Origin of the sequence: Halorubrum sp. GN12_10-3_MGM (genome assembly GCF_005435235.1) — an archaeon.
In the GTDB taxonomy this organism is placed as follows: Archaea; Halobacteriota; Halobacteria; order Halobacteriales; family Haloferacaceae; genus Halorubrum; species Halorubrum ezzemoulense.
The window spans coordinates 109,170-162,747 of sequence record NZ_SGUB01000003.1; the positions used below are offsets into that span (position 1 = coordinate 109,170).

Annotated in this window: 58 protein-coding genes and 2 tRNA genes (2 of these 60 only partly in view); 30 read left to right on the plus strand and 30 right to left on the minus strand. The window is 70.7% G+C overall.

The genetic code is table 11. The features are described 5' to 3' along the window. Together feoB and EXE47_RS03650 are read left to right on the plus strand one after the other, a co-directional pair. A protein-coding gene (gene feoB, locus EXE47_RS03645; RefSeq protein ID WP_089307839.1) for a ferrous iron transport protein B crosses the window boundary here: on the plus strand, nt 1–380 show its 3' portion. The gene continues 1,522 nt to the left of window position 1, outside the view; only the last 380 of its 1,902 coding nucleotides appear in the window; its start codon lies beyond the left edge, outside the window; the stop codon is at nt 378–380. Next, nucleotides 377–595, plus strand: a complete 219-nt coding sequence (locus tag EXE47_RS03650) for a hypothetical protein (protein ID WP_089307840.1) — start codon at nt 377–379, stop codon at nt 593–595. The genes feoB and EXE47_RS03650 overlap by 4 nt, the downstream gene beginning before the upstream one ends. 104 nt (nt 596–699) lie before the next feature. On the opposite strand, the gene EXE47_RS03655 is transcribed toward EXE47_RS03650, so the two are convergent. Continuing rightward, on the minus strand, nt 700–879 hold the full coding sequence (locus tag EXE47_RS03655) for a hypothetical protein (protein WP_049932795.1): 180 nt from the start codon (nt 877–879) through the stop codon (nt 700–702). A gap of 225 nt (nt 880–1,104) precedes the next feature. Between EXE47_RS03655 and EXE47_RS03660 the strand changes: the two genes are divergently transcribed. From EXE47_RS03660 to EXE47_RS03670, 3 genes are read left to right on the plus strand one after another with little or no spacing between them, the layout of a single operon-like run. Further along, nucleotides 1,105–2,529, plus strand: a complete 1,425-nt coding sequence (locus tag EXE47_RS03660; RefSeq protein WP_086216403.1) for a cytochrome ubiquinol oxidase subunit I — start codon at nt 1,105–1,107, stop codon at nt 2,527–2,529. Beyond that, nucleotides 2,522–3,526 (plus strand): cytochrome d ubiquinol oxidase subunit II, encoded by a 1,005-nt coding sequence (locus tag EXE47_RS03665; protein WP_089307841.1) that lies wholly within the window; start codon nt 2,522–2,524, stop codon nt 3,524–3,526. The genes EXE47_RS03660 and EXE47_RS03665 overlap by 8 nt, the downstream gene beginning before the upstream one ends. Nucleotide 3,527: 1 nt before the next feature. After that, nucleotides 3,528–3,773 (plus strand): hypothetical protein, encoded by a 246-nt coding sequence (locus tag EXE47_RS03670; RefSeq protein WP_049932798.1) that lies wholly within the window; start codon nt 3,528–3,530, stop codon nt 3,771–3,773. Nucleotides 3,774–3,795: 22 nt separating this feature from the next. On the opposite strand, the gene EXE47_RS03675 is transcribed toward EXE47_RS03670, so the two are convergent. Further along, on the minus strand, nt 3,796–4,035 hold the full coding sequence (locus tag EXE47_RS03675; RefSeq protein ID WP_049932799.1) for a hypothetical protein: 240 nt from the start codon (nt 4,033–4,035) through the stop codon (nt 3,796–3,798). 139 nt (nt 4,036–4,174) lie between these two features. Between EXE47_RS03675 and EXE47_RS03680 the strand changes: the two genes are divergently transcribed. The 5 genes from EXE47_RS03680 to EXE47_RS03700 all read left to right on the plus strand — a co-directional run bounded on the left by EXE47_RS03680 (nt 4,175) and on the right by EXE47_RS03700 (nt 8,511). Next, nucleotides 4,175–4,894 carry a helix-turn-helix domain-containing protein gene (locus EXE47_RS03680; protein WP_049932800.1) on the plus strand — a complete coding sequence of 240 codons (720 nt, stop codon included), beginning with the start codon at nt 4,175–4,177 and terminating at the stop codon, nt 4,892–4,894. Further along, complete coding sequence (locus tag EXE47_RS03685) at nt 4,891–5,823, plus strand: sulfurtransferase (RefSeq protein ID WP_137703402.1); 933 nt, start codon at nt 4,891–4,893, stop codon at nt 5,821–5,823. The genes EXE47_RS03680 and EXE47_RS03685 overlap by 4 nt, the downstream gene beginning before the upstream one ends. Nucleotides 5,824–6,063: 240 nt before the next feature. Beyond that, nucleotides 6,064–6,429, plus strand: a complete 366-nt coding sequence (locus tag EXE47_RS03690; protein WP_086216388.1) for a helix-turn-helix domain-containing protein — start codon at nt 6,064–6,066, stop codon at nt 6,427–6,429. A 149-nt stretch (nt 6,430–6,578) separates the two neighbouring features. Next, the gene (locus EXE47_RS03695) at nt 6,579–7,361 is read left to right on the plus strand and encodes a CBS domain-containing protein (protein WP_049932802.1); all 783 of its coding nucleotides are present in this window, start codon (nt 6,579–6,581) and stop codon (nt 7,359–7,361) included. 97 nt (nt 7,362–7,458) lie between these two features. Further along, nucleotides 7,459–8,511 (plus strand): ABC transporter ATP-binding protein, encoded by a 1,053-nt coding sequence (locus tag EXE47_RS03700; protein WP_089307842.1) that lies wholly within the window; start codon nt 7,459–7,461, stop codon nt 8,509–8,511. A gap of 88 nt (nt 8,512–8,599) precedes the next feature. On the opposite strand, the gene EXE47_RS03705 is transcribed toward EXE47_RS03700, so the two are convergent. The 3 genes from EXE47_RS03705 to EXE47_RS03715 are packed head-to-tail and all read right to left on the minus strand — an operon-like array spanning nt 8,600 to nt 11,633. Continuing rightward, complete coding sequence (locus EXE47_RS03705; RefSeq protein ID WP_089307843.1) at nt 8,600–9,484, minus strand: ABC transporter permease; 885 nt, start codon at nt 9,482–9,484, stop codon at nt 8,600–8,602. A gap of 1 nt (nt 9,485) precedes the next feature. Next, nucleotides 9,486–10,415, minus strand: coding sequence for an ABC transporter permease (locus EXE47_RS03710; protein ID WP_049932805.1), 930 nt, complete (start codon nt 10,413–10,415; stop codon nt 9,486–9,488). Then, nucleotides 10,416–11,633, minus strand: a complete 1,218-nt coding sequence (locus tag EXE47_RS03715) for a PotD/PotF family extracellular solute-binding protein (RefSeq protein WP_094552744.1) — start codon at nt 11,631–11,633, stop codon at nt 10,416–10,418. Nucleotides 11,634–11,821: 188 nt separating this feature from the next. Between EXE47_RS03715 and EXE47_RS03720 the strand changes: the two genes are divergently transcribed. The 3 genes from EXE47_RS03720 (at nt 11,822) to EXE47_RS03730 (ending at nt 13,703) form a co-directional block, all read left to right on the plus strand. Further along, on the plus strand, nt 11,822–12,046 hold the full coding sequence (locus tag EXE47_RS03720) for a glycine zipper domain-containing protein (RefSeq protein ID WP_089307845.1): 225 nt from the start codon (nt 11,822–11,824) through the stop codon (nt 12,044–12,046). Between the two features lie 87 nt (nt 12,047–12,133). Further along, nucleotides 12,134–13,072 (plus strand): NOP5/NOP56 family protein, encoded by a 939-nt coding sequence (locus tag EXE47_RS03725; RefSeq protein ID WP_089307846.1) that lies wholly within the window; start codon nt 12,134–12,136, stop codon nt 13,070–13,072. Continuing rightward, entirely contained in the window at nt 13,065–13,703 is a 639-nt protein-coding gene (locus EXE47_RS03730; RefSeq protein WP_049932809.1) for a fibrillarin-like rRNA/tRNA 2'-O-methyltransferase, read from the plus strand. Before EXE47_RS03725 ends, EXE47_RS03730 begins: the two co-directional genes overlap by 8 nt. Here EXE47_RS03730 and EXE47_RS03735 read toward each other — a convergent pair whose 3' ends face one another. From EXE47_RS03735 to EXE47_RS03745, 3 genes are all read right to left on the minus strand, one after another. Next, nucleotides 13,704–13,898, minus strand: coding sequence for a helix-turn-helix transcriptional regulator (locus EXE47_RS03735; protein ID WP_089307847.1), 195 nt, complete (start codon nt 13,896–13,898; stop codon nt 13,704–13,706). Beyond that, on the minus strand, nt 13,895–14,311 hold the full coding sequence (locus EXE47_RS03740; protein ID WP_089307848.1) for a DUF2178 domain-containing protein: 417 nt from the start codon (nt 14,309–14,311) through the stop codon (nt 13,895–13,897). The genes EXE47_RS03735 and EXE47_RS03740 overlap by 4 nt, the downstream gene beginning before the upstream one ends. Nucleotides 14,312–14,451: 140 nt before the next feature. Continuing rightward, on the minus strand, nt 14,452–14,760 hold the full coding sequence (locus EXE47_RS03745) for a cyclin (RefSeq protein ID WP_049932812.1): 309 nt from the start codon (nt 14,758–14,760) through the stop codon (nt 14,452–14,454). A gap of 159 nt (nt 14,761–14,919) precedes the next feature. Between EXE47_RS03745 and nth the strand changes: the two genes are divergently transcribed. The 3 genes from nth to EXE47_RS03760 all read left to right on the plus strand — a co-directional run bounded on the left by nth (nt 14,920) and on the right by EXE47_RS03760 (nt 16,659). After that, the gene (gene nth / locus EXE47_RS03750) at nt 14,920–15,621 is read left to right on the plus strand and encodes an endonuclease III (RefSeq protein WP_049932813.1); all 702 of its coding nucleotides are present in this window, start codon (nt 14,920–14,922) and stop codon (nt 15,619–15,621) included. 148 nt (nt 15,622–15,769) lie between these two features. Then, a complete protein-coding gene (locus EXE47_RS03755) occupies nt 15,770–16,489 on the plus strand; it encodes an SDR family NAD(P)-dependent oxidoreductase (RefSeq protein ID WP_089307849.1) in 720 nt (239 codons plus the stop codon). Nucleotides 16,490–16,574: 85 nt separating this feature from the next. Next, nucleotides 16,575–16,659, plus strand: a tRNA-Leu gene (locus tag EXE47_RS03760). 72 nt (nt 16,660–16,731) lie between these two features. Here EXE47_RS03760 and EXE47_RS03765 read toward each other — a convergent pair. Together EXE47_RS03765 and EXE47_RS03770 are read right to left on the minus strand one after the other, a co-directional pair. Next, nucleotides 16,732–17,622, minus strand: a complete 891-nt coding sequence (locus EXE47_RS03765) for a hypothetical protein (protein ID WP_094552747.1) — start codon at nt 17,620–17,622, stop codon at nt 16,732–16,734. 83 nt (nt 17,623–17,705) lie between these two features. Then, entirely contained in the window at nt 17,706–18,650 is a 945-nt protein-coding gene (locus EXE47_RS03770) for a DMT family transporter (protein ID WP_089307851.1), read from the minus strand. A gap of 210 nt (nt 18,651–18,860) precedes the next feature. On the opposite strand from EXE47_RS03770, the gene EXE47_RS03775 reads away from it, so the two are divergent. After that, entirely contained in the window at nt 18,861–19,655 is a 795-nt protein-coding gene (locus tag EXE47_RS03775) for a winged helix-turn-helix domain-containing protein (RefSeq protein WP_086216633.1), read from the plus strand. Between the two features lie 115 nt (nt 19,656–19,770). Then, nucleotides 19,771–20,106 (plus strand): hypothetical protein, encoded by a 336-nt coding sequence (locus EXE47_RS03780; protein WP_089307852.1) that lies wholly within the window; start codon nt 19,771–19,773, stop codon nt 20,104–20,106. 17 nt (nt 20,107–20,123) lie between these two features. Here EXE47_RS03780 and EXE47_RS03785 read toward each other — a convergent pair whose 3' ends face one another. The 3 genes from EXE47_RS03785 to EXE47_RS03795 form a co-directional block, all read right to left on the minus strand. After that, complete coding sequence (locus tag EXE47_RS03785) at nt 20,124–21,146, minus strand: NADP-dependent oxidoreductase (RefSeq protein WP_089307853.1); 1,023 nt, start codon at nt 21,144–21,146, stop codon at nt 20,124–20,126. A gap of 131 nt (nt 21,147–21,277) precedes the next feature. Next, nucleotides 21,278–22,438, minus strand: coding sequence for a CapA family protein (locus EXE47_RS03790; protein ID WP_089307854.1), 1,161 nt, complete (start codon nt 22,436–22,438; stop codon nt 21,278–21,280). Nucleotides 22,439–22,518: 80 nt separating this feature from the next. Then, on the minus strand, nt 22,519–22,719 hold the full coding sequence (locus tag EXE47_RS03795) for a hypothetical protein (protein ID WP_049932821.1): 201 nt from the start codon (nt 22,717–22,719) through the stop codon (nt 22,519–22,521). 190 nt (nt 22,720–22,909) lie between these two features. Here EXE47_RS03795 and EXE47_RS03800 point away from each other — a divergent pair, with 190 nt between their 5' ends. Together EXE47_RS03800 and EXE47_RS03805 are read left to right on the plus strand one after the other, a co-directional pair. Continuing rightward, nucleotides 22,910–24,019: a GTP-binding protein gene (locus tag EXE47_RS03800; RefSeq protein ID WP_049932822.1), complete on the plus strand. Its 1,110-nt coding sequence runs from the start codon at nt 22,910–22,912 to the stop codon at nt 24,017–24,019. Nucleotides 24,020–24,334: 315 nt separating this feature from the next. Further along, nucleotides 24,335–25,522, plus strand: a complete 1,188-nt coding sequence (locus EXE47_RS03805) for a redox-regulated ATPase YchF (RefSeq protein WP_089307855.1) — start codon at nt 24,335–24,337, stop codon at nt 25,520–25,522. A gap of 43 nt (nt 25,523–25,565) precedes the next feature. Here EXE47_RS03805 and EXE47_RS03810 read toward each other — a convergent pair whose 3' ends face one another. Then, nucleotides 25,566–26,033, minus strand: a complete 468-nt coding sequence (locus tag EXE47_RS03810; protein ID WP_089307856.1) for a GNAT family N-acetyltransferase — start codon at nt 26,031–26,033, stop codon at nt 25,566–25,568. Between the two features lie 137 nt (nt 26,034–26,170). Between EXE47_RS03810 and EXE47_RS03815 the strand changes: the two genes are divergently transcribed. Further along, on the plus strand, nt 26,171–27,001 hold the full coding sequence (locus EXE47_RS03815; protein ID WP_049932825.1) for an amidohydrolase family protein: 831 nt from the start codon (nt 26,171–26,173) through the stop codon (nt 26,999–27,001). Nucleotides 27,002–27,073: 72 nt separating this feature from the next. Further along, nucleotides 27,074–27,589 carry a DUF371 domain-containing protein gene (locus EXE47_RS03820; protein ID WP_049932826.1) on the plus strand — a complete coding sequence of 172 codons (516 nt, stop codon included), beginning with the start codon at nt 27,074–27,076 and terminating at the stop codon, nt 27,587–27,589. 31 nt (nt 27,590–27,620) lie between these two features. Here EXE47_RS03820 and EXE47_RS03825 read toward each other — a convergent pair whose 3' ends face one another. Then, nucleotides 27,621–28,220, minus strand: coding sequence for a CoA pyrophosphatase (locus EXE47_RS03825; RefSeq protein ID WP_049932827.1), 600 nt, complete (start codon nt 28,218–28,220; stop codon nt 27,621–27,623). 143 nt (nt 28,221–28,363) lie between these two features. Between EXE47_RS03825 and proS the strand changes: the two genes are divergently transcribed. From proS to EXE47_RS03840, 3 genes are all read left to right on the plus strand, one after another. Next, nucleotides 28,364–29,839, plus strand: coding sequence for a proline--tRNA ligase (gene proS, locus EXE47_RS03830; RefSeq protein WP_089307857.1), 1,476 nt, complete (start codon nt 28,364–28,366; stop codon nt 29,837–29,839). A gap of 152 nt (nt 29,840–29,991) precedes the next feature. Next, entirely contained in the window at nt 29,992–31,260 is a 1,269-nt protein-coding gene (locus tag EXE47_RS03835; RefSeq protein WP_089307858.1) for a hypothetical protein, read from the plus strand. Between the two features lie 108 nt (nt 31,261–31,368). Then, nucleotides 31,369–32,592, plus strand: a complete 1,224-nt coding sequence (locus tag EXE47_RS03840) for a hypothetical protein (protein ID WP_089307859.1) — start codon at nt 31,369–31,371, stop codon at nt 32,590–32,592. Between the two features lie 339 nt (nt 32,593–32,931). Here EXE47_RS03840 and EXE47_RS03850 read toward each other — a convergent pair. From EXE47_RS03850 to btuC, 6 genes are all read right to left on the minus strand, one after another. Next, nucleotides 32,932–33,004 (minus strand) — tRNA-Thr (locus EXE47_RS03850). A gap of 571 nt (nt 33,005–33,575) precedes the next feature. Then, a complete protein-coding gene (locus tag EXE47_RS03855; RefSeq protein WP_086216236.1) occupies nt 33,576–33,965 on the minus strand; it encodes a peptide ABC transporter ATP-binding protein in 390 nt (129 codons plus the stop codon). Beyond that, the gene (locus tag EXE47_RS03860) at nt 33,952–34,173 is read right to left on the minus strand and encodes a hypothetical protein (protein WP_049932832.1); all 222 of its coding nucleotides are present in this window, start codon (nt 34,171–34,173) and stop codon (nt 33,952–33,954) included. The genes EXE47_RS03855 and EXE47_RS03860 overlap by 14 nt, the downstream gene beginning before the upstream one ends. A gap of 84 nt (nt 34,174–34,257) precedes the next feature. After that, nucleotides 34,258–35,253, minus strand: coding sequence for a class I SAM-dependent methyltransferase family protein (locus EXE47_RS03865; protein ID WP_137708018.1), 996 nt, complete (start codon nt 35,251–35,253; stop codon nt 34,258–34,260). A gap of 75 nt (nt 35,254–35,328) precedes the next feature. Further along, the gene (locus tag EXE47_RS03870; protein ID WP_049932837.1) at nt 35,329–36,501 is read right to left on the minus strand and encodes an ATP-binding cassette domain-containing protein; all 1,173 of its coding nucleotides are present in this window, start codon (nt 36,499–36,501) and stop codon (nt 35,329–35,331) included. 122 nt (nt 36,502–36,623) lie between these two features. Continuing rightward, nucleotides 36,624–37,790, minus strand: a complete 1,167-nt coding sequence (btuC, locus tag EXE47_RS03875) for a vitamin B12 ABC transporter permease BtuC (protein ID WP_049932834.1) — start codon at nt 37,788–37,790, stop codon at nt 36,624–36,626. A 62-nt stretch (nt 37,791–37,852) separates the two neighbouring features. Here btuC and EXE47_RS03880 point away from each other — a divergent pair, with 62 nt between their 5' ends. Then, nucleotides 37,853–39,133, plus strand: a complete 1,281-nt coding sequence (locus EXE47_RS03880) for a PGF-CTERM-anchored ABC transporter substrate-binding protein (RefSeq protein ID WP_086216233.1) — start codon at nt 37,853–37,855, stop codon at nt 39,131–39,133. 32 nt (nt 39,134–39,165) lie between these two features. Here the strand turns inward: EXE47_RS03880 and EXE47_RS03885 are convergent, their stop codons facing one another. Continuing rightward, nucleotides 39,166–40,413 carry a pyridoxal-phosphate dependent enzyme gene (locus tag EXE47_RS03885; protein WP_137708019.1) on the minus strand — a complete coding sequence of 416 codons (1,248 nt, stop codon included), beginning with the start codon at nt 40,411–40,413 and terminating at the stop codon, nt 39,166–39,168. A 239-nt stretch (nt 40,414–40,652) separates the two neighbouring features. On the opposite strand from EXE47_RS03885, the gene EXE47_RS03890 reads away from it, so the two are divergent. Next, on the plus strand, nt 40,653–41,975 hold the full coding sequence (locus EXE47_RS03890) for an NAD(P)/FAD-dependent oxidoreductase (RefSeq protein WP_137708020.1): 1,323 nt from the start codon (nt 40,653–40,655) through the stop codon (nt 41,973–41,975). Between the two features lie 25 nt (nt 41,976–42,000). On the opposite strand, the gene EXE47_RS03895 is transcribed toward EXE47_RS03890, so the two are convergent. From EXE47_RS03895 to EXE47_RS03920, 6 genes are all read right to left on the minus strand, one after another. Beyond that, the gene (locus EXE47_RS03895; RefSeq protein WP_094495069.1) at nt 42,001–43,179 is read right to left on the minus strand and encodes a thiamine pyrophosphate-dependent enzyme; all 1,179 of its coding nucleotides are present in this window, start codon (nt 43,177–43,179) and stop codon (nt 42,001–42,003) included. A 22-nt stretch (nt 43,180–43,201) separates the two neighbouring features. Beyond that, nucleotides 43,202–43,684 (minus strand): hypothetical protein, encoded by a 483-nt coding sequence (locus EXE47_RS03900; protein WP_086221011.1) that lies wholly within the window; start codon nt 43,682–43,684, stop codon nt 43,202–43,204. 179 nt (nt 43,685–43,863) lie between these two features. Next, complete coding sequence (locus EXE47_RS03905; RefSeq protein ID WP_049931071.1) at nt 43,864–44,904, minus strand: NAD(P)-dependent alcohol dehydrogenase; 1,041 nt, start codon at nt 44,902–44,904, stop codon at nt 43,864–43,866. Nucleotides 44,905–45,069: 165 nt separating this feature from the next. Continuing rightward, complete coding sequence (locus tag EXE47_RS03910) at nt 45,070–45,852, minus strand: metallophosphoesterase (protein ID WP_086221000.1); 783 nt, start codon at nt 45,850–45,852, stop codon at nt 45,070–45,072. Continuing rightward, entirely contained in the window at nt 45,849–46,628 is a 780-nt protein-coding gene (locus tag EXE47_RS03915; protein ID WP_137708021.1) for a J domain-containing protein, read from the minus strand. The genes EXE47_RS03910 and EXE47_RS03915 overlap by 4 nt, the downstream gene beginning before the upstream one ends. Before the next feature lie 115 nt (nt 46,629–46,743). Then, on the minus strand, nt 46,744–47,001 hold the full coding sequence (locus EXE47_RS03920; RefSeq protein ID WP_049931076.1) for an MTH865 family protein: 258 nt from the start codon (nt 46,999–47,001) through the stop codon (nt 46,744–46,746). 174 nt (nt 47,002–47,175) lie between these two features. Here EXE47_RS03920 and EXE47_RS03925 point away from each other — a divergent pair, with 174 nt between their 5' ends. After that, the gene (locus EXE47_RS03925) at nt 47,176–48,234 is read left to right on the plus strand and encodes a M42 family metallopeptidase (protein ID WP_137708022.1); all 1,059 of its coding nucleotides are present in this window, start codon (nt 47,176–47,178) and stop codon (nt 48,232–48,234) included. A 7-nt stretch (nt 48,235–48,241) separates the two neighbouring features. Here the strand turns inward: EXE47_RS03925 and EXE47_RS03930 are convergent, their stop codons facing one another. After that, complete coding sequence (locus EXE47_RS03930) at nt 48,242–49,543, minus strand: MFS transporter (protein WP_049931080.1); 1,302 nt, start codon at nt 49,541–49,543, stop codon at nt 48,242–48,244. A gap of 274 nt (nt 49,544–49,817) precedes the next feature. Here EXE47_RS03930 and EXE47_RS03935 point away from each other — a divergent pair, with 274 nt between their 5' ends. Beyond that, nucleotides 49,818–50,702 (plus strand): substrate-binding domain-containing protein, encoded by an 885-nt coding sequence (locus tag EXE47_RS03935; RefSeq protein WP_137708023.1) that lies wholly within the window; start codon nt 49,818–49,820, stop codon nt 50,700–50,702. Nucleotides 50,703–50,705: 3 nt separating this feature from the next. On the opposite strand, the gene purH is transcribed toward EXE47_RS03935, so the two are convergent. Continuing rightward, nucleotides 50,706–52,310 carry a bifunctional phosphoribosylaminoimidazolecarboxamide formyltransferase/IMP cyclohydrolase gene (purH, locus tag EXE47_RS03940; RefSeq protein WP_049931084.1) on the minus strand — a complete coding sequence of 535 codons (1,605 nt, stop codon included), beginning with the start codon at nt 52,308–52,310 and terminating at the stop codon, nt 50,706–50,708. 167 nt (nt 52,311–52,477) lie between these two features. Here purH and purB point away from each other — a divergent pair, with 167 nt between their 5' ends. Next, nucleotides 52,478–53,578 carry the 5' portion of an adenylosuccinate lyase gene (gene purB, locus EXE47_RS03945; protein WP_137708024.1) on the plus strand. 387 nt of this gene lie beyond the right edge of the window, so only the first 1,101 of its 1,488 coding nucleotides appear in the window; its start codon is at nt 52,478–52,480; the stop codon falls past the right edge of the window.

Below are 53,578 nucleotides of genomic sequence, written 5' to 3' on the forward strand. Positions count from 1 at the left end.
GGGAGGCGGCCCCGCTGTTCGGGGTCACCGCGGCGGCGGTGTCGACGCTCGAGTACCTCGGCGCGCTCGACGCGATAGTCGGCGCGTTCCGGCCGCTGACCGCGGCGCTGGGCTTACCCGCGTCGTTCGGCGAGGTGCTCGTGTTGGGACTGATCCGCCGCGACTTCGCCGCCGCAGGGATGACGGGCCTGACGCTGTCGGCGTCACAGACCTTCGTCGGACTGGTCGTCGTCACCCTGTTCGTCCCGTGTATCCTCACGATGGCGATGATCCTCAGGGAGCGCGACGCGCGGAGCGCGCTCCTCGTGTGGGTCGGCTCTTGGGTTACGGCGTTCGCCGTCGGCGGCGGCGTCGCGGCCGCCTTGGAGGTGATCGCGTGATCTGTCCCCGCTGCGAGTACGAGTTCGATCCGGCGAACGGGCTCTCGTGTCCGCGCTGCGGCGCGCCCGCGTCATGTTCGGGCGTCTCCTGCGCCGAGTGCGGCGCGTGTTCGTCGCCCTTCGAGCGACTCCGCCGACGGCTCGCGGAGCGACTCGCCGGCGAGCCCCATCGCGACCGGGACTCCTCCGGGGACGACCCCGCGAGCGAGTCTTGACGAACGCCGGTGCGAGACGGCGCGGGTCGCGGTCGGGCGCTCTGAGAAGTTCCCGTCGCTCGCGCCGGACGCTCGGCCGGGCCGTCGCGGAGCGGGCGTCCGGGTCAGCCGACCGACTCCCAGTTCCGGTACAGCGCCACGCCGAACGCGAGGACGATCCCGCCGACCCCGACCTGCCGGCCGACCGTCCCGAAGTCGCCGTCGAGGCCGGCGACGACCGCTCTGACGGTCATCACCACCGTGACGAGCGCGACGAGCGCCAGCACGGCGTGCCGTGTTTCCATGCGTGAACGCAGTCGCCTCGCCACCCAAAACGATGGCTTGGCACAGGACAACGTCGGACCAGCGGGCGAGCCGCCGCGTCGCCGCCGAGAGGGCGGCGGCGGGCGCTCCGCGGCCGGTTGTCCTGTGCCAACTCCGGGGTTATGGACGAGGAATGCGCAGTGTTACGCGAGGAGACCGCCGCGTCGCGCGCCGGAGTGAACTTTCCAACCCGGACCCACCACGACATGATCGATCCAGTACTCGCAAGCCGATTCCAGTTCGCCCTGACGACGATCGTCCACATCATCTTCCCAGTGATGAGCATGGGACTAGCCCCGTTCCTGATATACTTCACCTGGAAGGACGTGCGGGGCGGCGACCCGGTGTACGAACAGCTGCGTCGCTTCTGGACGAAGATATTCGCCGTCTCGTTCGTCGTCGGGACGGTCACCGGGATCGTCTTAGAGTTCGAGTTCGGGACCAACTTCGCGGCGTTCTCGACGACCGCCGGCGAGCTGTTCGGCGGCCCGCTCGCCGTCGAGGGGATGATGGCGTTCATGCTGGAGGCGACGTTCCTCGGCGTCTTCGTGTTCGGTCGCGAGCGCGTCTCCGACCGGTTGTACCTGGTGTCCAGCCTCGCCGTCGGGGTCGGCACGTGGCTGTCCGCCGTCTGGATCCTCATCGCGAACTCGTGGATGCAGATGCCGCGCGGCTACGAGCTCGTGACCGAGAACGGGCAGGAGGTAGTCCACCTCGTCGACCCGCTCGCGGCGTACCTGACCCCCCGGTTCGGCTACATGTACGTCCACATGCAAAACGCCGCCGTCGAGTCGGTGGCGCTGTTCATGGCGGGCGTCTCCGCGTACTTCGTCTACCGACACCACGTCTGGGGACACCAGACGGAGAACATCGCCTTCTGGCAGAAGACGCTCAAGATCGCGCTGGTCGCGCTGCTGATCACGGCCCCGCTACAGGTGCTTCAGGGCGACCTGTACGCGCGGCACGTCTACGAGACGCAGCCGCAGAAGTTCGCCGCCATGGAGGCGGTCTGGGACACCGAGGCGTACGTCCCGGAGTACATCTTCGCGATCCCGACGGACCTGAGCCAGTTCACGGACCCCCGCGCGAAGGAGCTGTTCGGTCTCGGCATCCCGGGCGGGGCGTCGTGGCTCGCCAGCGGGGGCGACGCGACCGCGGAGATCCGCGGACTGAACACGTTCGAGACGGAGGCGCCGCCGGTCGCCGTCGTGTTCTGGTCGTTCCGCGCGATGGTCGGGATGGGCTTCTGGTTCATCCTGCTCGCGTTCTGGGGCGGCTACCGGTGGTACACGGGCGAGCTGTTCGAGGACGGGCTGCTCCACAAGGCGCTGATGGCGTCCAGCCTGCTCGGCATCGTCGCGGTCGAACTCGGGTGGGTCGTCACCGAGGTCGGCCGTCAGCCCTGGGTGATCCAGGGCGTGTTGAAGACGAGCGAGGGGGTCTCTCCCGGTCTCACCGGGACGGAAGCGATGGTCACGCTCGCCGGGTTCGTCGGCGTCTACGCCGGCATCCTCGCGCTGTACACGTACGTCGTCGCGCGGGTGATCCGTGATGGGCCCCCGAGCGTGCGCGAGCTGCGGTCCACCGCCGAGCGCGACGCCGCGCCGGGGGAGGTGCCCGGCGATGACTAGCGCCGTCGACGCGCTCGCGGCGGGCCCGGTGCTCGGCCTGCCGCTCCCGGAGCTGTGGTTCGCGCTCGTGTTCGCGATCCTCGGAACGTTCCTGTTCCTCGACGGCTTCGACTTCGGCGCCGGCGCGATCTTCGCGACGCTTCGCGAAGACGAGGCGCGCGAGGCGGTGCTGTCGGCGATCGGGCCGTTCTGGGACGGGAACGAGGTGTGGCTCGTCGTCTTCGGCGGCGCGCTGTTCGCCGCCTTCCCGTCGGTGTACGCGGGGCTGTTCAGCAGACACTACCTGCTGATGTTCGGCATCCTCGGCGCCCTCATTCTCCGGGGACTGGCGCCGGAGATGTACGAACAGCGCCACGACGCGCGGTGGCAGCGGTGGTGGGGGCGGTCGTTCGTCGCCGGCAGCGTCCTCGCGCCGTTCCTCCTCGGCGCGTTCGCGGGGAACTGGCTCGCCGGGAGCCCCCGGTCGCTCACGTTCGTCGGCGTCGTCACCGGGGTCGCCGTCACGGCGCTGACCGTCGTTTCCGGCGCCGCGTTCCTCCGCTTGAAGGCCCGAGACGCGCTCCCCGAGACGGTGACTGAGATCGGCGTCGGGGCCGTCGCGGCGTACCTCTTCGCGGTCGTCGCGACCCTCGGCGCCCTGGCGACTCGGCTCCCCGCCGGCGTCGACACGCTGCTATCGCCCCCGGTGCTCGCGCTGGTCGCCGCCTCCGTCGGGCTCGGTGTCGGCTACGGCGTCGCGCTTCGACGCGGGGCGGACCTCGCCGCGCTCGCGGCGGCCGCGGGACTGACGTACGGGCTGACCGCGGTCGTCGCGGTCCTCATGTACCCGCGCATCGACCCGGCGACCGGGGCGACGGTCGGGGAGGCCGTCGTCTCGACGCTGCCGCTGAACCTCATGTCGATCGGCGCGGCCCTGCTGTTACCGCTGGTCGCCGTGTACTTCGCCGTCCTGTACTCGGCGTTCAGCGGCCCGATCACGGCCGAGGAGGCGTACTGAGATGAGCGACGGCTCGGAGGCGCACGCGCCGACCCGGCGGTCGTCGGTCGGAACGCTGCTGCTCTCGCGCGTGCTCATCACGTGGGCGGAGCTCCTCGTCGTCGGGTTCGGCGGGGCGGTCGCGGGCGGCGCCGCGTCCGGCCCGCCGCAGCTCGTCGTCTACTTCGCGACGGTCCTCGCCGCGGTCGCCGTGTTCATGTTCAACGTCGACCGGCTCGTCGCCGCCCGCATGCGAGAGGCGACGTGACCGGAGTGCGCCGCGCCGAGCGTCAGTCCGACCGACGGCTCGACCGCCTGAACGGACCGACGCCGTGGCGCTTGGCGACGATGCCGAACAGCAGCGCGGCGCTGGGGAGGAAGAGCAGCGCGCCCAGCGCGGTGACGGTGTCGTCGTGGGTCAGTCCGAGGGCGAATCCCCCGATCCCGGCGGCGAGCGCGAGGAGGGCCGGGATGAGGAGACGGCTCCGGAGCGCGGTCGGCGTCTCGCGACCCGAGGGTGAAAGCTCCATACGAGACAACGTAAGTGCGTCGGGCCCATATCACACGCGTTGTCAAGGGACAACTTCCCGCCGGGACGCGGCCCGACGCCGGCGAGGTCACCGTCACCGCCGCGAACCGAGACCGCATGACCGGACCAGTCACCGCCAGATGTACGACTTCAGCTTCGAGATAACGTACGAGCCCGGCGCCGACGAGTACGTCGACCTGTTCATCGACCGCGGCTCCCTCCAGTCGGAGGCGACCTACTCGTGTCTGGACCCCACGGAGCTGTGGAAGCTCGAGTCGGTGACCGGCGACGCGGCCGACCTCGACGCCGTGGACGAGCTGCTCTTAGACGAGTCGGTCGACCGCGAGTCGATCAGCGGCCGGGCGTGTCGCTCGGCCCGCGCGACGAGCCTGTTGACCGAAGAGCAGCGGCGGCGGGTGGCGTACACGTACGTCTCTGACGTGGACTACTGCGAGTCCGTCCCGCTCATCACGGCGAAGTACGTCGACGGGGGCGTCCTCTTCGAGCAGACGCTGTCCGGCGACACGGTCCGCTGGCGCGTGCTGGTCCAGGACGACTCGAAGATCGGAATGTTGTACGACACGCTGTCCGCGAAGCTCGGCGACGGGCTGTCGTTCTCCTTCGAACACCTGACCGAGGTCGACCACTGGGAGAGCGAGCTGCTCTCCCGGCCCGACGTGCCGGCCGAGCAGCGCGAGACCCTGTTGCTCGCCGTCGAACGCGGGTACTTCGAGACGCCGCGAGACGTGACGCTCGACGAGCTCGCGGCGGAGCTCGACGAGCCGCGCTCGACGGTGTCGTACCGGCTTCGACGCGCGACCGCGGAGCTGGCGAAACGGTTCGCCGACCAACAGTCATGACCGCAGAAACCCCACCCGACGACGATCAGCGGAAGCCCACAAGCGCGTCGCTAGCGGGGCGGTACCCGACGGACGTGCTCGTCAGCCCCGACTGGGTCGACGCCCGCCTCGACCGGTTCGACGCCGCCGACCCCGACCTGCGCCTGCTCGAGGTCGACGTCAACGCCTCGTTCTACGAGGAGGGACACGCGCCCGGCGCCGTCGGCGTCGACTGGCGCACCGAACTCCGGTCGACGGAGGTACACGACATCCTCTCTCCGGAAGAGATGACCGCCTTCCTCGAATCGAGCGGGATCACCGAGGAGACGACCGTCGTCATCTACGGCGACAACCGGAACTGGTTCGCGGCCCACCTGTACTGGCAGCTCTCCTACTACGGCCACCCGGACGTCCGGATCATGGACGGCGGCCGAGAGTACTGGACGGAACACGACTACCCAACCACGACGGACCCGGTCGACCCGCCAGCCGTAGCGTACGGCGACGCGCCCGACGCGCCGGCCAGACCGGCGGTGCGGGCCGCGCGCACGGACGTGCGGGCGGCGCTCGACACGGACACGAAGTTCGTCGACGTGCGCCTGCCCGAGGAGTTCCGCGGGGAGATCACGAAGCCCCCCGGCAGCAACGAGGGGGCGATGCGGGGCGGCCACATCCCCGGGGCGACGAACGTGTTCTGGGCGGAGAACGTCCGGCCCGACGGCCTGTTCAAGTCGCCCGAGGAGCTGGCGGCCGTGTACGAGTCTCGGGGGATCACCCCCGAGGACGACATCATCATCTACTGCCGGATCGGGGAGCGGTCGTCGGTGACGTGGTTCGTCCTCGAGGAGCTGCTCGGCTACGAACACGTGCGGCACTACGACGGCTCCTGGACCGAGTGGGGGAACATGATCGGCGTCCCGATCGAAGTGGGCGAGCCCGACGGCGGCTAGCTACTCCCGACGACGACGGCCCGCTGTTGTCTCGGCGGCGGCTGGGTACTGCCTTCGAATCGGGGGTAGCCGCCGCTCTCGGCCGTCGAGACCGGTCGTTGTCCTGCGCCAAACGGTTACATTAGCCGCTGTGCGCGCAAACGTCGGTAATGAGCGGTTCTCACGCCGAGCGGAGGGCGAAGCGTACAGGAGGCCGGGGCGGAGACCGGCGAAGCGAACCCGCATCGCCGGTCGGTGGCGATGAGTGACGCCGGGTCGAAGCGGGGCGAGTCCGGCTCCGTCCGGCGGCTCCTCGACGCGCTGAGCGAGGAAACGAACCGGACGATCCTGTCGGAGCTCGACGAACCAACCTCGGTCGCCGAGCTCGTCGAGGAGTGCGACATCCCGATGTCGACGGTGTACCGGCGCTTGGACACGCTCGAGGACATGGACCTGGTGACGGAACACGTCGCGGTCGACGCCGAGAGGGGTCGGTATCGGCTGTACGAGCGCAACGTGCGCCGCGTCACGATCACCGTCGACGAGGACGGGCGGCTCGGGACCCGAGTCGAGCGCCCGGCCGGGAACCCCGACGAGACGGTGACGTGGCGGCCGGACGGCGAGTGACGGTCGGGCTGGTAGTGCCGGGCGGGCAGAGAGACGATCGGGCGGGGAGGGACGGCCGAACGGCGAGTGCCGGTCGGGCGAAGAGTGATAGCCGCTCGGGACGCCGTCACCCCCGCCCTCTTTTATTCCGCGAGCGTGTACGGCGGACGATGAGCGGGAAACCGACGGTCGGCGAGTACATGACCCGGGAGGTGGAGACGGTCAGCCCGGACGAGACGGTGGCAACCGTCGCGCGCCGCATGGCCGACAGCGACGGGCACAACGGGTTCCCCGTCACGCAGGGCCGCACCGTCGAGGGGTTCGTCGCGGCGGGGGACCTGCTGCTCGCCGAGGACGACGCACCCGTGTTCACGGTGATGACGGAGGACCTGATCGTCGCGCACCCCGATATGAAGGTGACCGACGCCGCCCGCGTGATCTTGCGCTCGGGGATCCAGCGGCTCCCGGTCGTCGACGACGCGGACAACCTCGTCGGGATCATCTCGAACACGGACGTGGTCCGCTCGCAGATCGAGCGCGCGACGCCCGGCAAGGTCGGGAAGCTGATGCGCACCCTCTCGCAGATCCACGGCGTCGACCTCGACGAGGAGCGCCGCGAGGTGGCGATCGCGGACCTGACGCCGACGCAGGCCCGCGTGTACGCCGACGAGCTGGAGGGCCGGCAGTACGAGCTCGAACACGGGCTCGCGGAGCCGCTCGTCGTCATCGACAACGACGGGACGCTCTACCTCGCCGACGGGCATCACCGGGCCATGGCCGCCCGTGAAGCGGGCATCGAGTCGATGGACGCGTACGTGATCGTGCCGCGAACGCCGGTCGACCTGGGGATGGCGAAGACCGCCGAGAAGGAGGGCCTCCGCGTCGTCGACGACATCGAGATCGTCGACTACGCGCGCCACCCTCTCGTGGAGACGACGAAGCGGCTTCAGTGAGGTGCCGACCCGGATGTCTTCGGGTTCCCCGCTCCGAGGGCGTTCGCGGTCCCGTCCGGCGATAGATTGATATAGCTGCTGTCGGGACGAGTGGCACATGACAACGGGGAACACATTGGTCGAGCTCGACGAGGTGACGAAGCGGTTCGGCGACCTCACCGCGGTCGGCGGCATCGACTTCTCCGTTCGAAAGGGCGAGTTCTTCACGCTCGTCGGCCCGTCGGGCTGCGGGAAGACGACGACGCTCCGGATGATCTGCGGCTTCGAGCACCCGACCGAGGGCGAGGTCCGGATCGACGGTCGGTCGATGGGATCGGTTCCCCCGGAGGCGCGCGACACGAACCTCGTGTTCCAACAGCTCTCGCTTTTCCCGCACATGAGCGTGGGAGAGAACGTGGGCTACGGGCTCGCAAAGGCGGGCGTCGACGCCGGCGAGCGGTCGGAGCGCGTCTCTGAGTACCTCGGGCTCGTCGACCTCGACGGGTTCGAGGACCGCAACCCGACAGAGCTCTCGGGCGGCCAACAGCAGCGCGTCGCGCTCGCCCGGGCGCTGGTCAACGAGCCAGCGGTGCTGCTGCTCGACGAGCCGCTCTCCAGCCTCGACCGGAAGCTCCGGAAGCAGATGCAGGTCGAACTCCGCCGGATCCACAAGCAGACGCAGGGCGGCTTCTTCTACGTGACCCACGACCAGGAGGTCGCGATGACGCTCAGCGACCGGATCGCTGTGATGAACGACGGCCACATCGAGCAGATCGGTCCGCCGGAGGAGATCTACCGCGAGCCCGCCTCGGAGTTCGTCGCGGACTTCATCGGCGACACGAACCTCATCGACGCGCGGACCGCGGAGCGGGACGGAACGACCGTCGCGGAGATCGGCGGCGAGGGCGGGTTCGGCGTGCCGGCCCCGAACCGGACCGGTGAGGTCACCGTCTCGATCCGCCCGGAGGACTTCACCATCGCGAACGGGGACGGCGCCCTACACGGCACCGTCGTCGAGCGGTACTTCCAGGGCGACCAGACGAACTACCTCGTCGACCCCCACGGGGACGTGGGCGAGCTTCAGGTGGTGATCCAGGGCCGCGAGTCGGCGGTCGACACCGGCGCCGACGTCGGGCTCGACGTGGTCGACGGCGCGCCAACGGTGTTTTGATCTGGCCACTCACACCGTCGATTCCCCGCTTCAGTGTGAACGCAGGTCGACGAGGCGGGGGAGAAACCGGGTCCGCTCGCCCGGGGCCTCACCCCTCCTCTTCCGTGACCGTGCCGGCGACGTAACCGGTCACGTTGCCGACGTTCATCGCGACCGCCAGCGCGATCGCGATCCCGAAGACGATGAGCGCGGAGACGGCGTTGAGCTCCGGCGCGTCGAGCTGTCGGATCCGGCTGAACATCCAGATCGTCAGCACGTCCGTGTTGGGCCCGGTGAGGAACAGCGCGCGGATGTAGTCCTCGAACGACCGGATCCACGCGAACAGGAACCCCGCTCCGACGGCCGGGGCAATCACCGGGAGCGTCACGTCCCGGAACACGGTCAGCGGGTCCGCGCCGAGGTCTCGGGCCGCCTCCTCTAGCGACTCGTCGAAGGTGTACAGCCGGGCGGAGACGATGAGGAGCACGAACGGGAGGCCGTACAGCGAGTGGGCCAGCACCACCGTGGCGAACCCCGGTAGGATACCGAGGAGGTTCTGGAAGTAGATCCGGAGGGCCACGCCGAGGATGATGCCGGGGATCACCATCGGGATGATCCCGAAGGTCCGGTACACCTCTCGGAGGCGGAACCGGTAGCGGGTCAGCGCGAAGCTGGCCAGCACGCCGAGCACCGTCGCGACCGATGCCGCCACCGTCGCGATGGTGAAACTGCCCGCGAGCGAGGCGCGCATTGAGTCGCTACGGAGCGCCAGCCGAAAGTTGTCGAGCGTCAGGCCCTCGAACGGGAAGATCGTCACGGCGTTCTCCGCGAACGCGAGGAAGATGATGATCGCGAGCGGCACCCACAAAAAGAGGAGCAACAGGCCGGAGACGACGTACAGCGAGGTGCCGAGGAGCCGTTCGACCGTCTGGTGCCCGACAAGCCGCTCGGTCGCCCCCGCCGTCTCTGTCGACTCGGACATCTCGGTCGCCATCTCAGGCACCCCCCAGTTCCTCGATGCTCACGTACCGGAACGCGAGGATCATCGCGCCCACGATCGAGACGAGCACGAACATCGACGCCGCGCTTGCGTACCCGATCGAGTAGGTCCCGGCGACCCGGCTCTCGATGAGCATGCCGATCATCTGGACCTTGCCCTGCCCGAGGAACGTCGGCGTAATGAACGCGCCGACGCTCGGGACGAAGACGAAGAGGCTCCCGCCGATGATCCCCGGAAGCGTGAGCGGGATCACGTGGTCGCGGAGCACCTCGACCCGCGACGCGCCAAGGTCGCGGGCGGCCTCGATGATCGAGAAGTCGAGGCCGTCGAGGCTCGCGTACAGCGTCAGAAGCATGTACGGGAAGTACGCGTGGGTGAGCCCGACGATGATCGCCGGGACACCGTAGTTGAATATCCCGAGCGGGGCGTCGATCAGCCCCCAGCTCATGAGCGTGCTGTTGATCACGCCGCCCGGACCGAACATCAGGACCCACGAGTACGCCCGGACGAGGTACATCGTGAAGAACGGCAGGAGGACGAAGAAGATGACGACTTTGAACAGCCGCCCGCCGCTCCGTGCCAGCAGGTACGCCAGCGGGAACGCGAGCGTGAGACACAAAAGCGTCGTCACGGTGGCGATGACGTACGAGAGCCACAGCGCCGTGACGAACGGGGTGTTCCAGATCGCGCCGCCGCCGTCGAACAGGGAGCGGTAGTTGTTCAGCGTCGGCTCGTAGACGATCTGGTACGTCAACGAGCTGACCTCGAAGAAGCTCACGGCGACCATGAACGCCAGCGGCGCGACGAGCAGGGTGAGTATCCACGCTGCGCTGGGACCGACCGTGACGCCGAGCCGACTGCGTGGTCCGCTCAGCAGCCTCACCGCCCTCGCCCGCGCGCTCTCGTCCGGCTCGTCTGCGGCCATCTATGCCGCCTTGACCTCTTCCCACGCGGAGACGTACGCCTCCTCGACGTCCGAGTCGATGTCCTTGAGCGAGTACATCCCCTCGAGGCGCGAGGGGTCGATCCGCCCGTACAGCTCGTTCTGCTCCTCGGTCAGCTCGTCGGCCACGTTGGGGTTCGTGCTGGGCGAGAAGCCGGCCTCCGCGAGCGCCGCGCCGTTCTGGGGCGTGATGAACTCGTTGATGACCTCCCAGGCGGTCTCCTGGTTGTCGGAGGCGGCGGAGACGACCGCGGTCTCGTACCACGCCAGCGCGCCCTCTCTCGGGGCGACGAACTCGACCCAGTCGTCGCCCTCGCTGCGCATCTGGACGGTCTCGTTCCGCCCGCTGTGCCCGACGAGGAAGTTGCCCTGGCGGAACTCCTGGATGAACGTCGGGTCGGGGGCGATGTACCCCTGGAGCCGCGGCTTCTGCTCGATGAGCAGTTCCTGGATCTCCGTGAGCTGCTCTTCGGTAAACGTCATCCGCGCCCCGGACATGGCGTCGTCCATGCCGAGGTACAGCGCCGCGGCCGGGATCGACTTCGCCGCCTCGTCGTACATGATGATCTCGCCGTCGAGGTCGGCGTCGACGTAATCCGGCTCGAACAAGATGTCGTAGCTCGGCTCGTGGTCCGGCACGCTCCGGGAGTCGTAGGAGTAGCCGTACCAGCCGAAGCGGATCGGCACGCCATACGCGTTCCCGCTCTCCGTGAACTGGTCGTCGACAAACGACTGGAACCGGTCGTACATCGAGCCGAAGTTGTTCACCACGTCGTTGTTCACCGGCGCGACGAGGTCGGCGTCCATGAACCGCGGGACGAGGTTGTTGTTCGGAACGGCGATGTCGAACTGCTCGTCCTGGCCCGCGCTCCACTGCGAGAACATCTCCGTCGACGACGTCGAGGGCGTGATGTTCAGCTCCACCCCGTCGAGCGTGGACTCGATGTTCTCCTGCATCTCGGCGTACTCCTCCCACGTGATGATGTTGATCGTGGTCGTGCCGCCGCCGCCCATGCTCCCGCCGTCGCCGCCGTCGCCGCCGTCGCCGCCGTCGCCGCCGTCGCCGCCGCTACATCCGGCGAGGGCCGCCACGCCGGCGGCGCCCGCGCCGGCGATGTAGGCCCGCCGACTCACGCGCCGGCCGGTCGAGGTCGATCCGTTGCTTGTGCTGTGAGACCTGTTGTCACGCTCTGACGTCATGTTCCGATGACATATATCGGCAGTTAATAAGTGTTACGCCGTTAACCCCTCGCTAACCCGCGATTTTGCTGTTTCGAACCGGTCGATCAGAGGTCGAGCCGGGTCCGAACGGAGTCTTCTCTCGGACTCGCCGGGGGCGTGGGAGACTCGTCCGTAGGCTTTTGTAAGTTGATGTAGACGTTCCGCGCATGGGATCACGGATTCGACGCGCACTCTCACGGGCGACGCTCGCCGCGGTCGGCGCGGCCGTCGGCGCCGCGGTCGGCGGACTGATCAGTAGACAGGCGGCGTCCAGCGGCGGCGCGCTCGGCGCGCTCGCGGGCGCGACGCTCGCCGACTTCCGGTCAGACTCGGAGGGTGTCTTCGGCGCGCTCCGCCCCGACGAGGACGACGAGGCCGACGCGGCGGCGTGAGCGAGGCCCTGTGGCGCGGTCCGTAGGGCGAGCGGCCGCGGGTCGCATCGGGAACGTCTATACCGTCGGGGCGAGTAGCCGCCGGCAATGAGCGATACCGACGCCGGACCGGACGCGAGCGCGGCGTCCGACGGCGCGGAGGGCTGGTTCGAAGCGCTACCGTCGGGCGCGACCGAAGATACCGATACCGAGAGCGACGCCGCGCCGAGAGCCGCGGCGCGGGTTCGCGAGGGGACGGCCGCGTCGCCCGCCGACTGGGCCGTACGCGCCGTCGAGTCCGGGTTCGCGGCCGGCGCCGACGAGTACTACGACCGGCTCAAGGCCGCGGCGACGCGCGCGACCCGCGAGGCGGTCCGCGAGCGGGAGCGCGCCGACGACGCGCAGCTGATCCACGCGGTCCGGGCCATGGACGACGCCGAGCGCACCGCGAACGAGCTCGCCGAGCGCGCCGTCGAGTGGGCGGGGAGCCTCTTCGACGAGGTCGAGCCGGGGATCGAGGGAGCGCGAGCGGTCGCGGCGCGAGAACCCGAGAGCGAAGTCGAGCGGCGGGCCGTCTCGCTCGCGGCGCGCGCCGCCGAACTCGACGACGAGCGGGCCGAGCTCGCGGAGACGATCGGTCGGACTGCGCCCGCCGTCGCCCCAAACCTCTCCGAGATGGCCGGCCCGGAGCTGGCCGCGCGGCTGATCGCGCTCGCCGGCGGGTTAGAGTCGCTCGCGAAGAAGCCGTCCGGCACGGTCCAGGTCCTCGGCGCCGAGGACGCGCTGTTCGCGCACCTCTCGGGGCGGGCGCCGTCCCCGAAGCACGGGATCATCTACACGCACGAGTACGTCCGCGGCACCCGACCCGCTGACCGCGGCTCGGCCGCGCGGGCACTCGCCGGGAAGCTGACGCTCGCGGCGCGCGCCGACCACTACGCCGGAGAGCGGCGGTCGCAGCTCCACGCCGACCTCCGCGAGCGGATGGCGACGATCCGAGCGCGGGCGGACACCGACGAGCCGGATGCCGCGGAGGCCGGCGATGAGTGAGCCGACCCTCCCCGACGGCGTCGAACGGCGTGAGATAGCCGGCGAGGAGCGGTTGGCGACCCGCGGCGAGCCGGTGTACGGCGAGCCGACCGCCGACGGCTGGCGCGCGTGGGACCCAGAACGGTCGAAGCTCGGGGGGATGCTCGAACTCGGGCTGGAGACCGGCCTGACTGGCGGCGAGACCGTCCTCTACCTCGGCGCCGCGAGCGGCACCACGGTGAGCCACGTCGCCGACTTCGCGGGCCCCACCTACGCGGTCGAGTTCGCGCCGCGCCCGGCGCGGGACCTGCTCGACGCCGCCGCGCCGCGCGACCGACTGTTCCCGCTGCTCAAGGACGCGCGGAAGCCGGAGACGTACGCGCACGTCGTCGAGCGCGACGTCGACGCCGTCGTTCAGGACGTGGCCACGCGCGGGCAGGCCGAGGTGGCCGCCCGCAACGCTCGGTTCCTCGCCGACGACGGGCGGCTGCTGCTCGCGATCAAGGCGCGCAGCGAGGACGTGACCGCGGCGCCGGAGGCGGTGTTCGAGGGGGCGCTCGACCGGCTCCGGGAGGCGTACGAGATCGTCGAGACGCGGCGGCTCGACCGGTTCCACGAGGACCACCTCGGCGTCGTGGCGACGCCGAAGTGATCAGTCGTCCGGCTCGAAGACGTCCTCGATCCGGCAGTCGAAGTGATCCGCGAGCGCGAACGCCAGCTCCAGCGACGGGTCGTAGCGCTCGCGTTCGATCGCGTTGATCGTCTGGCGGGTGACCCCGACGGCGGCGGCGAGGTCGGCCTGGCTCTCGTCGGTCTCGGCGCGTTTGTCAGGGATGTCGTTTCTCATGTGCGCTGCTTGTAGTAGAGGTGGGACGCGCCGAACACGACGAAGACCCCGAAGAGGGTCCAGGTCGCGCCGTAGAACTCGCCCGGGAGCGTGACGAGGCCGCTCTCCTGTAATGCGAGTCCGCCGGGCGTCCCGAGGACGAAGACGTATGCGAAGACGTTCATCGTTGTCTGGCTGGCCTTGCGGCTGATGGTGCCGTCGCGCTCGTCGTACAGTTCGACGGGGCTGAACCGCTGGACGAGCCCCATGCCGAGGCCGCCGGCCCAATACAGGGCCACGCCGAGGACGAAGCGGTCGACCGCGATACCGATCCACAGGGCGAGGATACTGGCGCCGAGCAGACCGTACGCGATGCGTTTGTAGCGTTTCCGTGAGGAGGGCCGAGTCGCCGCGGAGGTCGTGTGTTCGCTCATGGGTGGAAGTAAAGCGAGCGGGCGTCAGTGTAAAGCTCGCTTTACAGTAACGGGGACTTTACGTTAGAAAATAAATCTGTCGCTGGCGATCAGTCCGCAGACATTCCGCGACAGCGACGTCAGGAGTACTTTTTGAGGGGTCACCACGACGGCGGCGAGAAGCCGGCGTCTTCGAGGATCGGCTTCCACCGCTTTTGAACCGAGAGCCGCGAGACGTCCATCGCGTCGGCGACGGCGGACTGCGAGCGCTCCTCGCCGCGGATCAGACTGGCGGCGTAGAGGCTGGCGGCGGCCGCGACGCGCTTCCCCCGGTCGTCGTCGGGCGCTCGCGAGAGGAAGAGGTCGACCGCGGTCGAGCGCGTCTCCGCGTCCAAATCGAGCGAGTCGCACGCCTCCTCGACCAGTTCGATCCACGCTTCGTTGTCGACTCGGTCGCTCGCCCGGTACACGCCCCGGGGTAGTCGAGCGAGGAACATAAACGGCCGCGGTCGCCGCACCGGTACCGGCGCCGCTCCGCGGAGCCGACGGCGATCGCGTGCCCCGGACCGGGGGCGGCCACTCCCGAGCGCGGCCGCCGCCCTGAAGTCGCCCGCACACGTAGCGCGCGTATGTCGACGCAGACGTGGGACGAGATGCGGGTCCGAGCGCTCCACGACGACCTCGTGGCGCTGTACGAGCCGGTCGACCGAGTCGCCGAACACGGCGCGGACCCCACCGCCGAGCCGGGCGAGGGCGTCCGCCAGCTGGTGACGACGATCCTCTCGCAGAACGTCGCCGACGAGAACACGCGGCGCGCGTCGGAGGCGCTGTTCGACCGGTACGACGACTTCGCGGCGATCGAGGCCGCCGACCACGAGGAGCTGCGGGAAACGATCCGCGTCGCGGGCCTCCCGGACCAGAAGGCCGCGCGCATCCAGCGCGCGCTGACCGCGATCCGCGAGGAGACAGGCGGGGCGTACTCGCTGGCGTTCCTCGACGCGCTGCCGACCGAGGAGGCGAAGGCGTGGCTCACCGAGATCAAGGGCGTCGGGCCGAAGACCGCCAGCGTCGTGTTGAACTTCCACTTCGGGAAGCCGACGATGGCGGTCGACACCCACGTCGAGCGCGTCTCGAAGCGGTTCGGGCTCGTCCCGGAGTCGGCGTCGAACGAGCGCGCCCACGACGTGTTGGACGAACGCGTTCCCGACGAGCTGATCTACCCGCTCCACGTCCTCCTGATCCGGCACGGCCGGGCACACTGCTCGGCCCGCAACGCCGACTGCGACAACCCCGTCTGCGAGGCGTACTGCGACTGCGAGTTCTGCGAGTGAGGCCGCGGTCCGCCCCGCCGTCGCTTGGCCGCGTCGCGTCGGTAGCCGCGTCGACGCGATAGCTGGCCCCCGCGGCGTCCCGCGGACGCGGGACGCTGCTCGCGGTGCGCGAGACAAACCATTAGCGGCTCCCGGACGAAGCGTGTGTATGACACCCACGACCGTCGTCGCGGGAGTCGGTCCGGGGCTGGGATCCTCCGTGGCCCGCCGGTTCGCCGCCGACGGCGACGATGTCGCGCTGTTCGCTAGGTCGAGCGACTACCTCTCGTCGACCGCCGACGAGATTCAGGCGGAGACGCCCGGCAGTACCCTCCCGGTCGAGACGGACATCGCCGACCCGACGGCGGTCGCGTCGGCATTCGAAACCGTTCGAGACGCCTTCTCGCCGGTCGACCGCTTGGTGTTCACTAGCGGGTCCCCGTCCGTCGGCGGCGGGATCGTAGACGTGGATCCGGCCGGGTTCCGCAACGTGATCGACACGCGTCTGCGCGGCGCGTTCCGGTGCCTTCGCGAGGCGGTCGACGACATGGTCGACGAAGGCGGTGGAACCGTCGTCGTGACCAGCTCCGGCCAGTCTCGGCGCCCGTCCGAGGACGTCGCCTACGCGGCGGCGCGCCACGGGACCCGCGGGCTCGTTCGCTCTCTCGCCGCCGACCCGCGGCTCGGAGAGGCCGACGTACAGGCGGTTCACCTGATCGTCGACGGCTGGATCGACAAGCCGTCGCTCCGCGATCGGTATCCGGACCACGACCGTTGGATGGACCCCAATCAGATCGCCGAGCGAATCCACGATATTGCGACGACGCCGGGGACGGTTCACGCGAACGAGATCGACCTGCGACACCCGCGGGACGAGCCGTCGTTCTGACCGGTCGCCGTCTTCCCGCGGCGGTCGCATCCCTCGAACCCGTAACGACAGGTATTTTTGACGTAGCCGGTCTACGAGTTACCGCGCGCGGGTTGCCGAGCCAGGCCAAAGGCGTAGCGCTTAGGACGCTATCCCGTAGGGGTCCGCCGGTTCGAATCCGGTCCCGCGCATTCGTCTCCGAGCACTTCGCGAGGAGAGCAGTCCGACGTACTTTTACTTGATACCGAGCGAAGCGGCGGCGCTCACCACACGCTTCCCCGATACAAGAACTGGAGGTGGTCGGCCGTCTCGGGCGGGACCCCCATCTCAACGAACATTTCTCGGAAGGCGGCGCGGACGGCGTCTTCCTCGAACGTCCGGGTTGCGCGCGTCTGCGCGTCGACCGCCACGCCGCCGTGGTAGTCGACGTGAACGCGGTAGGTGTAGCCGTCGACCTCGCGCGTCACGGTCGCGCGGGAGAGGACGAACTCGGCGCTGCCGAGCCGCTCGTCGCCAGCGTGATAGACGCGCTCGTGCCAGCCCGACCCGGGCGTGGAGGTCGCATTGACGGTCGTCGCGCGCGCCGTCAGGTCGTCGTAGGCGGCCCGGAAGGCGACCGGCTCGTCGACCTCGACGCTCGGCGTGCTCGCGCCGGGCTCGGTCGGGTCGCCCGTGCTGACCGCCGTTTCGATCTCCTCGACGTACGCCGCGGCGGTCGCCTCGTCCATCTCGAACAGCAGCGCGAGCCGGTCGACGAGCCACTCCTCGGGCGGCAGGTCGTCGACGGTGAGGTCGCCGTCGGCGTCGTCCGGGAACAGCGTCACGACGGTGATCCCCTCCTCGGCGTGGAACGTCGCCCACAGTCGGGCCGCCGACGCGTGGTCGTACGTGACTCTGAACGCCTCGTACTCCGGGCCGAGGTCGGCGTCGAGGTCGTCGATCCCGGTCGGGTGGAACCCGCTCGATCCAACGCGTTCGACCGCGTAGCCGGCCGCGTCGGCTCGCTCCAGCGTATCCTCGTAAGCGAGGTCGGGGACGGTCACGCCGTCCGAGGTGTACGACGCCACGTCGGACCCGACCAGCACCCCGGCGAAGACCGCGTACGCGGCGGCGACCGCGACGACGGCGACGGCGACCGGTCGCAATTTGTTCACACTACTGATACGTTCCGCGAGGAGATAGCTGTACCGTCGTTTCCGGTGAACCGCTATCGCCGTTTACAACGGTCCGCCGCCGCTCACAGCGGGCCGTCGTCGACGAATCGCGCCGGGACCAGCTGACGGAGGAGCCGCGACGGGCCCGCGGAGAGCCCGCTAACGAGGAGGAAGCCGGCGAAGATGACGCCGAATCCGACGAGCGACCGCACCGAGAGCGTCTCGCCGAGCAGCGCCCAGCCACCCACCGCGGAGACGACGGGGACGAAGTAGAACAGGAGGTTCGCGCGCGTCGCGTCGGTCTCGTCGATCAGCGCGAAGTACGCGAGGTACGCGATCGCCCCGGAGAAGACGCCGACGTACAGCAGCGCCGCGATCGCGACGGGCGGCACCGACAGCCCGGAGACGGACTCCCCGGCGCCGATGCTTAGCGCGTGCGAGAGGGCGGCCGCCAGAGGGACTCCCCAGACGGTGCGGGCAGTGCTTGACAGCGTCGCGTCGGCCCGGCGGATCAGCACGGCGCCGAGCGCGCTCGTCACGGCGGCCGCGAAGAGCAGCGGGACGCCGAGGCCGCCGGCGAGCAGCGCCGAAGGGTCGGGATCGGCGACGAGGGCGACGCCGAACAGTCCGAGGCCCATCCCGACGAACCCGCGGACCGAGAGGCCGTCCTCGCCGAGCAGGACCGCGGCGAACACCGGCGTCAGGATCGGATTCAGGCTGAAGACGACGGCGGCCACGCCGCTCGTCACGTACTGTTGTCCGACGAACAGCAGGGCGTTCGTCAGCCCGATGACAAGCACGCCCGTCGCGACGATACCGGCGACGTCGCCGACGGTTCGGGGGCGCAGTTCCGCCCGCGAGAGTCGCGTCGCTGCGAACGCCGCGAGGACGACTGCGCCGATGTCGAACCGGACGGCGACGAAGAACAGCGGCGGGAGGTGTGCCAACCCGGCCTTCGCCGCGACGAAGGTGCCACCGAAGAGGAGGGCCGAGACGAAGAGCAGGGCGCCGGTGCGTCTGGTGAACACGTTACTGCGACACCCGGGTTAAATTGTCGAACGAACGATCGGATTGGAACGAGCTTCTCGGCACAAACAGATGTAACAGTCGGAGACCTATAACGAAATCCGGAAAATATTCCACGACGGGAAACGCGCAACACGTCGTGCCGATCGCTCACGGCGTGAAATCTCAACGGTGAGCGAAGCCGGTTTATTCCGGTGGACGCTTGATCGCGTATGGAGGCCCCGCTCGAGGAGATCGAGTTCCTCGCCCGCTCGACGAACCGCGTCGAGGTGTTACAGCTGTTGGCGTCGGCGCCGCAGACGCGGGCGGACCTCGCGACCGCCACGGGGGCGTCGCAAGCGACCCTCGGTCGGATCCTCGAGGACTTCGCCGACCGGTCGTGGGTCAGCCGCGACGGTGAAGAGTACGTCGCCACCGCGACCGGGGAGTTGGTGGCCGAGGGCGTCGAAGAGCTCGTCGCCCTCCTCGAGACGGAGGCCAAACTGCGGGACGTGGTCGCGTACCTGCCGACGGCCGAACTCGGGTTCGACCTCCGCCGTCTCGCCGACGCGACCGTGACCGTTCCGACGCGGACGCGACCGAGCGCGCCGCTCCAGCGCGTCCTCGACGCGATGGCGGGGGCGACGACGCTGCGCGCGTTCTCACACACGCTCAACGAACAGAGCCTCGCGACGGCCCGGGACCGGGTGGCCGCGGGCGAGCAGACGTTCGAGGCGGTGCTCTCGGCCGGCGCCATCGAGGCGCTCGCGGCAGACGACGTCCTCTGGAGGCGGCTTCGAACGCTGGCGGAGAGCGACGACGCGGAGATCCGCGTCCGTCGCGAGGAGGTCCCCGTCGCGGTCACCGTCGCCGATGACACCGTGTACCTGCTCGTCCGCGACGACGGGGGCATCCTCCGGGCGTCGCTCCACACCGACGATCCGGCGGTGCGCGAGTGGGCGGACCAGGCTTTCTCGGGGTACTGGAAGGCGTCCGACCCCTTCGACCCGACGGCGTTCGAGGAGTGAGTCCACGGATCCGGACGGCCGCGGCCCCGTCGCGGTTTGGGAGACGGGTCACGCGTCGACACCGTCGGTCCGACCCGGCAAAACCCACTTGTCCGCGGTACGCGTACCAGCGGTAATGACCCCTCACGACGCGGAGTTGGCGATCGAGACGTGGCGGTTCCGGGACCGAGCGCTGCCGCGCGTGCCGCCGTCGGGGTGGGGGACGACCGACCGCCTCCGCGAGGCGGTGTGTCGCGCCGTGGCGTGTTCGGTCGACGGCGTCGAGCGCGTCGAACCGTTCTCGGGACCGGCAACCGAGCGCGAGCGCTTCGACGCGACCGTGACCGCGGACTCGATAGACCACGACCTCGTGCGCCTCGTGACGCCGGCGTCGGAGAGCGACGGAGAACAGAAGGAGTTCAGCGAATCGACGGAGCAGTTCGACCTGGACGAGGCCCTCGACCGGCTCTGACGGCCTCGGTGCGGTCGCTACTCGTCGTCCGGGGACGACACCCGCACGACCTGCTTGCCGATGTTGTCGCCGGAGAACAGTCCGAGGAACGCGTCCGGGGCGTTCCCCAGCCCGTCCACGACGCTCTCGCGGTGTTCGAGGTCGCCGCTCGCGACCCAGCGGGCGAGTCGCTCGCTCGCCTCGCCGAACCGCGTCGCGAAGTCGCCGACGAGCAGGCCCTCGACCTTCGCTCGCACCGGGATCAGCTGCGGGAGCTTCCGTGGTCCGGTCGGGACCGACTCGTCGTTGTAATGGGCGATCTGCCCGCAGACCGCGACCCGCGCGTCGATGTTCAGTCTCGTGAACACCGCGTCGGTGATCGGTCCGCCGACGTTGTCGAAGTAGACGTCGACCCCGTCGGGCGCAGCCTCGTCGAGCGCGGCGCGGTAGTCGTCCGTCGTCTTATAGTTGATCGCGGCGTCGAAGTCCAAGTCGTCGGTGAGCCACGCGGTCTTCTCGTTGCTGCCGGCGAACCCGACCACGCGGCAGCCGTTGCGCTTCGCGATCTGTCCGACGACCGAGCCGACCGCGCCCGCCGCCCCGGAGACGACGACCGTGTCGCCGGGCTTCGGCTCGCCGACTTCGAGGAGGCCGAAGTAGGCGGTCCGCCCGGGCATGCCGAGGACGCCGAGGTACGCCTCGGGGTCGGCGATCGCCGGGTCGACCGGGGCGACGTCGTCGGCGTCGAGCGTCGCGTAGTCGGCCCAGCGCCCCTCGCCCGTCACGAGGTCGCCCGCCTCGTACGCGTCGCTCTCGCTCTCGACCACCTCGCCGACGACGCCGCCTCTGAGCGCGTCGCCCACGTCCCACGGCTCGGCATACGACTCGGCGTCGCGCATCCGGCCGCGCATGTACGGGTCGACCGAGAGGTACCGGACGCGGACGAGCAGTTCGCCCGGTGCGGGCGAGGGAACGTCCGTCTCGCGCAGTTCGAAGCTGTCCTGATCGGGCTCGCCGGTCGGCCGCTCGGCGAGAAGCCACTCGCGGTTGGTGTTCGTCACGGCTCCCATTGGGGTATCGGACCGAATAGGGTTTGGACCCCAGCAGCCGTCGTGGGGATCCGGAAGCCGTCGGAGGCGCGGCGATTGGCGGTCCGGTGATGTAGCGGTCCAGCGGTCCGGAGAGGGGCCGGCTACCCGTCGCCCAGCGGGATCCGCAGGCGGCCGTCGGGCAGTTCGCCGCCGAGCCCCTCGACCGCGGTCCCGAACGCCGTGGAGCGCTCGGCGACCGTCTCTCGGACCCACTCGGCGACCTCGTCGTCCGCCAGCGCCGCGGCCTCGTCAGCGATTTTGGTCGGGACGACGTCGAGGGCGACGAGGTCCCCGTCGCGGACGACGAGTTCGAAGAGCGCGCTCCGCTTGTTGTACACCCCCTCCCGGTCGCGATAGCTGACGTAGTCGTCGACGAAGTCGCCGGCGTCGTAGACGATCGGAGACCCATCGTGTACCTCGACGCCCTGGAGGACGTGCGCGCTGTGGCCGTGGACGACGTCGACGCCGAGTTCGACGAGCCAGCGCCCGAATCGCTCGTGGACCGCGCGCGGTTCGGTCTCCCAGTTCGCGCCCCAGTGGAGCGAGGCAACGACGAGGTCCGGGTCCGCCTCGGCGACGCGGTCGAGTGCGTCGCCGACGAGAGCGCGCGTCTCGCGCACGCCGGGGTCGAGCCGCGCGAACGCCGTACCCGGGTCGGCGTCGGTCGCCGCGAACGCCGCGGACTGGTCGGTGAGGCCGAACGCGGCCACGGTGAGGTCGCCCGCCTCGAACGTCGCTGGGGCGAGCGCCCCGGCGGCGTTTTCGCCGGCGCCCGCACGGGCGATTCCGGCGTCGGCGAGGTGCCGCCGAGTGTCGCGGAGGGCCGGCTCCCGGTAGTCGAGGACGTGGTTGTTGGCGAGCGAGACGAACGACACCCCCGCCGCCTCCAGCGCGGGCACCGCGAACGACGGCGGCGACCGGAAGTAGTACGTCTTGTCCGGCCAGCGGCCGCCGCGGTCGGAGACGCAACACTCCAAGTTGCCGACGAGCGCGTCGAGGTCGCGGAGTCGCGGGAGCGTCGACCCCCAAACCGCCGTCGGATCGTCGGCATCCGCCCAGCGGTTGGCGACGCTCCGTCCGAGCATCAGGTCGCCGACGAGGCCGATTCGGGCGGCGGTTCCGTTTCCGGCGTCGCCGTCGGTGCCGCCCGCGTCGGCTCCGCCGCGGTCGTCAGCGTTCGCGGGGGAGGAGCCCCCCGCACAGCCGGCGACCGCGCTGATTCCGGCGACGCCGGAGGCGAGGACCGTCCGACGGGTGACCATCGTCCGGGGTCTCGGAGAGCGGCGACTTCAACGCTCCGGACGGGGCAGAAGGAGGGGAGAGGGGCGTCGTCGGGAGCGCGTCACGCGACGGCGACGCCGTTGCGCGTGAGGTAGTCGCTCGCGGCCTTGATTTCGACCGGGCTGCCGATGATCCGGTACCGTTCCGCCGTCTCGACGACGGTGACCGTGAACCGGTCTTCGAGGCACTCCCGGTGGCCGTCGAGCGCGTGGCGCGGGAGGACGATCTGCGTACTGTCGCGGAGGCTCGACGGATCTGGCATTCGGCGTGCCGAGTGATTATTCGTCGTCGATATAACCGTGTCGAAGTATCGGCGCGCCAACCACTCGTTCGGCGGCGACGCCCCCGTTCGCGGACCGCTGTCGGGGGATTCGATTCGCGGCGGCGACCCGACGACGGCCCGGCGATCCGAAGGAACACCTTTAACGAGCCGAGCGGCCGAGAGACGGGTAATGGGACTGGAGGAGGAAATCGAAGACCTCCGCGAGGAGATCGCCAACACGCCCTACAACAAGGCCACGGAGGCCCACATCGGGCGCCTGAAGGCGAAGCTCGCGGAGAAAAAGGAGAAGCTGGAGAACCAGTCCTCCGCCGGCGGCGGCCACGGCTACGCGGTCGAGAAGCACGGTGACGCCACGGTGGCCTTGGTCGGGTTCCCGAGCGTCGGCAAGTCGACCCTCATCAACGCCCTCACCAACGCCGACAGCGAGGTCGGCTCCTACGAGTTCACGACCCTCGACGTCAATCCGGGCATGCTACAGTACCGCGGCGCGAACATCCAGATCCTCGACGTGCCGGGGCTGATCGAGGGCGCGGCGGGCGGCCGCGGCGGCGGGAAGGAGGTCCTCTCGGTCGTCCGGACCGCGGACCTGGTCGTGTTCATGCTCTCGGTCTTCGAGATCGAGCAGTACGACCGCCTGCGCGAGGAGCTGTACGCGACGAACATCCGCCTCGACACCGACCCGCCGAACATCAACATCCGGAAGACCCACAAGGACGGGCTCGGCGTGACGATGAGCGACGACGTGAGCCTCGACGAGGAGACGATCAAGCAGGTCCTCCGCGAGTACGGCTACGTCAACGCGAAGGTCACCATCCCCCACGACCTCACGATCGACGAGCTCGTCGACGCCGTGATGGACAACCGCGAGTACCTCCCCTCGATGGTCACCGTCAACAAGGCGGACCTCATCGAAAAGAGCTACCTGCCGACCGTGAAGGAGGAACTCCGCGACCGCGACCTCGACCCCGACGACGTGCTCTTCATCTCGGCCGAGAAGGAGCTCGGCCTCGACGGGCTCAAAGAGCGGCTCTGGGAGGAACTCGGGGTTATTCGGATTTATATGGACAAGCCGGGGCGCGGCGTGGACTACGAGGAGCCGCTCATCCTCTTCGAGGGCGACACTGTCGGCGACGCCTGTACGAAGCTGGGCGGCGAACTCGACGAGCGGTTCAAGTTCGCGCGCGTCTCAGGCGAGAGCGCCAAGCACGACGACCAGCAGGTCGGGAAGAGCCACGAGCTGGCGGACGAGGACGTGCTGCGGATAGTCGCGCGGAAGTAGATTTTCGACCTGACGGCAGCAGTAAAGCCGCTTGAAATTCTATCCTTCGTGAGACACGGCCAGCGAGTCGACGGGGACTGCCGCCAAAGCCCCAGCCGCGTCGGCCGGCCGCCGCTTCGCTCCGGCCGCCCGACACCAGCGAGGGACCGTCGGTCCCTCTGGCAGCCGGCGCGTAGCGCCGGCGACCTCGCACGCGCTCCTCGCGCCCCATTGGCGCTCGGAGGCGCGCGCCACCGCACCATCGGACCGGCTCATATTCGATACGTCTCCGCGCCCGACCGAAAGGCGCTTTTCGCGGGGCCGCGACCGTCGGGTATGCTCACGGTCGCGCTCGCGGGCAAGCCGAACGCCGGCAAGTCCACCTTCTACACCGCCGCCACGATGGCCGACGTCGACGTCGCGAACTACCCGTTCACGACCATCGACGCCAACCGCGGGGTGACCCACGTCCGGACGCGCTGCCCGTGTCTCGACCGCGACGAGCGCTGCGAGAACGAGAACTGTCGCGACGGGAAGCGCTACGTCCCGATCGAACTGCTCGACGTGGCGGGACTGGTCCCCGGCGCGCACGAGGGGAAGGGCCTCGGCAACCAGTTCCTCGACGAACTGACGAACGCGGACGTCGTCCTGAACGTCGTCGACGCCTCGGGGGCCACGAACGCCGAAGGCGAACCGGTCGAGGTCGGGAGCCACGACCCCCTCGACGACGTGGACTTCGTCGAGGAGGAGATGGACCTGTGGCTCGCCGGCATCGTCGACCGCAACTGGGAGAGCGTCGAGCGGAAGTCGCGCTCGCCGGACTTCGACCTCGAAGCCGCGCTCTCGGACATGCTCACCGGCTTCGGCGCGACCGAGCGGGACGTGACCGCGGTGCTGCGCGGCTTGGAGTACCCCGACGATCCGAAGGCGTGGACCGACGACGACCGCGAGGCGCTCGCGCGGGCGGTCCGCCGGCGCACCAAGCCCATCGTCGTCGTCGCGAACAAGGTCGACGCGGCCCCCGACGACGCGGTCGAGCGGATCCGCGAGGGGACGGACAAGCCCGTGGTCCCGGCGACCGCCGACGGAGAACTGGCACTGCGCCGCGCCGTCGACGCCGGCGTCGTCGACTACGACCCGGGCGACGAGTCGTTCGAGATCGTCGGCGGCGTCTCCGACGACCAGCGCGCCGGCCTCGACGCCCTCCGCGAGTCGATGACGGCCCACGACGGAACGGGCGTTCAGTCGGCGCTGAACGCGGCCGTCTACGACCTGCTCGACCGGATCACGGCCTACCCAGTCCAGGACGCCGGCAAGTGGACGGACGGCACGGGCAACGTCCTCCCGGACGCGTTCCTCCTGCCCGCGGGGTCGACCCCGCGGGACCTCGCGTACGCGGTCCACTCGGACATCGGCGAAGGGTACCTCCACGCGGTCGACGCGCGCGCTTCGCGCCGGATCGGCGAGGACCACGAGCTGACCGAGGGCGACGTGGTGAAGATCGTCTCGACCGCCGGACCCTAATCGGGACCGCGGCGGGCGTCGGTGGGCGCATCGCCCCCTCGCTTCACTCCACCGACCGCGCGTACGTCACCTGCTTGGGCTCGAAGCCCGCGTCCCGGTAGAAGCGCCGCGCGCCGTCGTTGCCCCACTCGCAGGAGACGGTGAGGTAGTCGCGGTCCGCCTCGCGGGCCAACTCCTCGACCCGCTCGACGACCGCGGTGCCGTACCCCTCGTTCCGGTGTTCCGCGTCGATTTCGAGGTTCACGATATCGAGGTACCGGCCCCGCTCTCGGGCGGGCCGGGTGCCCGTTTCGAGGGTGGTGAACCCGACCGTCTCGCCGTCGACGGCGACGAGGTAGTCGGTCACCGACGGGTCGTCGAGGTGCGCGCGGAAGCCGTCGTCCGCGACCGCCCCGGCGTCCTCGTGGCGTATCTCGTTCAGCGACGAGTACGCCTCCATCGCCGTCGCGAGGTCGTACCACCTGTCGGCGAGCGCGCCGAGGTCACCCTCGTCGGCTTCGACGAGTTCCATGTCGGCTCGGCGTGGCGAGGAGTCTTCAGCCTTGGCTCCGCGTGCGACGGCGTCGCGTGCCTCGGCCCCCGTCGCCCGCCGCCGTGCGACCGACAGGCACATCCGGATCGCCCGAGACGGACGGGTAGAGAGCGGCCATGCTCGGGCTCGAACACGACTTCCGGATCGTCGACACCCGCGCGACCCTCGACCCCGACGAGTCGTCGGTCGCCACCCACGGGCGGGACATCTCGCCGGAGCGACTGGAACGGGAAATGCTCCAGGCCGGGATCGTCCGCGCGGTCGCGAGCCCCGGCCAGCGCGCCGCCGGGCGGAGCTACCTCCGCGCGAACAACGCGGTCGCGCGCCTGTCGATCGACCGCCCGTTCGTCGCGTTCGCCCGGCTCAACGGCCCCCGCGACCCGGGGACCGGGCCCGTGTCGGTGGTCCGGAACCTCCGCGCCGAGCGCGGCGACCACCACGCCCGGCCGGACGACGTCGAGCAGTACTCCTACGACGACCGCTTCCACGGCTTCACGCTGGCCCCCCACGTCGACGGGCTGCCGAACGAGGACGTGCTGACGCGGCTGGAGGACGCCGACCTCCCACTCTTCGTCCACGCCGGCCGGAAATTCCCGCCCGAGGCGGTCGAGACGGAGCTGCTGGACTACGACCTGCCGGTCGTGCTGGGGAGCTTCGGCGGCTACCCGCTGGACGCCGACCTGATGAACGAGACGCTGGACCTGCTCGACGAGTACGACCGGGTGTACGTCGACACGAGCGCCGTGCGCTACCGAGAGGTGCTCGAACGCGGCGTCTTAGAACACCCCGACCGCGTCCTCTTCGGCTCCGGGGCGCCCGACGTCCACCCGAACGTCGGCGTGATGGAGGTGCTCACGCTCGACGTCTCCGAGGACCTGATGCGTCGCGTGCTGGCGAAGAACCCCGCCCGGCTCGTCCCGGCGCTCGCCGAGGGCGCCGACGTCTGAGGCGGGAGTCCCGGGCTCCGCCTTCGCCGCCGAAGCGACGGCCACTTGTCGCGCCGCGGCCGACCGGCGAGCATGAGCGACGCAGACGCCCCGAGCGAGCCCGCCGCGGGCGACGCCCTCGACGACGGCGAGCGCGACGTCGACGACACCCGCGTCGAAGTCGTCCGCGCGACGGGCCACGAGCACGTCTCCGCCGAGCACGCGAGCACGTTCGAACTCACGACCGACGACTGGCTCACGCCCGCCGGCGACTGTATCGTCGGCGTCGAGGCCGACCGGACCCCCCGAGACTTTTCGGCCGAGTTCCGCGAGGCGTGTCGGGACGCGGACGCGACGATCGAGGCGACGCTCGTCGTCGACGCGGGCGACGAGACGTTCGAGCAGACGATCACCGGCCGAGGCGACCCGGACCTCGCGCTGCTCGACGACCGCTCGATGGTCGGTCGGACGAGCGACTACACGGACGACGAGCGGACGATCCTCGTCGACGGCGACGGCGCCGCCGCCGACCTCGACCGCGACCTCGTCGCCGCGCTGGCCGACGGGGCCGACCTCACGCTGCGGCTCGAAGTCGAGCCCGCCGAGTGACGCGGCCGGCCACGCCGTCGTCCACGAATGGCTAAATCGGGAGCTCGGCGTCCGCCCCGACCACGCGGTCGGGCTCGGCGGGCGCGCGCCAGTCGGTCGTCCGCTCCAGTAGCTGTACCACCATCCGGCCCGTCACGCCCCAGACGGTGTAGCCGCCGACGTGGAAGTAGTGGACGCGGTGGTCGCCGTACTCCGGGTGGTCGACGCGGCGTTCCGACTCGTAGTTCGCGGGGTCGGTGAGCGCGTCGACCGGGAGGACCGCCACCTCCGCGACCTCCGACTCATCCGGGACGTACTCGCGGTCGGGTGCGACGCCGACGAACGGCCGGACCGCGTACTGCGACGAGGTGCGCGTGTCGTCGAGCCGGCCGATCACGTCGACCTCCGACGACCGCATCCCGACCTCCTCGTCGGCCTCGCGCAGCGCGGTGTCCGTCAGCGTCCGGTCGATCGGCTCGCGGCCGCCCCCGGGGAAGCTCATCTGTCCGGGGTGCTCGCCGAGGTGCGCGGCGCGCTTGGTGAACAGCAGGTGGGCGTCGCCGTCGCGCGCGATCACCGGCGCCAACACGGCCGCCTCGCGCCGCCCGGCGAGCGACTGCGGCGCGTGGCGGCGCACCCCCGACAGGTCCATGGGCGACGTAGGCGACGCGAGGCGGTTAACGTTTCCCCGGATTCCATCTGTGCGGGACGTGACCGGGGTACACGTTCGGGGCGGACGCGGCGCTGCGGTCGGGTTCGGACCTTTTAAGCCCGCGACACCCGCTTTCGAGAGTAATGAGCGACGACGACCAAGAGCTCGGGATCACCGAGTCCAAGACGCACAACACGGGCGAGTGGTACGCCGAGGTCGTACGAAAGGCCGGCCTCGCCGACTACGGGCCGGAGGGGATGAGCGGCTTCATCGTCACCCGTCCGCGGGCGTACGCGGTCTGGGAGCGGCTCCAGGGGTTCCTCGACGCGAAGTTCAAGGACACCGGCGTCCAGAACGCCTACTTCCCGATGTTCATCCCCGAGTCGTACCTCGAACGGGAGAAGGACATCGTCGAGGGGTTCGATCCCGAGGTGGCGTGGGTCGACGAGGCGGGCAACAAGGAGCTCGAGGAGCGGCTCGCGGTCCGGCCCACCTCCGAATCGATCATCACGCCGTACATCAGCCAGTGGGTGCGGAGCCACCGCGACCTCCCGCTGCGCGTGAACCAGTGGTGCTCGGTCGTGCGCTGGGAGGCGACAGAGACGAAGCCCTTCTTCCGGACGAAGGAGTTCCTGTGGCAGGAGGGCCACACGGCGCACGCGACCCGCGAGGACGCGTGGGCGGAGACGATGACCCGGCTCGACCAGTACGAGTCCGTCTACGACGACCTGCTGGCGATGCCCGTCCTGAAGGGGCAGAAGCCGGACCACGACAAGTTCCCCGGCGCGGACACGACGACGACCGTCGAGGCGCTGATGCCCGACGGGAAGTCGGTCCAGGCGGGCACCTCCCACCACCTCGGGCAGTCGTTCGCCGAGGCGTTCGACATCACCTACTCGGACGAGGACGAGGAGGAGCGCGTCGCCCACACCACCTCGTGGGGGCTCTCGTGGCGCGCGCTGGGCGCGCTGATCATGACCCACTCCGACGAGCAGGGGCTCGTCTTGCCTCACACGGTCGCGCCCACGCAGGTCGTCGTCGTCCCCATCTGGCAGGAGGACACGAAAGAAGACGTCCTCGACTACGCCGAGGGCGTGGCCGACGACCTCGACGATGCCGGGATCCGGGTCGAGCTCGACGACCGCGACGAGCGCAACCCCGGGTTCAAGTTCAACGAACACGAGCTCAACGGGATCCCTCTCCGGATCGAGATCGGTCCCCACGAGGTCGACGACGAGGAGCTCACGCTGGTCCACCGGCCCGACGGCGAGAGCGTCGAGGTCGACCGCGAGGCCGTCGCCGAGACCGTCCGCGACCAGTTCGACGAGATATACGCCAAGCTGTACGCGACCGCGGAGGAGACCCTCGACAACGGCGTGCGCGAGGCCGACGACCGCGCCGAGATCCTCGGCACGCTCGGCCAGCACGGCGGCTACGTGAAGGCGCCGTGGTGCGGCGACGAGGCCTGCGAGGAGCCGATCAAGGAACCGATGGCCGCCGAGATCGTGATGGTCCCGTTCGACGACGAGGACCCCCTCGCCGACGGGGACCACGAGGAGACGTGCGCGATGTGCGACGACGCCGCCGAGCGGACGGCGTACTTCGCGAAGACGTACTGAGTCGCGACGGCGCGTCCTCCGCGGAGGCGACCCGCAGTTGTCACTCGTTTTTGAGGAATCGAGCCGTCCCGGTCTCGTCGGGCGATTAATCCGCGTTGATCCGGCTTAACGGAGTTCCGGATATATACGATCGGAGGGCGTAGACGCTGGTAATGAACCGCTGGATTGCGAGTCTCGTCGTCGCGGCCGTCGCCGCGGCCCTGATCGTCGGAGCCGCCGCCGCCGCGCCGGCGGGCATGGTGACCGCACAGACCGACCCGGGGAACGGGAGCGGTGCGGACTCGGGCGCCGAGAGCGCGAGCGGCGCGAACGCGACGGGCGACCTCAGTCCCGGCGAGCGGCTCGCCGGCGTCGTCGGCGTTCAGGGCGCGGAGATCGAGGGCGAGGTCGAATCGCGAGCGTTCGAGGTCGCGCTCCGGGAGTCCGAGACCAACGAGAGCCGCGCCGCCGTCGTCGCGGAGCGGCTGAACCGGACCGCGGAGCGCCTCGCGGAGCTGGAACAGCGACAGGACGAGCTCCGCGAGCGCCGCGAGGCCGGGGAGCTGAGTCAGGGCGCGTACGCCGCGCGGATGGCGACGACGACCGCGCGGATCGAGACGCTCTCGCGGGGGCTGAACCGGAGCGCGAGCGCGGCCGCCGAACTCCCCGCCGCCGTCCGGAACGAGACGGGCGTCGACAACGAGCGGCTGGCGACGCTGCGCGAGCGCGCGAACGAACTCAGCGGCCCCGAGGTCGCCGCCATCGCCCGCGGCGTGGCGGGCAAAGACGTCGGCGGACCGGTCGCCCCCGGGCGGCGCGGCCCGCCGGGCAACGGGACCGCACGCGGCCCGCCCGTCGACGCCGGCTCACCCGGGATGGGGCGGCCCGGAGGGGATTCGGGAAATCGATCGGCCGGGTCGCCGGGAGCGAGCTCGGGGAACGGATCGATGGGAGCGCCCGGGGCCGGTTCGGGGAAAGGTCCGGGCGGTGAGCCCGGTAACGGGTCCGTCGGACCGCCGGCGTCGGGGAGCGCGAACGGGACCGGAGCCGTCGCCGCGGACGGCCCGAACCGGTCCGACCCCCCGGGATCCGGCACCGCGACCGGCGGCGGAGCCGGCAACGCGTCGACCGGCGGTCCGACTGACCCGGGGAGCGAACCCGGGAGTGAAAGCGGGCCGAGCGATGACGCCTCCGACGGAAACGGTTCAAGCGATGGCGCCTCCGACGGAAACGGTTCAAGCGATGACGCCTCCGACGGAGACAGTTCAAGCGATGGCTCCCCTGACGGAGGCAGTTCGAGCAAGCATAGCTCTGACGGAGGCAGTTCGAGCGGCGCCTCCGACGGAAACGGTCCGAGCGGCGGCCCCGACGGAAACAGTTCGAGCGGCGGCGCGGGCGCCCCGCCGACGACCGTCAGCAGTCCGTCTCGCCTCGATGCGTGAAGTCGGTGGCGCCGTGAACCCGCACACACCCGCCGCCCCGCTGGCGGCGGCACCGCGTAACCGTTCCGCATGGGAAGGAATTTACCGGCTCTCCGTGTGGCGTAGGACGTGAAGCGAGCGCCGGTCCTCCTCGCCGTCGTCGCACTCCTCGGGGCCGTCGGTCTCGCCCTCGCCGCCGGCGGCGCGGGCGCGGTCCCGTTCGAGGGCGGCTTCGCACAGATGGACGTCGAACCGGACGACGTGTCGATGGCGGTCGCCGTCCAACCGGACGGCGACGCGCAATGGACCGTCGAGTACCGGATCCGGCTCGGCACCGACGAGGAGGAGCGGGCGTTCGAGCAGCTTCGCGCCGACGTGGAGAACGACACGGACGCGTACACGGCCCGGTTCCGCGACCGGATGGCCTCGACCGCGGCGACCGCCGAGTCGGCGACAGGGCGCAACATGACCGTGTCGAACGCGACCGTCACCGCCGAGCGGCGCGAACTCCCGCAGGCGTACGGCGTGTTGACCTACCGGTTCGAGTGGACGAACTTCGCCGCCGTCGACGGCGACCGGCTGCGCGTCGGCGACGCGGTCGACGGGCTGTTCCTCGACGGCTCCTCGTCGCTCATCGTCTCGTGGCCGGACGGGTATCGCCTCGGAGAGACGACGCCGGAGCCGAGCGAGGTCCGGGAGGAGTCCGTCGTCTGGAACGGTCCGGTCGACTTCTCGGCCGGCCAACCGCGGATCGCGGTCGCACCCGCCGGGCCGCTCTCGGGGGTGCCGACCGCCGGGCTCGTCGCTCTCTTCGCCGTGCTCGTCGTCGCCGGAACAACCGCCTATCGGCGGCGCAACGCCGGGGACGACGGCGGAGAGGGAGTCGTCGCGACCGACACGGCGGTCGGAAGCGAGACCGCCGGGAGCGAGACTGCCGCGAGTGACGGGACTGCCGCAAGCGGCAAGTCGGGACTCGGCGGAGACGGCGACGCGGACACCTCCGGTGAGAGCGACGACGAGGCGGACGCGGCGCCGACCGTCGACAGCGACCTGTTGAGCAACGAGGAGCAGGTGCTTCGCCTCATCGAGTCACAGGGCGGTCGGATGAAACAGAAGCAGGTGGCCGAGGAGCTGGACTGGACCGCCGCGAAGACGAGTCAGGTGGTGACGGGGCTCCGCGACGAGGGCGACCTCGACGGCTTCCGGCTGGGGCGGGAGAACGTCCTCTCGCTGCCGGAGTTCGAGCCGGACGGGGATGCGAGCGGCGAGGACGCGGAGAGCGAGGTTGGCGACGACGCCGGGGGAAGCGACGCCGACGGAGGCGACGGGAACGACGCCGCCGGGAGCGACTGATCGGATCGACGACGGGCCGAGACCGGGCGGTGACAGATCCGGCTACAGATCCCGGGAACGGCCGATATGACACAGTTCACCGCCACACTCGCACTCGCCCGGCGAGTCCGTTCGCCGACCGCATTTGAAACACTCGTACACTTCTTCGCCGTGATGCTCGTATTCTGGTCGCATATCTGCGCATACGGCTCCATGGTACATAGGCACACACCTAATATTCTTTTGATAATATAAATCTGATATCGCACAGCGGTGACGGAACGATCAGAAAGAGGCCGATCACGGAGGACGACGGCGCGCACGGCCGCGGCTCTCGGTCGGAAGACGATTCGGTAGAAGAGCCGGAGGAGGGATTTGAACCCTCGACCTATTCCTTACGAAGGAATCGCTCTGCCAGCTGAGCTACCCCGGCGCTCATCACACAATTCCCGGACGGAAAAATAAGGGTTCCGAAACGGGGACGCAACGGGGACGCGGCGGGAGCCGAGCCGCGCGCTGGAAGCGACGCGCGCGCCCGATACGAATAAGACGAACGTCACAATCGTTCCCATATTACATCTATAAACACACAGGAAACCAGAACACAATACAATTGTATAAGGAAAAAGACTAAATACTCGTTCGGACTTCAATTTGAATGTGCTGACACCGTCCGCGTGCCGAGACGGCGGGGATCGAATCCCTCGGCGGTGCGTGCCCGGTCGGAGCCCGTACCGGGCGGCAAGGGTCTCGTCGGTCGTCTCCCCAACCGCGACTCGGCGCGGCCGTCATCCCCAGTAGCGTTCCGCCGCGGCTACCGTGTGAAACGCGTCACCGACGCGCCAAGCGCAAAATCGCCTCTGGTCCGCCGACCGTCGCCGCGGCCGCTTGTCATGTGACGGGCCCCGGCCGCTCCGCCCCGACCCCCCTCGGGGCGGCGCGGCGTTTTCGCTGTCTCGACGACGGATCGCGAGCGGCGCCGCCGCTCTCCGTCCCGTTCGACGCTACGCGAACAGCCGCCGCGCGCGGCGCACCGCGGCGGAAAGGCCGCCGTATCCGGCGCCGACGACCCCCGCGAGGCGCACCTCGGCGGGCGCGACGCCGAGGCGGTGTGAGACCGGACCGGGGCGCGCGTCGGCGCCCGCGATCGCGACCGTTCGTCCGCGGACCCTGACCTCGGCGGTGAGGTCCCCCAGTCGCAGTTCCCTGACCGCGAGGTCCGAGGCAGCGTCGCCCGGGAGGCGGCGGGCGACGCGGAGGGCGTCACCGACGCTCTCTACTTCGAGGAACAGGCGCCGCTCGGTAGCGTGGACCGACACATCGACCCCGTCGACGGAGAGCGTCAGGTCGTCGGTCTCGACTGCGAGGGCGGCGTGAGACTCAGTCCCGCTCACGGGTCGTGACGCGGACGCCGCCGTCGACGCGCCACTCGGCGTGTTCGACGTCGTCTCCCGTCCCACTCGGCACCTCGACGGTCATGTCCTCGAACTGGTAGTGTATCTCGGCGTTTCGACCGGTCAAGCGGTCGTAGAGCCCCATCGCCAGCTCCGGCCACGTGGTCGTCTCGTCGATTCGCTCTTCGGGGTCTGCGGCGTCGCTCATACGAAGACATGTTAGATAGTTACACTCATAAGTATATTCCCTGACGTGTCTGCCTCGGTTCGTCGGGCGCGCGGAGCGGCCGGATCAGTCGGCGTCGCGCGTCAGGCGAGCGTCGAGACAGACGTTGTGCTCGTGGGGGGCGTACGACCGGACGACCCGCTCGGTCTCGACGGTGACCGCGTAGTCGTCGCCCGCGGCCGCCTCGATCGCGCGCCGCCCCTGGCCGAACGGGTCGTCCTCGTGTTGGATGTCGTAGTAGTGGATCACGCAGTCGTCGCCGGCGAGCGCGACGGCGGTGTCCAAGAACTCGTCCGCGGAGTGGGGGAGGTTCATCACGAGGCGTTCGGCGGTGTCCGCGTGGGAGTCGGCGAGGTCGCGCACGTCGCCGCTGATCGCGGTCACCCGGTCGGCGACCCCGTTGCGCGCGGCGTTCTCGCGGAGGTACTCGACCGCGCGCTCGTTGAGATCGCAGGCGACCACGTCGGCGCCGCGGGACGCCATAGGTACCGCGTACGGGCCCACGCCGGCGAACATATCGATCGCCGACTCTCCGGGGTCGACCTGCTCGGCCACGCGGTGACGCTCGGTCGCGAGCCGCGGGGAGAAGTACACCGCGGCGACGTCGAGCGCGAACTCGTGGCCGTACTCGCGGTGGACCGTCTCCGTGTCGTCGCCGACCAGCACGTCCCAAGAGCGGACCCGCAACTCGCCCTCGATCGGCGACGCGCGGTTGAGGACCGTCTCGCAAGGCACGTCGGAGGCCGCGACGGCGTCGGCGATCTCGCGGGCGCGCTCGTCGTCGTCCTCGTCGACGATGACGATGTCACCGAGCCGCTCGATAGAGGGCTCGTATCCCAGGATGTCGGCGGGCGTCGTGGGGCGGTCCCGTCGCTCGGCGTCGCGCTCGACGATCCGGTCGGCGAACGCAGCGGGCACTAGTTCGCGGTCCGCGACGGGGATGTAGATCGTCTCGCCGTCGACGGCGATCTGGTGGTCGCCGTCGAGGGCGTCGGCGTCGGCGAGCCGGCTCCGGACGGTCTCGCCGCGCTCGCGGGCGACGGCGACGCAGGGCACGCTCATCGTCGGAGGGACGCGGTCGAGCGAATAAACGGTGACGCTTCGCGGGCCGGACGGCGGGGACCCGAGCGGTCGGAGTCACTCCGCCGGCTCGGCACCGCTCGCGGCCGCGACGGCGTCGAGCAGCTCCGCGTCGTCGACGTCGTCGGCGACGGGGACGACGCGGTCCGCGGCCGCCGCGACCTCGGCGTTCGGGCCGTTCGCGGTCGGGGCGACGCCGCCGTCCGCCGCGACCACGAGCGTCGCGTCGGCGTCGGCCGCGAGGTCGCGCGCCGCAGCGAGCGCCTCCGGGGAGGGGTCCTCGAATGGGGGCGCCGTCACCGCTGTCGCGCCCGCGTCCGCGGCGGCGCCGGCGGCCGCGTCTCCCTCGGGGACTACGCCGACGGAGGGCTCGTGGCCCGCGGCGGCCAGCCGGGCGACGACGCGCGCGCCCGACCGCCCCGAGCCGATCACGTGGACGCTGCGCGGGTCGGCGTCGCTCTCCGGGAACGCAGTGACCGCGGGCGTCCCGGTGGCCGGGTTGCGACCGACGAACGCCTCGGCGTCGAAGGCCGCGCCGACGGCGGACGCCGATAGCACCGACTCGGGCGGCCCGGCGGCCTGAACCCCGCCGTTCGCGATGACGACCACCTCGTCGCAGTAGCGGGCCGCGGCGTCGAGGTCGTGGATCGCGGCGATCGCTCCCCGGTCGCCGCCGTCGACGAACTCGCGGACCAGTTCGAGCGTCTCGACCGCGTGGTGTACGTCGAGGCTGGCGGTCGGCTCGTCGAGGAGGAGGAGCGGCGCCGCCTGCGCCAGCGCCCGCGCGAGCAGCACGCGCTGGCGCTCGCCGCCCGAGACCTCGGTGATCGACCGGTCGGCGAAGCGCTCGACGTCGGCGGCCGCCATCGCGGCGTCGACCGCGGCGTCGTCCTCGGTCCCGTGCGCGTCGAAGCGCCCGAGGTGGGGCGTCCGACCCATCTCGACGACGTGGCGCACCCGGAAGTCGAACGAGAGGTTCGTCGTCTGCGGGACGCTCGCGACGCGCCGACCGACCTCACGGGCCGACAGCGACGACGCCGGGTCGCCGCCGAGGCGCACGGTCCCGGCGTCCGGCTCGACCGCGCCGGTCACCGCGCGCAGCACGGTGGTCTTCCCGGCGCCGTTGGGCCCGACGAGGCCGACGAGCGAGCCGGGCTCGACCCGGAGGTCGACGCCGGAGACGACGTCGAGGTCGCCGAACGAGACGGCCACGTCCGCGGCCGACAGCAGCGGCGCGTCGCCGAACGAGAGCGCCGTGTCGGGGAGGGCCTCGGAACCGTCGCCGCCGCCCGCGGCCGACTCCGCCGCGTCGGCCGCGCCCGTCGTCTCGGCGTCGACGGTGGGATCCGCACTCACAGCTCCGTCACCTCCCGGGTCACGAGCAGGTAGACGAAGAATGGCGCGCCGACCGCGGCGGTGATGATCCCGACCGGGTACTCCGCGGCCGCGGAGCGCGCGACGGTGTCGGCCGCGACGAGGAACGTGCCGCCCGCGAGTGCCGCGGTCGGGAGCAGCGTCCGGTGGTCGGGCCCGACGACGAGCCGGAGCATGTGGGGGACGATGAGACCGACGAACCCGATCACGCCGGCGAACGCGACCCCGGCGGCCGTGACGAGCGCCGAGGCGGCGAGCAACACCCGCTTCGTGCGCTCAACCGCGATCCCCAGCCCCCGTGCCTCCTCCTCGCCGAGCAGGAGGACGTTGAGGTCGCGGGCGTACGCGAGCAGCAGGAGGAACAGCGGCGGCACGACGGCGGCGGTGACGGCCACCTCGCTCCACGCCGCGCCCGAGAGGTGGCCCATCAGCCACGCGACGATCTGCCGGAGCGACTCCCCCGCTTGGAGCTGGAGGTAGGAGACGACCGCGCCGAGGAACGTCTGGACCGCGACGCCGGCGAGCAGGAGGGTAGCGACGGGAGTCCGGCCGTTCCGGGTCGCGATGGCGTACACGCCGAAGGCGGCGACCAGCGCGCCGACGAACGCGAAGAGGCTCGTCCCCGCGCCCCGCGAGAGCGCGACCTCGACGGGGCCGACGAGCGGGAGCGCGACGGTCGCGGAGAGCGCGGCGGGGAAGACGATGAACGCCACCGCGCCGACCGCCGCGCCCGACGAGACGCCGATGATCGACGGGTCGGCCATCGGGTTTCGGAAGAACCCCTGCATCACCGTGCCGGCGGCCGCGAGCGCGAAGCCGACGAGCGCGGCGAGCAGGATCCGCGGGAGCCGCACGCCCACGACGATCCGCTGGTGGACGGAGTCGACGGGGAACGCGAACGGCGACGCGAACGCGAGGTCGACGCCGGGGAGCGTGAGGGGACCGACGCCGGGGACCGGCAACGGGCCGACGCCGCTCGCGCTCGCTTCGATTCCGGACGGCACCGCGAGCGCGTTCAACACCGACTTCACCACCGTCTCAGGCGGGATACGGACGGGACCGATCGCGGCGCTGACGACGACGACGACCGCCAGCAGCGCGGCTATCGCCGCCGACCACGCCGCCGAGCGGGCCCAAGGTCGCATGCGTTCTCCAACACAACTTGTAGTAGATAAATACTTATTGGACGAGTCCGGTCCTCAATTCGATGCGAAATAGCTTCGCAATCGCGATGGCCGCGTTGGTGGCGACCGCCCTGATCGGCGGCGTCGCCGGGACCGCCGCGGGCGCACAGCCGACAATAGCGACGGACAGACCGAGCGCGAGCGCGCAGTTGACCGGGGGCGCGCAACCGGCTGCGGGCGCGCAATCGGCTGCGGGCACACAGCCGGCGGTCGGGTCCGCGGCCGGGGCGGGGGCCGCCCCCGCACAGACCGACGGCGCCTGCGGCTTCCCGCTCAATGCGACCGACGCGACCGGGACCACGATAACGCTGGAGGAGCGTCCCGAGCGGATCACGACGCTCAACCCGTCGGCCGCGCAGACGCTGTGGGAGCTCGGCGAACAGGACCGCGTCGTCGGCGTGAGCCGGTTCGCGCTCTACCTCGACGGCGCCGAGGAGCGTGCGAACGTCTCGGCCGAGTTCGGCGCGAGCGTCGAGCGCGTCGTCGACACCGAGCCCGACCTCGTGCTGGCGCCGAACTCCTCGGCCGCCGACGTGGGGCCGCTCCGCGAGCAGGGGCTCAAAGTGTACCACTTCCCGGCCGCGACCTCGATCGACGACATCGCCGAGAAGACGGAGACGATCGGTCGGCTCGTCGGCGCGTGCGACGCCGCGAGCGAGACGAACGAGGAGATGTACGACGCGGTCGACGCGGCGGAGAACCGGACCGCCGGCGTCGACCGCCCGGCCGCGCTCTACCCGCTTGGCGGCGGCTACGTCGCCGCGAACAACACCTTCATCGACGCGATCATGAACGTCGGGGGCGCCGACAACGTCGCCGCGGAGTACGAGGCGTATCCGCAGCTCTCCGACGAGGTGATCCTCCAGACGGACCCCGAGCTAATCCTGGTCACCGACCCCGAGGCCGCGATCTTGGCGGAGGAGCCGTACGCCAGCACGACCGCTGGCGTCGAGGAGAACTACGTCGTGATGAACGTGGACTACCTCAACCAGCCCGCGCCGCGCAGCGTGATCCGGTCGACGACGACGCTGTCGAACGCGGTGGTCGAGCTACAGGAGGAGGGCAGCGAGTCGACGGACGGCACCGAGAGCGGCGAGTCGTCGGACGACGGCTCCTCCGACGGCGACTCGTCCGGGAGCGATGATACGTCGGACGGCGGCGACTCCTCGACCGACGGCATGGACGGAAACGAGACGGACGCGGGCGGCAGCGACGGCGACACGGGCGCGGAGGTCCCCGGATTTGGTGTCGTCGCGGCCGCGATCGCGCTGCTCGCCACTGGCCTGCTCGCGCGGCGCGATTGAATCGAATCGGTCGCTGACCGCCGGTTCCGTTTCTAAATCCCTTGTCCCATCAGGTGGCTGCGGAGGACGTCGGGCGTCTTCAGCCCGGCGTCGCTGTTGAGGAGCACGACGGTCTCGTCGCCGTCGAAGAAGCCCTCCTCGGCGAGCGCCCACGCGCCGGCGGGGGCCGCGCCGCCCGTCGCGCCCATCTCGACGACCTCGTTCTGCGCCACGGCGACCGCGCTCGCGAGGATGTCGTCGTCGTCGACGCCGACCGCGGTCCCGCCGCTCTCGGTGACCGCCTCGACTGCCGCGGCGCCGCCCGCGGGGTCCGGAATCTCCAGTTCGCCGCAGATTGTGTCGGGCGTCGACCACGGTTCGGGCTCGTCGAGGCCGCGCTCGACGGCGGCCGCGATCGGCGCGCAGCCGGACGCCTGCGCGGCGACGACCTTCGGGGTGTCATCGACCGCGCCGATCCGGGCCAGCTCGGCGAACCCCTTGTTGACGCCGGCGACGACCTCGCCGGATCCGGTCGGGACGACGACCACGTCGGGGGTGTCACCGAGATCGGCGACGAGCTCGAACGCGATCGTCTTCGCGCCCTCGTGGCGGTACGGCGTGGCGAACTCGCCGAGGTCGGTGTAGTCGGTCGCGAGCTGCTCGTCGACCGCGTCGGCCGCGTCGGGGAAGCGCCCGCCGACGACACGCATCTCGCCGCCGTGGACGTTCGTCATCGACTTGTTCGAGAAGGCGCACCGCGAGGGGACGAACGCGTACGACCGCAGGTCCGCCCGGCCCGCGTACGCCGCCATCGATTGCCCGGCGTTCCCCGGGCTCGCGCAGACGAGCGGCTCCACGTCGCCGCCGGCGGCGGCCCGGGCCGCCACCGCGGTCGTCGCGAGCGAGAGGCCGCGGTCGAGGACGGTCCCCGTCGGGTTGCGCCCCTCGTCTTTGACGTACACCGCGTCGACGTCGAGCTCGTCCGCGAGCCGGTCGGTGGCCACGAGCGGCGTCCCGCCCTCCCCCGCGGTGAGCGCGCCGTCGGCCGGGAACGGGAGCAGGGCGTCGAAGCGCCAGTGGCCGCGCGCGGTCGCGGGCGCGATCCGCGCGTCGCCGCTCGCGCCGCGGGCCGCCGGGTCGAAGAGGTCGTCGGGGTCGACGGCGTCGTAGTCGTAGACCGGGTCGAGTCCGCGCGCCCGCTCGTCGTCGTCGATGGCCGCCGCGTCGGCGGTCTCGTGGACGCGTCCCGACGCCCGACTCTCCAGCCCGCGAAACGCCGGCGTGGTCTCGAAGTCTGCCATACCGAACCTTGCGGCGGCGGCGACTAATCGCTTCGCACTCGGGTGCGGATGACCGTCTCGACGAGACCCCGAATCGCGGTGGCGCGAGGCGCTGTGCGGTCGCCGTCGGGAGGGGCTTCGGAGTGGACTGTGTCGATCAGCGATTTATCAGAAGCAACGCGGCCGAGCGGCTGTGGCTTCGCCAATCGAATCGCCTCGACCCGCCGCCGCTTATAAACCCGCGACCCGATACAGCACATATGAACGGAGACGCCACGGTCGTCGGCGGCGGGCTCGCGGGGCTCGTCGCGGCGACCCGACTCGCGGAGGCGGGCGCGGACGTGACGCTGTACGAGCGACGCCCCGAGGTCGGCGGGCGCGTGCGGACGGAGACGGTCGACGGGTTCACCGTCGACCGCGGCTTCCAAGTCCTCTTCTCGAGCTACCCCGCCGTCGAGCGCGAACTGGGCGCCGACGGGCTCGACGACCTCGACCTCCGGACGTTCGCGCCCGGTGCGACGATCTGCCGCCCGGGCTCGCGCTCGACGCTCGGCGACCCCCTCCGCGACCCGCTGTCCGCGATTCCCTCGCTTTTGAACGACGAGGTCTCCTTCTCCGACAAGCTCCGGACGCTCGCGCTGCGGTACGACCTCGGAAACCGCGACGAGGGCGAGTTCTTCGCCGGGCGCGACGCCCCGATCCGCGAGTACCTCCGCGACTGGGGGTTCGCCGACGACTACGTCGAGAACTTCGTCGAGCCGTTCTACGGCGGGATCACCTTAGACCGGAGCCTCTCGACCTCGAAGCACGTCTTCGAGTACACGTTCCGCGCGATGGGCCGTGGGTCGATCGGCGTCCCCGCCGAGGGGATGGCCGCGCTCCCCGCCGCGCTCGCCGACCGCGCCCGCGAGGCGGGCGTCGATATCGAGACCGGCGGGGACGTGGAGGCGGTCCGGATCGCCGGAGGGGGCCGGATTCCCTTCCGAACCGGAGCCGCCGACGCGGACGGTGCGACCGTGGAACTCGCGGACGGTACGACGCGCGAGACGGACGCGGTCGTCGTCGCGACCTCGCCGCCGGAGGCCCGGCGGCTCACCGGCGTCGAGTCGGTCCCGACCGAGGGCGTGCCGAACGTGACCGGGTGGTTCGCGCTCCCCGCGGGCGAGTCGTTCGAGACGGGCGGCCGGATCCTCCTCAACGCAGCCGACGAGTCGCCGAACGCGGTGGTCCCGATGTCGGAGGTCGCGCCCGAGTACGCGCCCGGCGACCGCGCGCTCCTCGCGGCGACGTTCCTCGGGCAGGAGTCGCTCGACCGCGACGAGCGCGACCTCCGCGACGACGTTCGGGACGCGCTGGACGCGTGGTTCCCCGACCGCGACTTTGGCGGCTTGGAGACCCTCGACGTCCACCGGATCCGGTTCGCGCAGTTCGCGCAGCCGCCGGGCGTCCACGCCGACCTCCCGAAGCCGGACGACCCCGAGGGCCCGGTCGTCCTCGCCGGCGACTACACGGAGTGGTCGTCGATCCAAGGCGCCCTAGAGAGCGGCCGGAAGGCGGCGAACGCGGCGGGCGGGCACCTGTAGCCGGCCCGGTCGCCTCGCGGCCCGCTCACTCCTCTCGCAGGAACGCCTCCTCGCCGCGTTCCGCGACGGCCGCGAGCAGGTCGTCGCGCTGACGGCGGGTCTCGGGCGAGAGCCCGGCGAACGCGTGGTCGAACATCGCGGCGGGGTCGGCCTCAACCGACTCCGCCGCGTCGATCGCCGCGGCGACGACGTCGTCCGCCTCCTCGCGGATCGCCGCGACGCCCTCGTCGTCGATGCGATCCGTCTCGCGGAGGAACGCCTCCATGCGGTCGAGCGGGTCGAGCGCGCGCCACGGGTCAACGTCGTCGGCGTCGCGATAGGCCGTCGGGTCGTCGGCGGTCGTGTGGGCGCCGAACCGGTACTCGACGAACTCGATGAGGACCGGACGCGGGTCGTCCGCGGTGCCGTTGCCGCCCACCTCGTCGCCGCCGTCGCCGTCACCGCCGCGTCGGGCACGCTCGGCAGCCTCCCGCGTGACCGCGTAGCTGGCGAGCGGGTCCATACCGTCGGCGCGGACGCCGTCGAAACCGTACGCGGTCGCCTTCCCGGCGAAAGTGTCGCTCGCGGTCTGTCTCCCCCTCGGGACCGAGATTGCCCACCCGTTGTTGTGACAGCAGAATACCGTCGGCGTGTCGAAGACGCCGGCGAAGTTCATCGCCTCGTGGAAGTCGCCCTCGCTGGTCGCGCCGTCGCCGAAGTGGCAGGCGACGACGCGGTCCTCGTCGCGGTGGGCGAACGCCCACGCGGCCCCGACCGCGTGCGGGAGGTGGGCCGCGATGCCGATGTTCAGTGGGAAGACATTGCCGTCGGCGATCGCTTCCGTCCCGGCCTCGTGGCCCATCCAGTAGGGGAGGTACTCGGAGAGGAGGTCGCGGACGACGGCCGCGCCGTGCTCCCGGTACTGGTAGCTTATCAGGTCGCGGTCCGCGAGCGCGTGCGTCGACCCGACGGCCGACCCCTCTTGGCCCGCGCAGGGCGCGTACGTCCCGATCCGGCCCTGTCGCTGGAGGCTGACGGCGCGCTCGTCGAACCGACGCGTGACGACCAGATCGCGGTAGATAGCGCGGAACCGCTCGTCAGAGAGGTCCGGCACCGTCGCGTCGGGCAGGGGACTCCCGTCCGGCCCGAGCACGCGATAGACGTCTTCGTCGGCGAGCGGATCGGTCGCGCCGTCGCCGGCGTCGTCGACGCCGTTCTCGTCCATGCGCAACGAGTGTGCGCCGCAGTCACAAGGAGTTAGCGGTCGCGGCGGCCGCCGACGCCCGCCGGCTCCGTCGCCGGAGGTACGTGATCGGGAGCCCGACGAGGACGCCGGCGACGGCGACCGCGCCGAGTACGAACCCGACCAGCAGCCGCACGGGCCCGGCGGCGAGCATCTCGAGTCCCCAGATGACCACGAACCACGCCGTCCAGAGCGCGCCGGTGAGGAGCGCGGTGAGCAGCCCGAAGGCGGCCCCACGGAGATACGTGGGCGCGTCCGGCCGCTCGACGAGGGCCCACCAGACGAGCGTCCCGACGACGAGCGCCGGGGTCGCGAGGAGCGGCATCCCGGCCGCGGGCGGGAGACCGACCACGTCGGCGAACAGGCCGAGCACGTCGGCGAGCAGCGACGCAGTGAGGGCGGCGCAGCCGAGCGCGTACACGCCGGCGTAGAGCGACCACCACCGAGCGGCGGTGAAGCGGGAATCGGCGGGGAGGGCAGTTTTCATGTCGTATTTCCCCGGGCGCCGGGCTAAATGTCTTCCCGTTGTCCGGTCGCCGGTCACCGGACCGTGGTCGTCACCTCGAACGGGTACGCCCCGCTTTCGCTCGGGGCCTGTCCCGAGACGTCCCACGGGACGAAGAACAGGCCGCGGGCCGCGGCGCGGTCCGGCTGTCGGAGCCGGTTTCAGGGCGTGATCACGGCACGGCCGTCGATCTCGCGGTGTTCGAGCTTCTCGGCGACCGCGTTGATCTCGCCGAGGTCGTACCGGCTGGTGTGGAGGTCGACATCTCCCTGCTCGACGAGCGCGACGAGCTCCTGAAGCTCCGCGTACCGCCCGACGATGTTGCCGACGAAGGAGAACTCGCCGTTCACCAGCGCCTGCGACGGCTCGTGGACGTGCCCGCCGTAGCCGATGACGTGGTGGTCGCCGCCGCCGGCGGTGATGTCCGGCGCGTAGGCGGTCGTCACGTCCTCGCCGACGAAGTCGAGCACCTGCGCGGCGCCCGTGCCGTCGGTGATCCCCGCTATCTCGGCCGCCACGTCGGCCTCGCTCGGGTTCACCAGGTGGTCCGCGCCGTAACTGTTCGCCAGGTTCAGCGCCGACTCCTTCAGGTCGACGGCGGTGATCTTTGCCGCGCTCATCGCGTTCAGGCACTGGAGCCCGATGTGACCGAGCCCGCCGACGCCGATGACGACGGCGTGGTCGCCGGGGTTCAGCTCCGCGACCGCCTTCTTGGCCGCGTGGTACGCGGTGATGCCGGCGTCCGCGTGCGGCGCGATGTCGATCGGTTCGACCCCGCTCGGCAGCGGGATGACCGCTCGTTCGCTGGTGTGGAGATACTCGGCGAAGCCGCCGTCGTGAGTCAGCCCGTTGAACGCGCTGTTCTCGCAGTGCATCGTCTCGCCGAGCCGGCAGGGGCGACAGGTCCCGCAGGTCTGTACCGGGTGGCAGATCACCGGGTCGCCGGCGGAGACGATCTCGACGTCCTCGCCCGTTTCGACGACCGTCCCCGCGTTCTCGTGGCCCAGCGTCAGCGGCAGTTCCTGCGGGACGTACTCGGCCCACATCCCCTCGATGATGTGGTTGTCCGTCTGGCACCAGCCCGCGCCCTCGACCTCGACGACGACGTCGTCCGGCCCCGTCGCCGTCGGCCGGTCGACCTCGTCGATGGTGAGCCCCTCGCGCATGTCGTCGGTGTACTCGTGGAGTCTGGCTGCTTCCATGTGGGAACGGTTCGCACCGCGTGAATCATAAACGTTCGTTATAGTCTCTCGCCCGACGAGAGAGCGAGGAGATCCACGTCGCCGGCGGTGGGGTTCACCCGTGACACCCTCGGCGAGGCGCTCCCGTGTTTGTCCGGTGCTGTACGCACGGCGGGGCAGAAGCGCTCACAACAGCCGGCGGAACTCGCCGAGCGGCGGGAACCGGAGGGCCTCTCCCGCGTCGCCCGCATCCGCACCGCGGCCCGAGCCCTCCGACGGGGAGTCGACCACGACCGGCGCGAGGCGGTCCGCGTCAGTCACGAGCGGGGAGTCGAACGCGTCGGTGCGCATGTCGTTGACCGCCACGCCCGGCGCGAGGCGGGTGAACGCGGGCAACACGAGGAGGTCGGCCCCGCGGTACGTTCCGGGGCCGCGGAGGAAGCAGGGCCGGCGGTCGCCCTCGATCTCGATCGTCGGGTGGACGTGGCCGATCACGTAGCGGTCGGCGTCGGTCGAGGGCGCCTCGTGCCCGTGACAGACGACCGTTCTCGCGACGTGCGTGGCGTCGGCGTCCCGGTCGCCGCTCTCGCTCAGAACGAGCTCCTCGCGGGCCCGCCCGTCCCAGCGGCTCGGCAGGGCGGTGTCGTGGTTGCCGGCGACGAGTTCGAGGGCGGCGCCGCGCGTCTCGCATGCGTCGCGGAGGGCGTTCAGTGTGCCGAGGGTCCTGTCCGTGACTCGGTCGAAGGTGTGGACCACGTCGCCGGCGACGGCCACGGTTCCGGGATCGAACCGGTCGAGGAGGGTGCCGAGCCGGTCAGTGAGGTCCGCGCGCTCGCCGAGCGGGAGCGAGACGGCGGACGCCTCGCCGCGGCCAACGTGGAGGTCGGCGACGACGAGGGCGTCGGCTCCCGGGAGGTAGACAGCGCGGTCCGCGAACGTCGGCCCCGACTCGTGGGCGCGGTCGCTCACCGCCCGTACCCGGACGAGCGCTCGCGGCGACGGCCCGCGTCGCGGTCCGCGTCGCCGCCGCCCGGGCTCGGTCCGCCGTCCGCGTGGTTGCGGGCGGTCGCGTACGCCTCGCGGACACGGCGGAACGACTCCTCGTCACCGCCCTGGTCCGGGTGCGTCTCCTTGACGCGCTCGCGGTACGCGCCCTTCACCGCGTCGACGTCGGCGTCGCGGTCGAGGCCGAGCTCGTCGAACGCGTCGCCGACGGGGTCCGCGCGGCCGGCGCGGCCGCGAGCGGTCGAGCGCCCGGCGGCCCGGTCGGCGCCGAATCGCCCGCCGAAGCCGCCGGCGCTGGACCGGCCGCCACCCGAACCGGACGAGTCGTCGGTCGCCCAGTCGGGCTCGTCCACGTCGAACGGGAGCCGGCGACCGAGCCCGCGGCCGGGCATCTCGTGTTCACAGAGGACGGTGTAGACGCCCTCGCCCTCCAGCCGGAAGTAGTCGTGCGCGTCGAAGGTGATCGCGACCCCGCGGTCCGGGAGGTAGAAGGGGACCGACACGCCGTCGAACGCGTGGTCCTCGTCGAAGCGCTCGCCGGCGGCGTTCAGGTACGTCCGGATCTCGCGGCGGCGGCGGTCGTCGCCGGCGGCGCCGCGGCCGCCGGTCGACGCGGCGGGTGCCGGGACGAACCGGTCCCCGAGGTAGAACGCGAAGGCGACCACGGCGGTGGCGACCCCGCCGAGACCGACTCCCCAGAGGACCCACCGCGGCACCAGGCTCGTGAACTCGGCGAACACACCCGCCGTAGCGGCTCCGCGGTAATCAACCTCCCGCCGCCGGTCGGCGGCGACGCTCGGCGGTGACAGTCGGCGGCGGATCGCGAGGAGAAACGCGGTGAGGCGGTCGACCGACTCAGAGCATCCCTTTCGCGTCGAGCCCGTCGATGATGTCGTCGACGAGCGACTCGGCGTCGTCGTAGGGGAACTCCTGTTCGCTGCCGAGCTTCGCCGCCATCTCCATCGCGGTGAAGCTCACGTCGCCGGCCTCGAACTTCGTCGCCGGACCGTCCGGGAGGGCCGGGACGAGGTCCATCTGGTTCTCGACGGGGAAGTCTGCGCCGCCGAAGGCGTCCATGAACTGTTCGCGGAGTTCCGCTTTCACGTCGCTCATACACACGACATCCCGAGAGCGACCGCAAAAGGGTTGCGGAACAACGATAAACGTATTTAGGGTTGTCGGATGCGCGCTCGCCGACGCGGCGGGGTCGACCGGTGGAGCGGTCCCGAAGGCCGACGGTCGTGCCGGATCCTGCGGACCTTTGTCGCTGGCGCGTCAGGTGGGCGCATGGCGCGCGAGTTCGACTTCGACTTCGACCTGCTCCGAGAGCTGACCGAGGCCCGCGGCGTCCCGGGCTACGAGGACGACGTGCGCGACATCGTCCGCCGCGAGTTCGCCGACAGCGCCGACCGCGTCCGGACCGACGCGATGGGAAACGTCGTCGGGACGATCGAAGGCGACTCGGATTACTCGGTCGCGGTCGCGGCCCACATGGACGAGATCGGCTTCATGATCCGGCACGTCACCGACGAGGGGTTCGTCCAAGTCGACCCCCTCGGCGGGTTCGACGCCCGCGTCCTGCGCGCACAGCGCGTCACCGTCCACGGCGACGAGGACCTGACGGGCGTCATCGGCTCCGTCCCGCCGCACACGCTCACGGAGGAGCAGCGGGAGAAAGACGACGAGGTGAAGGACGTGTTCATTGACCTCGGTCGCGACGCGGAGGCGGTCGAGGAGTCGGTGAGCGTCGGCGACCTCGTCACCCTCGACCAGACCACGACGCGTATGGGCGACCGAGTCACCGGGAAGGCGCTCGACGACCGGATCTGCGTGTTCGCGATGCTGGAGGCCGCCCGCCGGATCGACGACCCGGCCGTGACGATCCACTTCGCGGCGACCGTCCAGGAGGAGGTCGGGCTCCGGGGTGCGAAGGCGCTCGGCGTCGACATCGACCCGGACCTCGCCGTCGCTCTCGACGTCACCGTCGCCAACGACGTGCCGCAGGTGGGCGACCCGGCCGACGCCGTCACCGACCTCGGCGAGGGGACAGCGGTGAAGCTGAAAGACTCCTCGGTGATCGCCAGCCCGAAGGTCCACAGCCGACTCACGGAGGTCGCCGAGGACGAGGGGATCGACCACCAGCACGAGGTGTTGCCCGCGGGCGGCACCGACACCGCGGGGTTCCAGAACACGGCGGGCGCGAAGCCCGTGGGCGCGATATCGATCCCGACGCGGTACCTCCACACCGTCACCGAGACGGCCGACGGCGGCGACGTGGAGGCGACGGTCGACCTGCTGACGGCCTTTTTGGAGTCCGAGACGGGCGATCACGACTACACGCTCTGAGGCGAAGTTAGTCGTCGCCGGGCGCGGCCGGACCCGGATCTCGGGCCGCGCGGTGCGCCCCGCGCGCCTGCCACGCGAACCCGGTGGTCGCGAACGCGATGAAGCCGGCCGCGAGCAGGAACCCGGTCTCGGTGGTCGTCCAGTCCATCGTGGTCCCGACGAGCACCGGCCCGACGACCTGTCCGACCTTCCACGAGACGGAACGGAGGCTCATCGCGCTCGCGACGGAGTCGTACGCCTCCCCCTCGTCGACGAACAGCGACATGCTCGCCGGCAGCCGGATCGAGTCGGCGACCCCGAGCAGCGAGTATGCGGCGAACAGCGCGAAGAAGGCCCCGCCGAGCGTCTGGGAGTCGCCGAGGTACGAGACGGTGACCGGCGCGACGGTCCCGTCGAAGTACGCCGCGAGGGGGATGATCGCCGTGCCGACCCCATACAGGAGCGCGCCGACCGCGACGAACAGGTAGGTGCGGTCGTAGCGGTCGGTGAGGTCCCCGACGAACCCCTGCGTGAGCGCCTTCGTCGCCTTCCCGCCCGCCATGATCCAGCCGATGGCGAACGCGGAGATGCCGAACGTCGTCCGGGCGTAGATCGGGAGGAAGATGATCACCGCCATCTTGCCGACGCTAAACGTGAACCGGAAGAAGACGAGCGCGCGCAGCATCGGGAGGCCGAGCAGCGACCGGAACGTCTCGACCCCGCCGGCGTCCTCGGGGTCCTTCCGGCCGCCGGGGTTGTCGCGCAGGAACGCGAACACCAGCACGAACGCGGCGAGCGTGACGGCGGTCAACACGACGTACGTCTCGGAGAAGCCGTAGGCGTACAGGAGGTAGCCGCCGACCAGGTCGCCCGCGAGCGACGAGAAAGAGGCGAACTGGTTGTACGAGCCGAGCCAGCGACCCTGCTCGTCGTCAGGGCTGATCTCGCCGATCACCGTCGCGCCCGTGATCCAGAGGACGCTCGCGCCGAGCCCCTGGACCATCCGCACGAGGATGATGTGAACGGAGCTGTCGACCAGCGCGAAGCCGACGAAGACGCCGACGTTGATTAGGAAGCCGCCGAGCAGCCACCGCTTCGCGTTGCCGGTGTCCACCCACCGGCCCAAGGGGAGGACGATGACGAGCTGGACGACGGCGAACGCGGTGCCGAACAGCCCCTCGATGAACCCCGTGGTCCCGAACAGGTCGGCGTACAGCGCGAGGGCGATGAGGATCGTCGAGTACGCCTGACTGCGGGCGAACGCGGTCCCGGCGAGCGCCGCGAACTCGCGGTCTCCGAGCAGCCGTACCGAGTTGCCGAACTGCGCCACGGTGGTCTCCGTCCGGAGATAACGAGACTGGGAGAGAAAAGCGGCGCAGATCCGGCGGTCCGCGTGGGGTTATCGTTTCAAAATTTCGATACGAAAGGCGGGCGCGGCGGGTGTCCTCTCCGCCGGGACGCCCGTCCGACCCGATCGGCATCGCGGGCCGCACACGGTACAACGACAGGGTCGCGCGGTGCCGACCCGGGGCGCGCAGGTTCTCAGACGGTAACAACGTCCGGTTGCTTAATACGAAAGCGTAGATGAATTCGACTACATTCGTATGCGTCGTCGACAGTACGTGCGGGCGCTCGGTCTCGGCGGTGTCGCCTCGCTGGCGGGCTGTGCGGAGCAGATCGAGGAGCCCGCCGCCCGCCGCGGCTCGGTGACGCTCGCCACCGCCACCACGGCGTACGACAGCGGGCTGCTCCCCGTGCTGAACCGCGGGTACGCAGACCGGTTCGGAGCGTCCGTGGAAGCGGTCGTGCGCGGGACCGGCGCGTCGCTCCGCACCGCCCGCGACGGGGACTGCGACGTGGTGCTCGTCCACGCCCGGCCGCTCGAGGACGAGTTCATCGCCGAGGGGCACGGGATCAACCGGCGCAGGGTGATGGTCAACGACTTCCTGCTCGTCGGCCCGCCCGACGACCCGGCGGGTGCCGCCGGAAGCGACCCGCTGGCGGCGTTTCGGGCGATCGCCGAGACGGAGGCGACGTTCCTGTCGCGGGGCGACCGGTCGGGGACGCACATCCGTGAGCTCCGGATCTGGGACGAGGCGGGGCTCAGTCCCGGCGGCGAGTGGTACCGCGAGACCGGTCAAGGGATGGGCGAGACGCTGACCACCGCCCGGCAGTCGGGCGCGTACACCCTCGTCGACCGCGGCACCTTCCTCGCCGTCGGCGACGACGGCGTCCTGGCGCGGCACGTCGAGTCCGGAATCGACGACCCGCCGCCGCTGCTGCGGAACGAGTACGCCGTCATCCCGGTCAACCCCGCTCGGCACGACGTGGCGTACGCGCGGGCCATGTCCTACGTCGGCTACCTCACCGGCCCCGGACAGTCGCGGATCGAGGAGTTCCGGGTCGACGGGGAGCGGGCGTTCCGTCCGCTCGCCCGCTCGCCCGAGCCCGAGTTCGAGCAGTACGTCCCGAGCGACTGGGAGGGGTGACCCCTAATCGTGCCGGAAGCAGCGCGACCCGGTGAACGCCATCGCCATGTCGCGCTCGTCGGCGGCGGCGATCACGTCCTCGTCGTTGACGGAGCCGCCGGGCTGGATGACGGCCTCGATGCCCGCGTCGGCCGCCTCCTCGACCGCGTCCGGGAACGGGAAGAACGCGTCCGAGGCCATCACGGCGCCATCGGCGGACTTCCCCTCCGCGTCCTTCTCGGCCTTCATCGCCGCGAGCGTCACGGCGTCGACCCGGGACACCTGCCCCATGCCGACGCCCACCGTCTCGGTGCCCGTCGCGAAGAGGATCCCGTTCGATTTCACGTGTTTCAGCGTCTTCCAGGCGAACAGCATCGTCTCGACCTGCTCGTCGGTCGGCTCGCGCTCGGTGACGACCTCCAGGTCGGCGGCGGTCGGCGACTGCCGGTCGCGCTCCTGGACGAGGCGGCCGCCGACGACCGGCTTCTCCGTGAACCGCTCCGAGAAGCGGTCGTCGCCCGCGCCGAGCGGACCCACGTCGAGGACGCGGAGGTTCTTCTTCTCCCGGAGCACGTCGAGCGCGCTGTCGGTGTAGCCGGGCGCGACGACGACCTCCTTGAACGAGTCGGCGACCGCCGTGGCGGTGTCGGCGTCGCACTCGCGGTTCAGCGCGACGATGCCGCCGAACGCGGACTTCGCGTCCGTGCGAAGCGCGCGATCGTACGCGTCCGCGAGGTCCGACCCGACCGCGCAGCCCGCGGGGTTGGTGTGTTTGATCACCGCGGCCGCGGGCTCGTCGAACTCCTTGACGAGGTTCAGCGCGGCGTCGGCGTCGTTGTAGTTGTTGTACCCCATTCCCTTCGCGCCGGGGTTCAGCTGGGCGGCGTCGACGACGCTCGCCTCCTCGCAGCCGTCGTCGACGTACAGCGCGGCGTCCTGGTGGGGGTTCTCGCCGTACCGCAGCGTGGCGGTGCGCTCCTCGGAGACGAAGCGTCGCTCCGGGAAGTCGCCGCCCACGTCGCCCGCAACCGTGACGCGCTCCGGGCTCCCCTCGTCGTCCCGCTCGACGGTCACGCGGTCCTCGGCGAACCAGCGGACCGCCCGCGGGTACGCCGCGAACTCGGCCTCGCGGAGGACGCGCGCCTTCAGCGAGTCGGCGTCGTCGTCCTCGTACACCGGGATCGGTTCCTGGGTGACGACCGGCCCGGCGTCGACTTCCTCGGTGACGACGTGGACCGTACAGCCGGTCGTCCGAACGCCCGCGTCCAACACCTGCTCGTGGGCGTCGGTGCCGGGGAACGACGGTAGCAGCGAGGGGTGGACGTTCAGCGTCGTCGGGACGGCGTCGAGGAACTCGTCGGTGAGCACGCGCATGTAGCCGTCCAGGCAGACGAGGTCGACGTCGTAGTCGGAGAGGCGCTCGACGACCCGACGCTCGTGCGACTCGCGCGATTCGCCTTCCTCGCGCTCGACGACCTCGGTCGGGATCCGGCGCTCGGTCGCGGCCTCCAGCACCGGCGCCTGCTCGCGGTTCGTCAGGACGACCGACAGCTCCGCGCCGCCGGGCGCGGCGTCGGCGATGTGTCTGAGGTTCCGTCCCCGGTTGCTCGCGAGTCCCGCGATCTTCATACGCGAACGTCCGACCGATGGGGTATATCGATTGCGGTCCGCACCGCTGTTGTATCCACATCTGCGGATCGGAACGGGCGTCTCGTGCGACCCGACGGCGGTTCGGATCCACGTCCGTGCGTCACCCTATCGACACGCTTTTGCTGGCGCCGCGGGCAGTCGCGGACATGACCGACGACTCCGAACCGACGGCGGACGACGCCATCGCGGGGCTGTCCCGGGCGGACCCGCTCGCGGCCGTCTCGCCGCTCGACGGCCGCTACGCAGACCGGACGGCGCCACTGTCCCCGTACGCGAGCGAGGCCGCGCTGATGCGCGCCCGGACCCGCGTCGAGGTCGAGTACCTGCTCGGGCTGGGCGCGCTCGACGCGACGCCGATCGCCTTCGACGAGGCGACCGCGGCGGCGCTCCGCGAGGTGTACGAGGCGTTCGACGCCGAGGACGCGCGGCTGGTCAAGGCCCTCGAGACCGAGGGGGCCGCGGGGTACGACGCGACCAACCACGACGTGAAGGCGGTCGAGTACTTCCTCCGCGTCCGGCTGGCGGACATCGCGGAAGGCCCCGACGCGCCGCTCGACGACGCGGAGTCGCTGTACCCGTGGATCCACTTCGGGCTCACCAGCGAGGACGTGAACAACCTCGCGCAGCGCCTCCTGCTCAAGCCCGCGGTGAGCGAGGTGATCGTCCCCGCGGTCCGCGAGGTTCGCGACGCCTTAGTCGAGCTGGCACACGAGTACCGCGACGCGCCGATGCTGGCGCGCACCCACGGCCAGCCGGCGACGCCGACCACGTTCGGCAAGGAGATGGCGGTGTACGCCGCGCGGCTCGGCCGCGCGCTCGGCCGGATCGTCGTCGCGAACGAGGACCTCTCCGGGAAGCTCGCGGGCGCCTCGGGCACCTACGCGGCCCACCGCGCCGCCTACCCCGAGGTGGACTGGCGGGCGTTCTCCGCGTCGTTCGTGCGCGGCCTCGACCTCGAACACACCGCGCTCGCGACGCAGGTGAACCCCTGCGACGACCTCGCTGCGCTGTTCGACGCGCTGCGGGGCGTCAACAACGTCCTCCTCGATCTGGACCTCGACGCGTGGCTCTACGTCTCCGACCGATACCTCGGGCAGGAGGCCGTCGAGGGCGAGACGGGGTCGTCGACGATGCCTCACAAGGTGAACCCGATCGACTTCGAGAACAGCGAGGGGAACCTCTCGGTGGCGAACTCGGACCTGACGTTCCTCGCCGACTACGTGACGAGCTCGCGGCTTCAGCGCGAC

What these genes read in the sequence shown, in the direction of transcription:
- EXE47_RS03655 (WP_049932795.1), bottom strand. Translation starts at nt 879, where the DNA reads ATGGAAACACGGCACGCCGTGCTGGCGCTCGTCGCGCTCGTCACGGTG.
- EXE47_RS03660 (WP_086216403.1), top strand. Translation starts at nt 1,105, where the DNA reads ATGATCGATCCAGTACTCGCAAGCCGATTCCAGTTCGCCCTGACGACG.
- EXE47_RS03665 (WP_089307841.1), top strand. Translation starts at nt 2,522, where the DNA reads ATGACTAGCGCCGTCGACGCGCTCGCGGCGGGCCCGGTGCTCGGCCTG.
- EXE47_RS03670 (WP_049932798.1), top strand. Translation starts at nt 3,528, where the DNA reads ATGAGCGACGGCTCGGAGGCGCACGCGCCGACCCGGCGGTCGTCGGTC.
- EXE47_RS03675 (WP_049932799.1), bottom strand. Translation starts at nt 4,035, where the DNA reads ATGGAGCTTTCACCCTCGGGTCGCGAGACGCCGACCGCGCTCCGGAGC.
- EXE47_RS03680 (WP_049932800.1), top strand. Translation starts at nt 4,175, where the DNA reads ATGTACGACTTCAGCTTCGAGATAACGTACGAGCCCGGCGCCGACGAG.
- EXE47_RS03685 (WP_137703402.1), top strand. Translation starts at nt 4,891, where the DNA reads ATGACCGCAGAAACCCCACCCGACGACGATCAGCGGAAGCCCACAAGC.
- EXE47_RS03690 (WP_086216388.1), top strand. Translation starts at nt 6,064, where the DNA reads ATGAGTGACGCCGGGTCGAAGCGGGGCGAGTCCGGCTCCGTCCGGCGG.
- EXE47_RS03695 (WP_049932802.1), top strand. Translation starts at nt 6,579, where the DNA reads ATGAGCGGGAAACCGACGGTCGGCGAGTACATGACCCGGGAGGTGGAG.
- EXE47_RS03700 (WP_089307842.1), top strand. Translation starts at nt 7,459, where the DNA reads ATGACAACGGGGAACACATTGGTCGAGCTCGACGAGGTGACGAAGCGG.
- EXE47_RS03705 (WP_089307843.1), bottom strand. Translation starts at nt 9,484, where the DNA reads ATGGCGACCGAGATGTCCGAGTCGACAGAGACGGCGGGGGCGACCGAG.
- EXE47_RS03710 (WP_049932805.1), bottom strand. Translation starts at nt 10,415, where the DNA reads ATGGCCGCAGACGAGCCGGACGAGAGCGCGCGGGCGAGGGCGGTGAGG.
- EXE47_RS03715 (WP_094552744.1), bottom strand. Translation starts at nt 11,633, where the DNA reads ATGACGTCAGAGCGTGACAACAGGTCTCACAGCACAAGCAACGGATCG.
- EXE47_RS03720 (WP_089307845.1), top strand. Translation starts at nt 11,822, where the DNA reads ATGGGATCACGGATTCGACGCGCACTCTCACGGGCGACGCTCGCCGCG.
- EXE47_RS03725 (WP_089307846.1), top strand. Translation starts at nt 12,134, where the DNA reads ATGAGCGATACCGACGCCGGACCGGACGCGAGCGCGGCGTCCGACGGC.
- EXE47_RS03730 (WP_049932809.1), top strand. Translation starts at nt 13,065, where the DNA reads ATGAGTGAGCCGACCCTCCCCGACGGCGTCGAACGGCGTGAGATAGCC.
- EXE47_RS03735 (WP_089307847.1), bottom strand. Translation starts at nt 13,898, where the DNA reads ATGAGAAACGACATCCCTGACAAACGCGCCGAGACCGACGAGAGCCAG.
- EXE47_RS03740 (WP_089307848.1), bottom strand. Translation starts at nt 14,311, where the DNA reads ATGAGCGAACACACGACCTCCGCGGCGACTCGGCCCTCCTCACGGAAA.
- nth (WP_049932813.1), top strand. Translation starts at nt 14,920, where the DNA reads ATGTCGACGCAGACGTGGGACGAGATGCGGGTCCGAGCGCTCCACGAC.
- EXE47_RS03755 (WP_089307849.1), top strand. Translation starts at nt 15,770, where the DNA reads ATGACACCCACGACCGTCGTCGCGGGAGTCGGTCCGGGGCTGGGATCC.
- EXE47_RS03775 (WP_086216633.1), top strand. Translation starts at nt 18,861, where the DNA reads ATGGAGGCCCCGCTCGAGGAGATCGAGTTCCTCGCCCGCTCGACGAAC.
- EXE47_RS03780 (WP_089307852.1), top strand. Translation starts at nt 19,771, where the DNA reads ATGACCCCTCACGACGCGGAGTTGGCGATCGAGACGTGGCGGTTCCGG.
- EXE47_RS03790 (WP_089307854.1), bottom strand. Translation starts at nt 22,438, where the DNA reads ATGGTCACCCGTCGGACGGTCCTCGCCTCCGGCGTCGCCGGAATCAGC.
- EXE47_RS03795 (WP_049932821.1), bottom strand. Translation starts at nt 22,719, where the DNA reads ATGCCAGATCCGTCGAGCCTCCGCGACAGTACGCAGATCGTCCTCCCG.
- EXE47_RS03800 (WP_049932822.1), top strand. Translation starts at nt 22,910, where the DNA reads ATGGGACTGGAGGAGGAAATCGAAGACCTCCGCGAGGAGATCGCCAAC.
- EXE47_RS03805 (WP_089307855.1), top strand. Translation starts at nt 24,335, where the DNA reads ATGCTCACGGTCGCGCTCGCGGGCAAGCCGAACGCCGGCAAGTCCACC.
- EXE47_RS03810 (WP_089307856.1), bottom strand. Translation starts at nt 26,033, where the DNA reads ATGGAACTCGTCGAAGCCGACGAGGGTGACCTCGGCGCGCTCGCCGAC.
- EXE47_RS03815 (WP_049932825.1), top strand. Translation starts at nt 26,171, where the DNA reads ATGCTCGGGCTCGAACACGACTTCCGGATCGTCGACACCCGCGCGACC.
- EXE47_RS03820 (WP_049932826.1), top strand. Translation starts at nt 27,074, where the DNA reads ATGAGCGACGCAGACGCCCCGAGCGAGCCCGCCGCGGGCGACGCCCTC.
- EXE47_RS03825 (WP_049932827.1), bottom strand. Translation starts at nt 28,220, where the DNA reads ATGGACCTGTCGGGGGTGCGCCGCCACGCGCCGCAGTCGCTCGCCGGG.
- proS (WP_089307857.1), top strand. Translation starts at nt 28,364, where the DNA reads ATGAGCGACGACGACCAAGAGCTCGGGATCACCGAGTCCAAGACGCAC.
- EXE47_RS03835 (WP_089307858.1), top strand. Translation starts at nt 29,992, where the DNA reads ATGAACCGCTGGATTGCGAGTCTCGTCGTCGCGGCCGTCGCCGCGGCC.
- EXE47_RS03860 (WP_049932832.1), bottom strand. Translation starts at nt 34,173, where the DNA reads ATGAGCGACGCCGCAGACCCCGAAGAGCGAATCGACGAGACGACCACG.
- EXE47_RS03865 (WP_137708018.1), bottom strand. Translation starts at nt 35,253, where the DNA reads ATGAGCGTGCCCTGCGTCGCCGTCGCCCGCGAGCGCGGCGAGACCGTC.
- btuC (WP_049932834.1), bottom strand. Translation starts at nt 37,790, where the DNA reads ATGCGACCTTGGGCCCGCTCGGCGGCGTGGTCGGCGGCGATAGCCGCG.
- EXE47_RS03880 (WP_086216233.1), top strand. Translation starts at nt 37,853, where the DNA reads ATGCGAAATAGCTTCGCAATCGCGATGGCCGCGTTGGTGGCGACCGCC.
- EXE47_RS03885 (WP_137708019.1), bottom strand. Translation starts at nt 40,413, where the DNA reads ATGGCAGACTTCGAGACCACGCCGGCGTTTCGCGGGCTGGAGAGTCGG.
- EXE47_RS03890 (WP_137708020.1), top strand. Translation starts at nt 40,653, where the DNA reads ATGAACGGAGACGCCACGGTCGTCGGCGGCGGGCTCGCGGGGCTCGTC.
- EXE47_RS03895 (WP_094495069.1), bottom strand. Translation starts at nt 43,179, where the DNA reads ATGGACGAGAACGGCGTCGACGACGCCGGCGACGGCGCGACCGATCCG.
- EXE47_RS03900 (WP_086221011.1), bottom strand. Translation starts at nt 43,684, where the DNA reads ATGAAAACTGCCCTCCCCGCCGATTCCCGCTTCACCGCCGCTCGGTGG.
- EXE47_RS03905 (WP_049931071.1), bottom strand. Translation starts at nt 44,904, where the DNA reads ATGGAAGCAGCCAGACTCCACGAGTACACCGACGACATGCGCGAGGGG.
- EXE47_RS03920 (WP_049931076.1), bottom strand. Translation starts at nt 47,001, where the DNA reads ATGAGCGACGTGAAAGCGGAACTCCGCGAACAGTTCATGGACGCCTTC.
- EXE47_RS03925 (WP_137708022.1), top strand. Translation starts at nt 47,176, where the DNA reads ATGGCGCGCGAGTTCGACTTCGACTTCGACCTGCTCCGAGAGCTGACC.
- EXE47_RS03935 (WP_137708023.1), top strand. Translation starts at nt 49,818, where the DNA reads ATGCGTCGTCGACAGTACGTGCGGGCGCTCGGTCTCGGCGGTGTCGCC.
- purH (WP_049931084.1), bottom strand. Translation starts at nt 52,310, where the DNA reads ATGAAGATCGCGGGACTCGCGAGCAACCGGGGACGGAACCTCAGACAC.